The organism is Leptospira weilii serovar Ranarum str. ICFT (genome assembly GCF_000332415.1).
Classification (GTDB): Bacteria; Spirochaetota; Leptospiria; order Leptospirales; family Leptospiraceae; genus Leptospira; species Leptospira weilii_A.
The window spans coordinates 172,809-230,479 of record NZ_AOHC02000052.1; the positions used below are offsets into that span (position 1 = coordinate 172,809).

The 57,671-nt window shown below is 44.1% G+C and carries 53 protein-coding genes and 1 pseudogene (2 of these 54 cut by a window edge); 19 read left to right on the forward strand and 35 right to left on the reverse strand.

Features of this window, described 5'->3' with window-relative positions:
• Positions 1 to 130 carry the 3' portion of a hypothetical protein gene (locus tag LEP1GSC060_RS17335; RefSeq protein WP_003009404.1) on the forward strand. It extends 59 nt beyond the left edge of the window, so 130 of the gene's 189 nt are visible here — the last part of the coding sequence; its start codon lies off the left edge, out of view; the stop codon is at positions 128 to 130.
• On the forward strand, positions 127 to 630 hold the full coding sequence (locus LEP1GSC060_RS17340) for an LIC_12238 family plasminogen-binding lipoprotein (protein WP_003009799.1): 504 nt from the start codon (positions 127 to 129) through the stop codon (positions 628 to 630). The genes LEP1GSC060_RS17335 and LEP1GSC060_RS17340 overlap by 4 nt, the downstream gene beginning before the upstream one ends.
• 88 nt (positions 631 to 718) lie before the next feature.
• On the opposite strand, the gene LEP1GSC060_RS17345 is transcribed toward LEP1GSC060_RS17340, so the two are convergent.
• From LEP1GSC060_RS17345 to LEP1GSC060_RS17380, 8 genes are all read right to left on the reverse strand, one after another.
• Entirely contained in the window at positions 719 to 2,722 is a 2,004-nt protein-coding gene (locus LEP1GSC060_RS17345; protein WP_003009626.1) for a hypothetical protein, read from the reverse strand.
• Positions 2,712 to 3,176 (reverse strand): chemotaxis protein CheW, encoded by a 465-nt coding sequence (locus LEP1GSC060_RS17350; RefSeq protein ID WP_003009824.1) that lies wholly within the window; start codon positions 3,174 to 3,176, stop codon positions 2,712 to 2,714. Before LEP1GSC060_RS17350 ends, LEP1GSC060_RS17345 begins: the two co-directional genes overlap by 11 nt.
• An 8-nt stretch (positions 3,177 to 3,184) precedes the next feature.
• The gene (locus tag LEP1GSC060_RS17355; RefSeq protein ID WP_003009779.1) at positions 3,185 to 3,922 is read right to left on the reverse strand and encodes a hypothetical protein; all 738 of its coding nucleotides are present in this window, start codon (positions 3,920 to 3,922) and stop codon (positions 3,185 to 3,187) included.
• Positions 3,923 to 4,143: 221 nt separating this feature from the next.
• Positions 4,144 to 5,205, reverse strand: a complete 1,062-nt coding sequence (locus tag LEP1GSC060_RS17360) for a mannose-1-phosphate guanylyltransferase (RefSeq protein WP_003009720.1) — start codon at positions 5,203 to 5,205, stop codon at positions 4,144 to 4,146.
• Positions 5,202 to 6,077: a hypothetical protein gene (locus LEP1GSC060_RS17365; RefSeq protein ID WP_003009915.1), complete on the reverse strand. Its 876-nt coding sequence runs from the start codon at positions 6,075 to 6,077 to the stop codon at positions 5,202 to 5,204. Before LEP1GSC060_RS17365 ends, LEP1GSC060_RS17360 begins: the two co-directional genes overlap by 4 nt.
• A complete protein-coding gene (hfq, locus tag LEP1GSC060_RS17370; RefSeq protein ID WP_003009702.1) occupies positions 6,077 to 6,325 on the reverse strand; it encodes an RNA chaperone Hfq in 249 nt (82 codons plus the stop codon). Before hfq ends, LEP1GSC060_RS17365 begins: the two co-directional genes overlap by 1 nt.
• A 15-nt stretch (positions 6,326 to 6,340) precedes the next feature.
• Complete coding sequence (gene miaA / locus LEP1GSC060_RS17375) at positions 6,341 to 7,234, reverse strand: tRNA (adenosine(37)-N6)-dimethylallyltransferase MiaA (RefSeq protein WP_003009928.1); 894 nt, start codon at positions 7,232 to 7,234, stop codon at positions 6,341 to 6,343.
• Between the two features lie 8 nt (positions 7,235 to 7,242).
• The gene (locus tag LEP1GSC060_RS17380; RefSeq protein WP_003009517.1) at positions 7,243 to 7,722 is read right to left on the reverse strand and encodes a TIGR02300 family protein; all 480 of its coding nucleotides are present in this window, start codon (positions 7,720 to 7,722) and stop codon (positions 7,243 to 7,245) included.
• Between the two features lie 271 nt (positions 7,723 to 7,993).
• Between LEP1GSC060_RS17380 and LEP1GSC060_RS17385 the strand changes: the two genes are divergently transcribed.
• A complete protein-coding gene (locus LEP1GSC060_RS17385; protein WP_003009550.1) occupies positions 7,994 to 8,746 on the forward strand; it encodes a pyridoxine 5'-phosphate synthase in 753 nt (250 codons plus the stop codon).
• On the opposite strand, the gene LEP1GSC060_RS17390 is transcribed toward LEP1GSC060_RS17385, so the two are convergent.
• Complete coding sequence (locus tag LEP1GSC060_RS17390; RefSeq protein WP_003009893.1) at positions 8,718 to 9,740, reverse strand: hypothetical protein; 1,023 nt, start codon at positions 9,738 to 9,740, stop codon at positions 8,718 to 8,720. The two genes, LEP1GSC060_RS17385 and LEP1GSC060_RS17390, sit on opposite strands and share 29 nt — an antisense overlap.
• Here LEP1GSC060_RS17390 and LEP1GSC060_RS17395 point away from each other — a divergent pair.
• Both LEP1GSC060_RS17395 and nadB read left to right on the forward strand, forming a co-directional pair.
• Positions 9,688 to 11,505: a S41 family peptidase gene (locus LEP1GSC060_RS17395; RefSeq protein WP_036096980.1), complete on the forward strand. Its 1,818-nt coding sequence runs from the start codon at positions 9,688 to 9,690 to the stop codon at positions 11,503 to 11,505. The two genes, LEP1GSC060_RS17390 and LEP1GSC060_RS17395, sit on opposite strands and share 53 nt — an antisense overlap.
• A gap of 1 nt (position 11,506) precedes the next feature.
• Positions 11,507 to 13,105, forward strand: coding sequence for an L-aspartate oxidase (gene nadB / locus LEP1GSC060_RS17400; RefSeq protein WP_003009947.1), 1,599 nt, complete (start codon positions 11,507 to 11,509; stop codon positions 13,103 to 13,105).
• 179 nt (positions 13,106 to 13,284) lie between these two features.
• On the opposite strand, the gene omp85 (LEP1GSC060_RS17405) is transcribed toward nadB, so the two are convergent.
• From omp85 (LEP1GSC060_RS17405) to LEP1GSC060_RS17445, 8 genes are all read right to left on the reverse strand, one after another.
• Positions 13,285 to 14,889 (reverse strand): Omp85 family outer membrane protein, encoded by a 1,605-nt coding sequence (omp85, locus tag LEP1GSC060_RS17405; RefSeq protein WP_003009709.1) that lies wholly within the window; start codon positions 14,887 to 14,889, stop codon positions 13,285 to 13,287.
• Between the two features lie 348 nt (positions 14,890 to 15,237).
• Positions 15,238 to 15,921: a surface adhesin Lsa25 gene (lsa25, locus tag LEP1GSC060_RS17415; protein WP_003009835.1), complete on the reverse strand. Its 684-nt coding sequence runs from the start codon at positions 15,919 to 15,921 to the stop codon at positions 15,238 to 15,240.
• Positions 15,922 to 15,928: 7 nt separating this feature from the next.
• Positions 15,929 to 17,464 (reverse strand): Omp85 family outer membrane protein, encoded by a 1,536-nt coding sequence (gene omp85, locus LEP1GSC060_RS17420; RefSeq protein ID WP_003009499.1) that lies wholly within the window; start codon positions 17,462 to 17,464, stop codon positions 15,929 to 15,931.
• 261 nt (positions 17,465 to 17,725) lie between these two features.
• Positions 17,726 to 18,277 (reverse strand): M23 family metallopeptidase, encoded by a 552-nt coding sequence (locus LEP1GSC060_RS17425; protein WP_230458351.1) that lies wholly within the window; start codon positions 18,275 to 18,277, stop codon positions 17,726 to 17,728.
• Positions 18,278 to 18,737: 460 nt separating this feature from the next.
• Positions 18,738 to 19,238, reverse strand: a complete 501-nt coding sequence (locus LEP1GSC060_RS17430; protein ID WP_003009787.1) for an acyl-CoA carboxylase biotin carboxyl carrier protein subunit — start codon at positions 19,236 to 19,238, stop codon at positions 18,738 to 18,740.
• Positions 19,235 to 20,698: an acetyl-CoA carboxylase biotin carboxylase subunit gene (locus LEP1GSC060_RS17435; RefSeq protein WP_003009520.1), complete on the reverse strand. Its 1,464-nt coding sequence runs from the start codon at positions 20,696 to 20,698 to the stop codon at positions 19,235 to 19,237. The genes LEP1GSC060_RS17430 and LEP1GSC060_RS17435 overlap by 4 nt, the downstream gene beginning before the upstream one ends.
• Complete coding sequence (locus LEP1GSC060_RS17440; protein WP_003009444.1) at positions 20,695 to 21,492, reverse strand: lysophospholipid acyltransferase family protein; 798 nt, start codon at positions 21,490 to 21,492, stop codon at positions 20,695 to 20,697. Before LEP1GSC060_RS17440 ends, LEP1GSC060_RS17435 begins: the two co-directional genes overlap by 4 nt.
• 75 nt (positions 21,493 to 21,567) lie before the next feature.
• Positions 21,568 to 22,671 carry an LIC11274 family protein gene (locus tag LEP1GSC060_RS17445; RefSeq protein WP_003009513.1) on the reverse strand — a complete coding sequence of 368 codons (1,104 nt, stop codon included), beginning with the start codon at positions 22,669 to 22,671 and terminating at the stop codon, positions 21,568 to 21,570.
• A gap of 142 nt (positions 22,672 to 22,813) precedes the next feature.
• On the opposite strand from LEP1GSC060_RS17445, the gene LEP1GSC060_RS17450 reads away from it, so the two are divergent.
• Genes LEP1GSC060_RS17450 through LEP1GSC060_RS17465 form a run of 4 tightly spaced genes read left to right on the forward strand, consistent with a single transcriptional unit; the run spans position 22,814 to position 26,581 of the window.
• Positions 22,814 to 23,695: a DUF2225 domain-containing protein gene (locus LEP1GSC060_RS17450; RefSeq protein WP_003009919.1), complete on the forward strand. Its 882-nt coding sequence runs from the start codon at positions 22,814 to 22,816 to the stop codon at positions 23,693 to 23,695.
• The gene (gene truA, locus LEP1GSC060_RS17455; protein ID WP_080634605.1) at positions 23,692 to 24,489 is read left to right on the forward strand and encodes a tRNA pseudouridine(38-40) synthase TruA; all 798 of its coding nucleotides are present in this window, start codon (positions 23,692 to 23,694) and stop codon (positions 24,487 to 24,489) included. The genes LEP1GSC060_RS17450 and truA overlap by 4 nt, the downstream gene beginning before the upstream one ends.
• A gap of 2 nt (positions 24,490 to 24,491) precedes the next feature.
• Positions 24,492 to 25,310 carry a hypothetical protein gene (locus tag LEP1GSC060_RS17460; RefSeq protein WP_003009908.1) on the forward strand — a complete coding sequence of 273 codons (819 nt, stop codon included), beginning with the start codon at positions 24,492 to 24,494 and terminating at the stop codon, positions 25,308 to 25,310.
• Complete coding sequence (locus LEP1GSC060_RS17465) at positions 25,307 to 26,581, forward strand: LIC11270 family surface protein (RefSeq protein ID WP_003009867.1); 1,275 nt, start codon at positions 25,307 to 25,309, stop codon at positions 26,579 to 26,581. The genes LEP1GSC060_RS17460 and LEP1GSC060_RS17465 overlap by 4 nt, the downstream gene beginning before the upstream one ends.
• A 179-nt stretch (positions 26,582 to 26,760) precedes the next feature.
• Here the strand turns inward: LEP1GSC060_RS17465 and LEP1GSC060_RS17470 are convergent, their stop codons facing one another.
• Positions 26,761 to 27,189, reverse strand: coding sequence for an LA_2478/LA_2722/LA_4182 family protein (locus tag LEP1GSC060_RS17470; RefSeq protein ID WP_036097012.1), 429 nt, complete (start codon positions 27,187 to 27,189; stop codon positions 26,761 to 26,763).
• Positions 27,190 to 27,295: 106 nt separating this feature from the next.
• Positions 27,296 to 28,255, reverse strand: coding sequence for an amidohydrolase family protein (locus tag LEP1GSC060_RS17475; protein ID WP_003009695.1), 960 nt, complete (start codon positions 28,253 to 28,255; stop codon positions 27,296 to 27,298).
• 241 nt (positions 28,256 to 28,496) lie between these two features.
• Here LEP1GSC060_RS17475 and LEP1GSC060_RS17480 point away from each other — a divergent pair, with 241 nt between their 5' ends.
• On the forward strand, positions 28,497 to 28,766 hold the full coding sequence (locus LEP1GSC060_RS17480; RefSeq protein WP_036096982.1) for a hypothetical protein: 270 nt from the start codon (positions 28,497 to 28,499) through the stop codon (positions 28,764 to 28,766).
• A gap of 340 nt (positions 28,767 to 29,106) precedes the next feature.
• Here the strand turns inward: LEP1GSC060_RS17480 and LEP1GSC060_RS17485 are convergent, their stop codons facing one another.
• Positions 29,107 to 30,018 (reverse strand): NAD(P)H-dependent flavin oxidoreductase, encoded by a 912-nt coding sequence (locus tag LEP1GSC060_RS17485; protein ID WP_003009538.1) that lies wholly within the window; start codon positions 30,016 to 30,018, stop codon positions 29,107 to 29,109.
• Between the two features lie 83 nt (positions 30,019 to 30,101).
• Between LEP1GSC060_RS17485 and LEP1GSC060_RS17490 the strand changes: the two genes are divergently transcribed.
• The 3 genes from LEP1GSC060_RS17490 to LEP1GSC060_RS20760 all read left to right on the forward strand — a co-directional run bounded on the left by LEP1GSC060_RS17490 (position 30,102) and on the right by LEP1GSC060_RS20760 (position 31,771).
• Positions 30,102 to 30,407 (forward strand): putative quinol monooxygenase, encoded by a 306-nt coding sequence (locus LEP1GSC060_RS17490; RefSeq protein WP_003009759.1) that lies wholly within the window; start codon positions 30,102 to 30,104, stop codon positions 30,405 to 30,407.
• Between the two features lie 287 nt (positions 30,408 to 30,694).
• Positions 30,695 to 31,114, forward strand: coding sequence for an Rrf2 family transcriptional regulator (locus tag LEP1GSC060_RS17495; RefSeq protein WP_003009378.1), 420 nt, complete (start codon positions 30,695 to 30,697; stop codon positions 31,112 to 31,114).
• A 522-nt stretch (positions 31,115 to 31,636) separates the two neighbouring features.
• Complete coding sequence (locus LEP1GSC060_RS20760) at positions 31,637 to 31,771, forward strand: hypothetical protein (protein WP_003009347.1); 135 nt, start codon at positions 31,637 to 31,639, stop codon at positions 31,769 to 31,771.
• Here LEP1GSC060_RS20760 and LEP1GSC060_RS17505 read toward each other — a convergent pair.
• The 4 genes from LEP1GSC060_RS17505 to LEP1GSC060_RS20765 form a co-directional block, all read right to left on the reverse strand.
• A complete protein-coding gene (locus LEP1GSC060_RS17505; protein WP_003009644.1) occupies positions 31,768 to 32,148 on the reverse strand; it encodes an iron chaperone in 381 nt (126 codons plus the stop codon). The genes LEP1GSC060_RS20760 and LEP1GSC060_RS17505 overlap by 4 nt on opposite strands.
• Before the next feature lie 137 nt (positions 32,149 to 32,285).
• Positions 32,286 to 33,431: a DUF445 family protein gene (locus LEP1GSC060_RS17510; RefSeq protein WP_003009618.1), complete on the reverse strand. Its 1,146-nt coding sequence runs from the start codon at positions 33,429 to 33,431 to the stop codon at positions 32,286 to 32,288.
• Positions 33,428 to 35,755, reverse strand: coding sequence for a hypothetical protein (locus tag LEP1GSC060_RS17515; protein ID WP_003009562.1), 2,328 nt, complete (start codon positions 35,753 to 35,755; stop codon positions 33,428 to 33,430). Before LEP1GSC060_RS17515 ends, LEP1GSC060_RS17510 begins: the two co-directional genes overlap by 4 nt.
• Before the next feature lie 95 nt (positions 35,756 to 35,850).
• Positions 35,851 to 35,985 carry a hypothetical protein gene (locus tag LEP1GSC060_RS20765; RefSeq protein WP_268914485.1) on the reverse strand — a complete coding sequence of 45 codons (135 nt, stop codon included), beginning with the start codon at positions 35,983 to 35,985 and terminating at the stop codon, positions 35,851 to 35,853.
• Positions 35,986 to 37,314: 1,329 nt separating this feature from the next.
• Between LEP1GSC060_RS20765 and LEP1GSC060_RS17535 the strand changes: the two genes are divergently transcribed.
• On the forward strand, positions 37,315 to 39,135 hold the full coding sequence (locus LEP1GSC060_RS17535) for an alginate export family protein (protein ID WP_003009785.1): 1,821 nt from the start codon (positions 37,315 to 37,317) through the stop codon (positions 39,133 to 39,135).
• Between the two features lie 27 nt (positions 39,136 to 39,162).
• Positions 39,163 to 40,167 carry a sulfate ABC transporter substrate-binding protein gene (locus tag LEP1GSC060_RS17540; RefSeq protein ID WP_003009895.1) on the forward strand — a complete coding sequence of 335 codons (1,005 nt, stop codon included), beginning with the start codon at positions 39,163 to 39,165 and terminating at the stop codon, positions 40,165 to 40,167.
• Positions 40,168 to 40,676: 509 nt separating this feature from the next.
• On the opposite strand, the gene LEP1GSC060_RS17545 is transcribed toward LEP1GSC060_RS17540, so the two are convergent.
• A complete protein-coding gene (locus LEP1GSC060_RS17545) occupies positions 40,677 to 41,087 on the reverse strand; it encodes a 6-carboxytetrahydropterin synthase (protein ID WP_003009692.1) in 411 nt (136 codons plus the stop codon).
• Between the two features lie 163 nt (positions 41,088 to 41,250).
• Between LEP1GSC060_RS17545 and LEP1GSC060_RS17550 the strand changes: the two genes are divergently transcribed.
• Positions 41,251 to 41,478 (forward strand): DUF1858 domain-containing protein, encoded by a 228-nt coding sequence (locus LEP1GSC060_RS17550; protein ID WP_010574154.1) that lies wholly within the window; start codon positions 41,251 to 41,253, stop codon positions 41,476 to 41,478.
• A 239-nt stretch (positions 41,479 to 41,717) separates the two neighbouring features.
• On the opposite strand, the gene LEP1GSC060_RS17555 is transcribed toward LEP1GSC060_RS17550, so the two are convergent.
• A complete protein-coding gene (locus LEP1GSC060_RS17555) occupies positions 41,718 to 42,653 on the reverse strand; it encodes a sensor domain-containing diguanylate cyclase (protein ID WP_003009793.1) in 936 nt (311 codons plus the stop codon).
• 275 nt (positions 42,654 to 42,928) lie between these two features.
• On the opposite strand from LEP1GSC060_RS17555, the gene LEP1GSC060_RS17560 reads away from it, so the two are divergent.
• Complete coding sequence (locus tag LEP1GSC060_RS17560; RefSeq protein ID WP_003009462.1) at positions 42,929 to 43,681, forward strand: hypothetical protein; 753 nt, start codon at positions 42,929 to 42,931, stop codon at positions 43,679 to 43,681.
• Positions 43,682 to 43,998: 317 nt separating this feature from the next.
• Here LEP1GSC060_RS17560 and LEP1GSC060_RS17565 read toward each other — a convergent pair whose 3' ends face one another.
• The 6 genes from LEP1GSC060_RS17565 to LEP1GSC060_RS17590 form a co-directional block, all read right to left on the reverse strand.
• Positions 43,999 to 44,808, reverse strand: a complete 810-nt coding sequence (locus LEP1GSC060_RS17565; protein ID WP_003009615.1) for a hypothetical protein — start codon at positions 44,806 to 44,808, stop codon at positions 43,999 to 44,001.
• Between the two features lie 318 nt (positions 44,809 to 45,126).
• Positions 45,127 to 46,632, reverse strand: a complete 1,506-nt coding sequence (rodA, locus tag LEP1GSC060_RS17570; RefSeq protein WP_003009674.1) for a rod shape-determining protein RodA — start codon at positions 46,630 to 46,632, stop codon at positions 45,127 to 45,129.
• Complete coding sequence (mrdA, locus tag LEP1GSC060_RS17575; protein ID WP_003009945.1) at positions 46,619 to 48,568, reverse strand: penicillin-binding protein 2; 1,950 nt, start codon at positions 48,566 to 48,568, stop codon at positions 46,619 to 46,621. Before mrdA ends, rodA begins: the two co-directional genes overlap by 14 nt.
• A 1-nt stretch (position 48,569) precedes the next feature.
• Positions 48,570 to 49,082 (reverse strand): rod shape-determining protein MreD, encoded by a 513-nt coding sequence (gene mreD, locus LEP1GSC060_RS17580; protein ID WP_003009493.1) that lies wholly within the window; start codon positions 49,080 to 49,082, stop codon positions 48,570 to 48,572.
• Positions 49,079 to 50,179 carry a rod shape-determining protein MreC gene (gene mreC / locus LEP1GSC060_RS17585; protein ID WP_003009568.1) on the reverse strand — a complete coding sequence of 367 codons (1,101 nt, stop codon included), beginning with the start codon at positions 50,177 to 50,179 and terminating at the stop codon, positions 49,079 to 49,081. Before mreC ends, mreD begins: the two co-directional genes overlap by 4 nt.
• A gap of 71 nt (positions 50,180 to 50,250) precedes the next feature.
• On the reverse strand, positions 50,251 to 51,273 hold the full coding sequence (locus tag LEP1GSC060_RS17590; RefSeq protein WP_000575569.1) for a rod shape-determining protein: 1,023 nt from the start codon (positions 51,271 to 51,273) through the stop codon (positions 50,251 to 50,253).
• Positions 51,274 to 51,462: 189 nt separating this feature from the next.
• On the opposite strand from LEP1GSC060_RS17590, the gene LEP1GSC060_RS17595 reads away from it, so the two are divergent.
• Both LEP1GSC060_RS17595 and LEP1GSC060_RS17600 read left to right on the forward strand, forming a co-directional pair.
• On the forward strand, positions 51,463 to 53,025 hold the full coding sequence (locus tag LEP1GSC060_RS17595) for a Ppx/GppA phosphatase family protein (protein WP_003009826.1): 1,563 nt from the start codon (positions 51,463 to 51,465) through the stop codon (positions 53,023 to 53,025).
• 16 nt (positions 53,026 to 53,041) lie between these two features.
• A complete protein-coding gene (locus tag LEP1GSC060_RS17600; protein ID WP_003009584.1) occupies positions 53,042 to 53,749 on the forward strand; it encodes a DNA alkylation repair protein in 708 nt (235 codons plus the stop codon).
• Positions 53,750 to 54,008: 259 nt separating this feature from the next.
• Here the strand turns inward: LEP1GSC060_RS17600 and LEP1GSC060_RS17610 are convergent, their stop codons facing one another.
• From LEP1GSC060_RS17610 to LEP1GSC060_RS17620, 3 genes and pseudogenes are all read right to left on the reverse strand, one after another.
• Positions 54,009 to 55,151, reverse strand: coding sequence for a hypothetical protein (locus tag LEP1GSC060_RS17610; RefSeq protein WP_003009555.1), 1,143 nt, complete (start codon positions 55,149 to 55,151; stop codon positions 54,009 to 54,011).
• 127 nt (positions 55,152 to 55,278) lie between these two features.
• A complete protein-coding gene (locus LEP1GSC060_RS17615) occupies positions 55,279 to 56,739 on the reverse strand; it encodes an MBOAT family O-acyltransferase (RefSeq protein ID WP_003009707.1) in 1,461 nt (486 codons plus the stop codon).
• A 10-nt stretch (positions 56,740 to 56,749) separates the two neighbouring features.
• Positions 56,750 to 57,671: pseudogene (locus tag LEP1GSC060_RS17620) on the reverse strand (GAF domain-containing protein) (its annotated part continues 926 nt past the right edge of the window); the annotation flags it as partial.

The following is a 57,671-nucleotide window of genomic DNA, read 5'->3' on the forward strand; positions in this document are numbered from 1 at the left end:
TTTTACACCTCACAGAGAACGCCCGAACACACAATGGAAAACGTTTTATACGAACGTTCCTCCGACGTATCCAACTCCGAAAGAAAAAGACATTTCGAGTAAGGCTCGTGTAATCGAGGAAGAAAAATGAAATCGCCTTCCGTCCTCCTGAAAATTACGATTTTCGCATTTATTTTCGGTCTTGCCTCGGCTTGTTTTAAACCTACCGGAGAATTCGGTTGGGCCTTACTCGATGAGGAAAAGTTCAATATTCTCGAAAAGAAAATTATGACCGTCGAAGAATATACGATCACAAGAAGGAATCTGATTTTTCCGGACGACAAAACCATCCGCTACATCTACCGATTTTCAGGGTCCGTTTCCGAAACTGCGGAGACTTACGTGAGTTTGAGCCGTTTTCAACTCGGATACAACGAAATGGACGTACTTCGAAAAAGACCGAATCCGATTTCCAAAACGATCGAAGGGTCTTTTCAAGATTTGAGTCCGGGAAAGTATCTTCTTAAAATCGCCTACGAAGGAGACGTGATCGACGAAGTCGAGTTTTTGATTCGTCCGGCGTCTACCGTCTACGCGGAAGAAACCCCTACTTCTCCCTCGGACGACGATATTGAAAGAGCGATGAAGTGAAAATCCGTTTGAAATTTCTTTCGATTTGAAGGATCGATTTCAAGAATCATTAGAAAAATTTAATTTCCTACTTTAGAAAATCCTAAAGTTACAGAGGTTCTCTTTTGATCCCGTCTTCCAGGATTTTATTGATTCGATCGATGTTCTTTAAGGAAAGGTTGATCTCGATCGAATTACCGATCTTAACGATGTCTTCGTAAATTTTTCTTGCGGAAAGAAAATCCTTTTCCTCTTCGAGGAGAATCGACAATTTCTTCATCGCCAAAGTCGCCGGAGTGGAATTCAATTTGGTTCGAACGACTTCGAGACGGCTCGTGGATTCCTGAAGATCCAAATCCTTCAGACGATACTGAGCCATGATCGAATCGTCCGTTTTATCCAAAAGATTTCTTTTGATCGCGAGAGTTTCTTTTTTTAAAACCGCGTTTTTGTTTTCTTCCGCTTTGTAAATTTCCTTTAAACGTTCGTACGAAAGGATCGCGGCGTTCAAAGAAGTTTTCTCCTCACGAGGTTTTTTATGATACGCGTACAATTTGGAAGTTCCGAACTGAGCCAGAAATTCTTGACGATGGAGTTCGCAAACTTCCGCAAACGGAAGATTTGTGTTTTCCGGATTCGAATGTTCTTTTAACCAGACCCCGTAATAAAAAGCGGCACGTTCCAGATTTCCGGTTCTATTTTCAAAAAAAGATCCGAGTTCGTACGTAAACGGAATTTTCCTTTTAGAATCGGTTTCCGCTTTGTAATAGAGTTCGTAAAAGGAAGAAGCCAAAACGTTCTGCTTGAGTTCCGTGTAAAGGGAAGCGATCGAAAAATACGTATCCGCGAGTTTTGACTCTTCCGTTTTTTCTTTGCGAGCGAGTTCGAGATACTTTTTATAAAAGTCGATCGCCTTCGCTTTTTTACCCGAAGCTTTCAGTTCTTTTGCGAGATCCAGAACCGGCTCCTTCATCGTAGGGTCGAGTTTGGTCGCAAGTTCCCAAAGAGCGGCGGTAGCAAAAAAATCGGTGTTCCGTTTATAGTCGAATAAAACGAAAATTCCGGTCCCCGCAATCCCGAGTTGGTTGACCACTTTCAATCTTTCCTTGTTTTCGCCCTCCGCCTGTTTAACGAGTCCCGCCAAATAGTAAACCAGCTCCGCGTCTTCCTTGGATTTTTTCCTTCTAAAAGTTTCGTAGGCACCGGATTTGGAATCGTTATATTCCTTTTCCTTAATTTTGAGATCGTCTTCGGACCGGACGATTTTTTCCTTAAACTCGGGAAGTTCGGTTGCGGTTAACGTTCTTTCGAAAGTTCCTCCGTTCGGATTTTGTTCGGTGATTTTTGTTTCCCTTCCGCGTACAAGATTGGATTGGAACAGATGATAGAAGTTTTTGGAGTTTTTCAGATCTTTTTCGGATTTTTCCAAATTTTCAAGGGATCGTTTGTGGGAAAGCGCCCCTTGTTTTTCAATCGGATCGAAAATTTCGGAAAGCCTTCTTTCATCCAGATATTCCTCTTCGGTATGACTGAAATCTCTGTAACGAATCGCGGCGAGAGCGGATTCGATCGCCTTTGCGTTTTGTTTTTTCCGATCGTATTCTTTGGAAAGAAGCCTGTGGAGTTCGAATAAAATCGGAGAATCCCTCATCATTCCGGACGGAGCGAGTTTGGAGAACATGCCGAGAATCAAAAGACGAATCGTGTTTCTGTTTGTTTTTTCGTCGAAAATTTTACCGAGCCGTTTTTCCTCTTCGATCCTTCGGGAATCGATAAACTGAGAATAATACTGCCCGAGTATTTTTTGTATTTCGGAAATGGAATCCTTGGATGGATCTTGCAAAACCTGACGAAGACCGGCTAAATCCTGTTCGGTGATCTTTACGGAAGGAGGATCGTAGAGATTTTTAGAATCGTATCGTCTATCTTGTTCGTCCGGATAAACGGACAAGGCCCCGAGGCATAACAAAAAAAGAATTTTGAATTTCTGAAAAGTAAAAACGTTTAAACGGAAACGGTTCCGAGTTTGAAAGGCCGTGGATTTTTGAAAGATTGCCGTATTTAAAAAATCGAAGCCGTTCCGATTTTGAAAGTTTCTTTTTTCATCCGACATTGCTTCCCAATTCGGCCAAGTCTTCCGCTCCCAAAATCTTTTCCACGTCTATGATGATGATAAACCGATCGTCTTTTTTTCCGATTCCGGTGATGTATCTTCCCGAAATTCCTTTTACGGAAGGCGGAGGGGGATTGATGGACTCGGGCGGAAACAAAACCACGTTAGCCACCTTGTCTACGATGATTCCTACGGATTGACCGCCCACTTTTACGACAATCGCTCGATCGTATGCGAGTTCCCCGTCCCTAGGAACCGTAAGTTTGACCGCGAGATCCACCATCTTGACCACTTTACCCCGAATGTCCATGATTCCCGCAAAATAACTTTTTGCCTTGGGAATTCGGATTAAATTATGGATCTTGATAATCTCATCCACCAGAGAAATGGGAATCGCGTATTCCTCGTCTCCCAAGCTAAAAAGAATGTATTGGTGATCGATTTCGGATGCCATGATTTGCCTCAATACCGGGTATATCCGACGTAGTAAAAGTAGGATCCAAGACTCATAAAGAGAAGGACTTTTACAAAGAGCGGATTTCTTTTTCTCAGCATCCAGTCTAAACCGCCAAAAAGCAAACCGAAAACGGCAAGTGAAAATCCCAGCAGATAGAAATCGGTATATGCGTAATAGATTCCGAGAGCCGAACAAGCTCCAAGGGTTAAATCTTGAAACTCGCTCCAAAATCTTTCCTTAACTCGAACGATCCAAGGTTTTTTATATTTTCGATCCCTTGAAAAAATTCTCTGCCAAAGAGTTTTCTCCCGGTTGATTCCGAAGATATGATCGTAACGACTGGAAGTTTCCCAAGGTCGTCGCGCGTTTTCTTCGACATGACCGAGAGGTTGTTTGGAAATTCCATAAAGCCCGCCGAGGGTGTTTAAAAGATCCGGGTCCGGTAAACAGGAAAATACTTCCTGAAACGGCGCGAGTTTCGCGTGGATGGGAACCATTCTCCCGTTGGAAAGATCTTTTTCCTGAATGATCTCTCCGTCTTTAACCGTGGCGATATAAATCTTTCCGTTCTCTCCCTCGATTTCGAGAGTCAAACGAACTTTTTTTTCGTGAAAGTTGAGATCCGCCTGTAAGATATCGCCGGACGGAGTTGTGGCGGAATAAGATTTCGTATAACCTCTCGCAGGTGGTGTTTCTTTTTTCCACCATCTGCGAAAAACGGAATAATCCTGAAATGAACCCATACCGATTGTATCGGTCGAATCGGAAACGGGCTTAACGGTCCTACGATGTCTCTGGCTTGATTCCGGGACGACTGCCCGGATAGGATCTACGGATTATTTTTTCTTCTTATGTCTGTTCGCTCTTCTCTTTTTCTTTCTTTTATGAGTAGCGATCTTTCTGCGCTTTCTTTTTTTACCTGAAGGCATTAAAGAACTCCTTAGATTTCCTTCCTGTCAGAAAACTATTCCGTGTACTTTTGTAAAGTTTTATTTTTACGAAGCTCCGCGACTAGGTTTTTGATATCGCCTACTCCGGATTTTGTACTGATAAACAGAACGTCGTCTTCTTCCACAACGATCAAATCGTTCACTCCTAAAATCGCCGTGAATTCTTTTCGAGTCTGAGTGATGTTTCCGGAAGACTTATGAAACAAAATCGTCTTTCCCATGTGCCTGTTTCCGGACGAATCTCCGGGCATCACCCTTTCCAAAGAAGTCCAAGAACCCACGTCGTCCCAACCGAAACTCGCTTCCACCATTCGGATCCGGGAACTCTTTTCCATAATCGCGATATCCACCGGATCGGAAGGAATGATTTTGAACGCGGCGGGAAGTTCTCCCGCTTTTTTAAACGGAAATCGTTCTTCGAGCGGGCCTATAATTTCGGGAGAATACGCTTTAAATTCTTCTAATATTATGGAAGTCTTCCAAAGAAAGATCCCCGGGTTCCAGTAAAAATTCTTTTTTTTGATATACTTGAGCGCGGTTTTTACGTCCGGTTTTTCGTAAAAGGATTTTACCGCAAAACAACCGTCAATCGCCTTTCCGGACTCGATATAACCGTAACCGACTTCGGGACGGTTCGGTTTGATTCCGAGAAGTACAAGATGATTTTCCGCTTGTTCGAGGGCTTTTGAAATCGTTTTAGTAAATTCCTTTACGGGCTGGATCCAAGCATCCGCGGACAATACGACTTGCAGAGGATCTCCGTACTGCGCCCGAAAATACAAGGATGCGAGCGCGATGATCGGAGCCGTGTTTTTTCCTTCGGGTTCGATGATAAAGTTTTTTTCCGGAAAGTTTTTTTCCTGAGAGAGAATCGATTTTTTCAGACTCGCGTTGGTTCCGATATAGATACGATCGATCGTAGTTACGGTGAGCGCTCTTTCCAAAGTTTCTCGCAAGAGAGTTTTGTTGGAATACACTTTTTGCAGTTGTTTCGGAGTGGATACTCTCGAACGAGGCCAGAAACGTTCCCCCTTGCCTCCCGCCATAATCAATACCACCGGTTTGTCCTGATTCATTCTACCTCTTTGGGTTTTTTAGAATTCTTTTTCTTTTTGGAAGACGGGATCTCTCCCAAAATCATCTCCGAAGGAAGTAGAATCACTTCCACGTTGTCGGATATACTTTCATAAAACAGAAATTCTTTCATGTCCGGATTTTTAGTTACGAAGTCCTTGGTTCTCTCCAAACGTTTGAGGAGCGCGGAAGTTTTCGCGTCGTCTTCTATTTTGTACACTTCCGCCTTTCCAAGAGCCGCGACAAGATCCGATTTTCTTTGCAGAAGAAGATTTTGATTCCTATAAATTCCGGTGATCATAGCGGGTTCGGGAACCTGCAGATCCAAAATCCTTACGTGTAAGGTTTGAAACGTTTTTTCGTCCGCGAGTACGTCGGCTGTGAAATTGTTCCGGAGATAACCGTCCAAATTGGACTTGAGGGAGTTCGGGTTGGCGAGAAATTCCTCCACCTTCTTGCGAAGAATGGAATACAATATTTTATGAATATACGAATCGATCTTTTCCGTTTTGATTCCGGCGGCTTCCAGAAATTCAAAAGTTTTGTTCGAATACAGGGAATACCGGACTTCGAGCCTAACCCTGACCTTACCCTCGGGAGAATTTTCGGGAAACATTCCCGAAGAAAGATCCACGTTTAAGCCGACTTCGGAAAGTCTGGAGTGAATCGGAAAACGAATTACGTCGTATTTCCAAGGAAGAATCGCCTTCCATTCGAATACGGTTCCGGGTCCGGATGTATAATCTAAAATCTCATCGGAACCGTCTACAACAAGAAGCGACTCCCGCTCTTTGAGAGCGTGGATACAAAAAAAGAGAAGAGCCGCAACGGATCCCGAAATCAGGACCCAGAATAACTTAGTCCAAAATCGCATTATCCTTGCGCTGCGTCTTTCGTTTCCTCGGTATAAAGCTTGATGATCTTAGCGGGAATGATCGTGGAAATCGCGTGTTTGTAAACGAGGCTCTGTTTGTTTTCCTGTTCGAGTACGATCGTAAAATTATCGAAACTTACTACCTTACCTTTCAAGGGAACCCCGTTCAAGAGATAAATCGTAAGATCCAATTTATCCTTTCGGGCAGTGTTTAAGAGTTGGTCCTGTATATTGTTTTTAGCAGACATCTTTTTTTGTTTCCGTTACTTTATATGTTTGATATGTTCCAGCGCCTCGGACCGATCCATCGATTGGATGTAGTTTTCCTTTCGAAACCAAGTGATCTGTCTTTTGGCATAATTCCTATGAGACTGACTTAAGTCCGCAAAGAATGTCTCTACATTGGAGTTTCCTTTTTTATTTTCAAGTGCAAAATTATAACCTAAGGATTTGAGCCCCGGACACGATTCCCCGTATCGTTCTCGAACCTTCCAAGCCTCGTCCGCCATTCCCAAATCGATCATCTGCTTGGCTCTCAGGTTGATTCTTTCATAAAGTTCTTTCCGATCCGGATTCAGAAAAATACCCAAACGAATGTCCAAATCGAATCTACGAATTGCGGAAGTACTCGGATCGATTTTCAAACGGGACCATCGTTCTCCCATGAGATTGACTTCCAAGGCCCTTCCCAATCTGTAATCGTCCTCTGAAAATATTTTATCCAAAGAATCCGGGTCCAATTCTTTCAGAAGATTTTTTTTTTCTTCCCGACTTAAGGAAAGAACTCGGTCCCGTACGGAAACGTCGATTTCCGGAACGGGAAACATTCCGAACAAAAACGCTTTCAGATAAAACCCCGTACCTGCGGTAAAGACCGGAATTTTATCCGCGTTCAAAACTTTTTGAAGCGCCTCTTGTGCAAGACGATTGTAGAGTCCCGCGTCGACGGTTTCAGAGGGAGAAAGGATTTCCACAAGATGATGGACCACCCGAGACTGCTGTTCCTTTGTGGGGGCGGCGGTTCCGATCGGCATATCTTTATAGATCTGCCTGGAATCGAAGGAAAGAATTTCGAACCGAGTCGGATCGAGTTCGGCGATGAGGGAGGTCTTACCCGCCCCGGTCGGAGCGGCAAGAATCACAATCGGAAAAGCCAAGGAAGAGATTACTCTTCCGGTTCTTCCGCGTCTTCACTTTCTTCATCCAAGGCCTCTTCCAGAGGTTCCTCGGTGAATTCCATTTCCTCATCTTCCACAAGTGTTTCTTCGTCGATGATCTCTTCTTCCTCGACGACTCTGGGACGAACGGTGCGGGTGCGGGTGACGGGACGTTTATTTTGATCCGCCCCGCATTTAGGACAGATCTTTTCTTCTTTGTTGAGATCGTAAAATTTGGTGGAGCAGGTATGACAGGTCCATTTTTTTCCAAGAGGATTTAAGGGCGCGCCTTTGGACCCGGAAACCTTTTTAGTCACTGCGGCTGACTTGGATTTTGTAGAAGGACTCGAAAGCGCCTTTTTGATGATCTCTACTTTCTTTTTTGCCGATGCGTTCCCTTTTTTGGGTGCAACTTTTTTTGCCGTCGCCTTTTTCTTAGCCGCGACCGTGGCAGTTTTTTTGGACTTAGTCTTTTTACTATTTGCCATCGGAATTGATCATGTTACGAGAGAAGTATCGACGTTCAAGCAGAAATAATTTAATCTCCTACTTGAAGGACGGGCGAAAACCTTAACCGATTTCTAAAAAAAACGCAAGGAAAGAATCTTTTGATTTTCGTTTTTTCGGGTTCCCCAAAAAACGAAAATTTTTCTTCTTAGTTTATCTCAAAGAATCGTTCCTTTCGTATTAGTTTCGTATTAGAATTTCGTTTCGTAACGAAAACCCGTTCCGATTGGATGAATTTCCGGGAGAAAGTTTTTGAAAGTAAAACTGAGCGTAAATATCAACAAAGTCGCAACCCTCCGAAATTCGAGAGGCGGAAACATTCCAAATCTTTTGTATTTCGCTAATTTGGTTCTGCAAGCGGGAGCGCAGGGAATCACAGTCCATCCGAGAGAAGACGAAAGACATATTCGAAAGGACGACGTGTTGGCCCTGAAGGAATTCATCGACGCCTACAACCAAAGGAACAAAACAAAAATCGAATACAATATCGAGGGGGAACCCTCTCCCCGTTTTTTGAATTTGCTCCTCGATACAAAACCGGATCAGGCGACTCTGGTTCCGGTGACTCCGGGAGAAATCACGTCGGATCACGGATTCGACTTCGACAAAGACATGGAAATCCTTCAAGAATATTCTAAAATTCTAAAGAAAGAAAAAATCCGCGTTTCGCTTTTCGTGGAAACGGATCTCGAAAATCTAAAACTCGCCTCTTTGTCCGGAGCGGACCGCGTGGAGTTTTATACGGGTCCTTTTGCACAGGAATTCGATCGTTCTCGGGAGGAAGGAAAAAAACGTTTCGAATCCTTCTATGTCCCTGCGGCCAAAATCATTCTGGATCAAAAAATGGAAATCAACGCGGGCCACGATTTGGATCACTTAAATTTGAGAGTTTTTTCAAAACTTCCCGGTCTTAAGGAAGTTTCCATCGGTCACAGGTTGATTTCCAGAGCCTTAGAAATCGGAATCGATCGAAGTGTTAAGGATTATCTTCAAGCTCTTTCGTAAGATGCCTGAATCCTTCGAAGTTCGGATCTCCTTGAATCAGATAAAAGGCCGCTTTTTTTAGATACAGAGCCAAGTTTCTCGTGTTATGATTTTTTTGTGAGACCGTTTCCAGACTTTCTTTGAACTTCTTTAGATGTTCCGCGGCTTGGACTTTGTTTTTGGACTTTACGGACTGACGAAATTCTTTCCAAGCCTTTGTAACTTCCCGGTTCGGAAACTGCATCTTTTCCAAGTCCTGTTTACGCACCGCTCCGCTTACGTCCCAGACTTCCCGATACGGATGAGAATTCTCAAGAAATTTATAATATTCTTTCGTATAGTTCGTTTCGTTCGATCCTACGGGAACGAGCGCGTTCGATTCCCCGACACATTCCGCAAAAATTCCTTTTTTTAAGGATTCGCTTCCGATCTCCTTTAAGGCCGCAAGTACGATCAGATCCGCGAGTGTTTCGTTCTTTTTTCCGTCCTTACAGTTTTTGATCGCTCGGAAATATCTTTTTTCCACTTCGTCCAAAGCCAGGACTTCACCCTGTTCGAGTTCCAAACGATACGCGACTTGAAAAACCTGATCCCGATAAAGGCTGTCGGACGGATCGGCCTTCCTCGCTCGAAGCGCGTATTCCAAAGCTTCCGGATAATTTTTTGAAGAAGATAAGAGAATGGAAAGATTGTAACAGGATAAGGCCCGATCTGGATGTAAGGATCTACAACTCGACCTTAAAAGTCTGACGGAGGATTCTTTTTCTTCGGGTGTTCCGTAAAATTCCAAAATCGCCTGTTCTTGAATCATCTCCAGAGCGAATCTTCCCGAGCCCGGCATGGAAACCGTTGAACAAGAGAAAACGAAAATCAAGAAGGTGAACACAACCCAAAGAGATTGACACTTTGAGATTTGAATAGAGAATGAACCGAAAATTTCCTGAAATCCGAGGGACACGAGTTTGAAAAAAGGATCTGCCGCGCTTTCGTCGTTACTTACCACTCTTTTGACCATTTTTATCCTATTCTGCGAGCCTACATCCGGTAAGTCCCCGGTCAAGGCGGACTTTACCGTCAAGGATTTTGATAACGTGGTCGTCACAGTGTCTCGGCATTACATCGACAAGAACATCGATAAAAATCGCGCGTACCGCGAGGCCGCCATCTATGCGTTGTTGTCCCTTCCCCATTCTATCTATCTCTATCCCGAAAGTTATTTCAAAGAAAGGGAAAAATACGAGGAAAAGGACGAAACTTTTCCGGGTAAATCCTTCAAAATCTCGACCGACGATTCCTTCCTCCTTTTCGATCCCGATTACGCGGAAGTGGAAAAGATCAGAGACCGTAAATTGAAAGAGGATTCGAACAAGTCCAAGGTCAACGACGAGGAAGTGAAAAAGATCGTGGAAAGGGAAAAGATCCGTAAGAACGTTCTTTCTTCCAAATGGGAACGGACCGGTTTTAGTAAAAAAGATTTTGACCGAGTTCTCGCGTTCATTGAAACCAATCTGGACAAGTACAAGGACTCTCCCTTAAAGGATCCGTTCGGAGAATCCGAGGAAAAATCCAAAGAACCGTTTACGATGAACGACGTTATGCTCGCCGCGGCGAACGGTTATCTCTCGTCTCTCGATCCTCATAGCAGCGTTTTCCTAAGATCCGCTTGGGAAGAATCCATGTCCAAAATTCAAGACGGAAGTTTTGAAGGAATCGGAGCCATTCTTTCCGGAGGTGGTAACAGAGAAGTCATCGTGGAAAATCCTCTCGAAGGAAGACCCGCGGTCAATGCGGGAATCCGTTCCGGCGACGTGATTCTTGCCGTGGATGGAAAGTCGATCAAAGGAATCCTTCTGGATAAGGTTGTGGAAAAGATCAAAGGGAAAAAAGGTTCCAAGGTCGCGCTTACCATCCAGAGAAAAGGAGTTCCCGGAACCTTACACATAGAAGTTGTGAGGGATACGATCGAAATCAAAAATCTGAGCAGCAAGCTGATCGAAGGTCACGATCATATCGGCTATATCAAACTCACCGGCTTTGTGAAGTCGGAAGACGGACCATCCGTGGACCGGGAAATCGTGGATAAGTACAGAGAACTCGAAAAAGAATCCCAGGCGAAAGGTACCAAACTCAAAGCGGTGATTTTAGACCTGAGAAACAACGCCGGGGGTTACTTGGATCTTGCGATCGATATCGCGGATATGTTCATCGAAAAGGGTTTGATCGTTTCCACAAAAAGTCCGAACCGTAGTCCCGAAGACGCTTATGCGAAGAATAAGGACATCACCGATTTACCGTTAGCCGTTTTGATCAATGCAAAGTCCGCTTCCGCTTCCGAAATCGTAGCGAGCGCGATTAAACACCACGGAAGAGGACTCATTCTCGGAGAAAGAACCTTCGGTAAGGCGACGGTTCAAAAACTAATGCCTCTCGAAAACGACTATCTGATCAAACTCACGCAGGCCCGTTATTATTCTCCTTCCGGTAACACGATTCAGGTTGTGGGAGTCAAACCCGACATCGACATTTCTTCCGAAGAGGACGGATCTTTTCCTTTCCGATTTAGAGAGGAGAATATGTGGAACCACCTTTCGGAACTTCCGGCTGCGGCCGAAGAGAAAAGTTCTTTCGACGTCAAGAAGTTGGAAGCTTGGGTTCAAAAGAACGGAAAGTCCTCCGAATTCATCTCGGCTCATAAAAACGATCCGATCAAACCGGACTATCAACTGATTCGTTCCCTGGATTACATTGAAGCGCTGATCAACACACAAAAAAAGAAATAACATGCCCCGGATTAAAACGGACTTCTTAGTCCTAGGGAGCGGAATCACGGGTCTTTTTGCGGCCTTAAAATTAGCTCCCTACGGTTCGGTGATCATCGTCACCAAAAAATCGGACTACGAATCCAACACGAACTACGCTCAGGGCGGAATTGCTTCCGTCTTTGCGGAAGGCGACAAACTCGAGGACCACGTCAAAGATACCCTCGAAGCCGGAGCCTGGCTCTGTGATCCCGCGGCGGTTCGGGTTCTCGTAGAGGAAGGACCTCCCCTAGTCCGGGAACTCTTGAACTACGGGGTTCCGTTCAATTTGGAACCGTCCGGAAAATTCGATCTTTCGAGAGAAGGCGGGCACGGAAAAAACCGAATCGTTCACGCACACGACAGAACCGGAAGGGAAATCGAAAAAACTCTTCTCGGCGTGGTCAAACAAAATCAGAATATTCAAATATTAGAATATCATACTCTGGTGGACCTCATCACCCCTCACCATTTGAAACAAAAAGGGCTCGTTTGTTACGGAGCTTACGTTCTTTCCAATCATACCGGCGAGGTGTTTCCGATTTTGGCGAAAGAAACGATCCTCGCCACGGGCGGGGCCGGTCAGGTTTATTCCCATACGACCAACCCTAAGATCGCCACGGGAGACGGGGTCGCCTCCGCCTACAGGGCCGGAGCGCTCATTAAGAATATGGAATTTTACCAATTCCACCCGACCGCGCTTTATCACGAAGACGGGGATTCTTTTTTGATCTCCGAAGCGGTTCGGGGAAAGGGCGCCGTCTTATTGAACAAGGACGGAGAAGCGTTTATGAAACGGTATCATGTTATGGGGGATTTGGCTCCTCGCGACGTCGTAGCAAGAGCCATAGACTCGGAGATGAAAAAAAGAGGAGAGGCTCACGTTTGGTTGGACGTCACTCATCTTCCTGCTTCTCAGATCCGGGAATCCTTTCCTTCCATTTATGAAAAGTGTAAGGAGTTAGGAATTGATATCACCTCCGATCGAATTCCGGTTGTTCCGGTCGCACATTTTCTCTGCGGCGGAGTTGCGTCCGATTTGGAAGGAAGAACTACGATTCCCAATCTTTCTGCGGCGGGTGAAACCGCTTGTACGGGAGTTCACGGCGGAAACCGTCTCGCGTCCAACAGTCTTTTGGAATGTCTTGTGTTTTCCAATCGAATCGCAAACCGAATCGCAAAAGAAAAACCGGACTTCGTCAAAGCCCACGACGAAATTCCCTCTTGGAACAAGGAAGGAATGGTCAATACGGAAGAATGGGTTTTGATCTCTCACGACTTAAACGAAATTAAAAATACCATGAGCAACTACGTGGGAATCGTTCGTTCCGATCTTCGTTTGAAAAGGGCCAAACGAAGAATGGATCTGATCTACGACGAGGTAAAGGATTACTACAATCGGACCGTGATCACAAATCCTCTGATCGAACTTAGGAACTTGGTGATCGTGGCGGAACTCATCATCCGCTCCGCGCTCGCCAGAAAGGAAAGTAGAGGACTTCATTTTTCCACCGACTATCCGGAAAACAGAAACCCGTCTCGGATCGATACGGAAATCAGAAACGAAAAGGTCGTTCTTTAGATTTTTTTCTATAAAACTTTCATTGATTAAGAAATTCTAATTTTCTTTGTTTCCGATAAATCTCAAACAAATCGGTTCCCGCAAAAATTCCGCGAACGAGTTTACGACCGCAAAAGTCCGCAATCCCCTTTTGCCAAACGTCTAAAGGCAAGTAGTTTAAAAAAAACTAAATTATAATATTAGAATGCGTGACTGAAATTGACGAAAAGTTGTTTGTCCTCTCTGGAAACCGCGTAGTCGATCATAATGATCGTTGCCTGATTCCAGGCGATTCTCAGACCTAAACCTTGAGAATATTTGTAATCCTGTAAACCGGCCTTGTGTTCGTCGTTCCAAACCCGACCGAAGTCCCAGAACGGCGCCAGGTTTAACGCGAAATATTCCCCTCCGACCGTAAAGTCCCAAAACTTCCAGCGAACTTCCAACGTGCCAAAACCCATCGCGCGCCCGACAAATCGATCCTGTTTGTAACCTCGAAGCGTCCTTAAGCCCCCAAGTCCCGAAACTGTGTTTTCCGTGCCCCAAAGATTTCTATATTCAAAAAACGGAACGTCTCCGTCCGAAATTCCGAAACCGAATCGGGAAGCAAGAACCAACTTTTCAAACGTTTTTGGGAAAGGACTGTAAAAGAATTTTGCGTGTCCGAAGTATTTCTGAAAATCAAAATCGGAGCCGATCGTTTTGGTTGCCTTCTCGTAAGTCGCCTCTAAAAAAACTCCCGAATTCGGATCCGGTTCAAAGTCTCGAGTGTCGTAAACCAGACCGACCTTCGCCGTATTTACAAAACCGCCGTGATACCCCAATATCTTTCCGGCTTCCGCGTCTTCGGTGAGTCTCGTTTTTGCGTTCGGCGTTTCTCCCGAATTACTAAAAGGAGTTCCGTCAAAAATCGGATCGACCGACTTTACAAACTTACCGTCGTTCGCCTGTACGATGTTATTCGAAAAACGAAATCCGGCCACGAGTCTTACGGTTCCGTGAAAGTAGGACCGTTCGGAACTGAAATTCAATTGAGGAGTTTGGATCGTATAACGGTTGTACATTCGATCGGTCACGTTAAATCCCGGACCGGCCGGAACTCCGGAATAAATTCTTCCTCCGAGTTCGATCGGATCTCCGGGTCCTCCCGGTCTCTGATATAAAAACGTAGATTCCTGAGAATTGTATTGTGCGTTTGTAACCTGAGGTCCTCCGGGCTGATTTCGTTCCTGATACGTAAGCGGTTTTAACGCAGATTCCCCCACTCCGAAATACAAGGTGGTCGGAGTGATCGTAAGAAACGCGTCGGTGCGTAACCTCCACTGCGTATTAGCGACGTAAGGCATGTCCAAACTCAACTGGTGATATTGCGCGTTCTTTGTCGTATTAAAATATTGTGCGAAAAAACGAAGTCGATACGGAGTATATTCAAAAAATGGATCGCTCTTTTTTCCGTTGTTATATCCGTAAACTCTGACACCGTATCCGATCCCTTCGTTCGGATCGGAATTGATCAAAGGAAGTCCGGTCGGATACCAACCTTCTTTTTTATTATCGAGATCCTTTTTACACATCTGTTTGACGCGATCGATCGGAAACGGAAGATCTTTTCTCGCTTCGGGTTTATCGCAGCCCGTAAAATTCTCTTGGGCGGAAAGTTTTAAGGAGAAAATAAAAAACCATCCGAAAAGGATCAAAATCGCAAGAAAAGATTTGTGGAGTATTTTGAAATACACTTTTCTCCCTTCGCAAAAAAGAGGAACGGAAAACGTTTGCGACTTAGAAAGAGAATTCTTATTTTTCATCGTTTGAAAACTGAAAGGCTGCGAATTTGTACCGGACCTATCAACGTCGTCAAATCGAATATAATATTTTTCTCATATTCCCGTTTGAAAACGGCTCGTTCTATACATTTTCGCAATTCACAAAAAACCGGAACCAAAGGCTTCCCGATCGTTTTGATTTTTTCCTCAAATCGCAAAACGTCCGTAATACGATAACGAAGCCGCACAAGTTACTTGGATCCGGGAATCGGTTCGTCGGAATTACGACAATCTTCCGTGAGGACTTCACCTTACAACACGATCCGTAGAGGCTCCCACAAGTATCTGCTCGAAATGAGACTGAATCCGTGGGAGTTCCCACAACACATTTTACGGAAGATTCCTCACACAACGAACGAAATGTCGGCTCGTTTTCGCGAAAGCAGTCTCTTCTCCGAAATGAGTCGCTCCGAAGTTTACGGCACGAGCCGTGTCTACCGTTCCTTCTTTCGCCCAAGAGGTCCAGTAATAGTCTTCTACGGTATTCGGAAATTTTAAAAGAAGGGCATTCAAACTGCCGGAACCCGCCAGCGCCTTTAACTCCGAGAAGGTGGGAAGTCTCCAATCGGAATGGCCTCCCGTACGATCCTGGTTACAGGAGTCGTAAGCCTCGCTCGTTCCTGAAAGCCCGGGCGTCTGCCCGACCAAAACCTGAGGTAAGGAAATCGTATTACAGTCGTTTAAATTGAGGGAACAAAACTGAAAAAGGGCCGCACCGTATCTTCCGATGATCGTAGAGGCGTCGTTGATTCCTTCACAATCGTACTGACCGTTTTGTCCGACTCTAAGAACCTGGCCTTGTGTACAAATTTTCCACATAAGACCGGTCGTCGAACCCGTGATCGTTCCCGAAGCCGCGTTTGCCGAATAAGGATCGAACAATAATATTCCCGCAAGAAGAACCTTCGCGTCTTCATTGATAAAACCTAGGGTCGTATCGTCCGGTTTTTCCTCGCAGTTTGCAAAAAGAAAAAGTGCGATACTGAGTATTAGAATATTCTTATATTTTTTCATGATTTCCTCAGAAAATGTGGTTAAAGTTCATAAATACCTGTTTGTCTTCCTTGGAAACGGCGTAATCCAACATCAGGATCGTACTCTGGTTCCAAGCGATTCTAAATCCCAAACCTCGGGAATATTTATAATCTTTAAGTCCCACCTTATGCTCGTCGTCCCAGACCCGACCGAAATCCATAAAAGGCACCAGATTCAAAGCGAAATGTTGTCCGGCTACGCTAAAATCGAAAAATTTCCAACGAAGTTCGATGTTTCCCCATCCCATCGCCTTCCCGGAAAAACGATCCTGTTTGTAACCGCGTAAGGTTCTTAAACCTCCGAGCCCTGTGATCCCGCCTTCCGTTGACCAAAGATTTCTATATTCGAAAAAGGGCGCGTCTCCTTCCGTCATGCCGAACGCACCTCGACCGGCGATCACCAGTTTATCAAAAACTTTCGGAAACGGGCTATAAAACAATTTCAACTGCGTAAAATACTTGGAATATTGAAAATCGGACCCAAAGGATTTCGCGACTTTTTCATACGTTGTCTCTAAAAACACTCCCCGGTTTGGATCGGGTTCCAAATCCCGAGTATCCAAAACCAATCCGAATCGTACCGAGTTCACGTTACCGCCGTTCGCTCCGATGATTTTTCCCGCTTCGGCGTCTTCGGTTACTTTCGTTTTTCCGTTTGCAACCGTACCCGAGTTGCTGAGAGGAGTTCCTTCCGTCAACGGATCCGTACTTTTTACAAACTGCCCGTCAAAGGTTTTGATGATGTTTTGGGAAACTCTAAGTCCCGCAACCGTTCGAACCAAACCTCCAAAAAAGATATGTTCCCCGCTGACATTGGCCTGTGGAGAACGGATGTCGTAACGATTGTACATTCGATCGGTGACCCGAAACGCGTCGTTCGCGGGAAAACCGGAGTAATTGGTTCCCTGAAAATCGACCGGATCACCGGGACCGCCGGGCCTCGTGAAGTAGATATTCTTTTCCCGTTCGTGATACGTCGCGTTTCTTACGATTTCACCGCCCGGTTGATTCCGTTCTCGATACGAAAGTGTCTCCAGAGATTTCTCGCCGATTCCGTAATACAATGTGTTCGGGTTGGTATCGTAAATCAAATCCCCTCGAAGTCTCCACTTCGAATCGAAAACATACGGCGCGTCAAAGCTGATGTCCTGGTACTGTCTGTTTTTAGTCGTATTAAAATACTGCACGAACATCCGAAAACGATAAGGAGTATATTCAAAAAACGGATCGGACTTTTTACCGTTATTGATTAAGAATACGCGAACCCCGTAACCCACGCCCACGTTCGGATCGGAGTTCAAAAGAGGAAGACCGGTGGGAAACCAACCTTCTTTCTTTTTACAGATATCCTCCGGTCTCAGACGTCTCATTTCCGAGATGGAAAAGGGTAAATCCGTCCTTGGCTTTCTCACAACGTCTTCCGTAAAGGCCAGTTTCGAACAATCCTCTTGACCATATGTCGAACCTGCGGCAAGAAAAAGCAGGCTCATTGCAATACTTACGATTTTCAGAAATTTCTTCATGGATTTCCTGTTTCTTTATTTCAGATCAAAACGGAAACCGTTCGCGCATATACTGTCAATTGGATTTTTCCAAGAATTCGGAAATACCTCCCGAAATATCGAACACAACTTCTTTTATCCATAACATTTGGTATGATATTTTTAATGGATCGATTTTAGAGATTCTGTGAAGGAGGTTATGCAGAAAAACGTCTGCACAATGGAAAGTCCGCACCTGCCCTATTTATTCATCGCGAAATCTAAATGCGGGAGTTCCCTGCTTTAGTGACTCGAGCGAACCAGACTCTTGTTTTTTAGTTTTCGGCGATCGCGAATGAATTCCTTCGGATTCAGATAACCCAAAGGATTTCGGCTGTAACCCGGTCCCGTCGGAAGAAAAAAATCATCCCGCATTTCAAAGTGAAGATGCGGTCCGTAACGCCGATTTGCATCTCCGATTTTTCCGATCACCTTTCCTTTGCGCACCCAATCCCCTTTGGAAACGTTCATTTTGGAAAGATGCGCATAAAGGGAATTGATCCATCCGCCGTCGGGCAAACGATGCGTAAGGATGATTACATTTCCCCAACCCGGACCCTCTTCGCCGGCGAACTTTACGATACCGTGCGAAACCGCATAAACCGGATCACCGTAGTCGTTTCGACCGATCGCGTTCCAGTCCTCACCGAGATGAAAATTTTTTCCAAAAGGTTGTTTGTCGATATAACCCTTTGCATTCGGTTTACCTACGGGAAAATCAAATCCGTCGGATACGTATTCGGGATGTTCGGTGAAAAATTCCTTCGCGTCTTCAAACGCGAGTTTGTTATTCACTCCGGAAACTTCGTCGGATTCTTTCGTCTCCACACAGGAAATCAAAAGAATAAAAACGCAGAAGAATTGAAAAACGTTCGTCGAAACTCGGTTCCAAAAAACGAATTGCGGTTTACGTTTTCTCACGCATCGGAACGGAAAACAATAAAAAGTATGCAAAAAGTTTGATAAATTAAAATTTAGAACACGCCGTAAATAAAAACTTAATTTTAAAACCATTATGATCCTTATCGAACTTAAACCCGCTTTCCAGTAAATTTTTAGAAAGCCTTCATTTGTAGGAAGGAAACAATCGTTTGCAAATAAAAACTAAACACAAAATAGAAATTGTATATTCCATTTCTTTTACGTTATTTAGAATATTCTAAATTAAGAGTTTGTCCCAAAACTTAAAAAAATCGCAGAGATTTGCGATCCTTTCGATAAAATCGGACGGTCGACGGACAGAATCTTTTGTGCCTCAACCCAAATTCAATTTCAGAAGGACGTCGTCTTGAGAAACCATACTTCCCTCTCGGGTCGCAACCTCCTCCACGGTTCCGTCCCCCGGAGAAAGAATATTGTTTTCCATTTTCATCGCTTCTACGATGGCAAGTACCGTCCCTTTTTTGACGGACGCTCCGGCGGAAACCAAAACGCGAATGACCTTACCGGGCATCGGACTTTTAATCAAACCGCCGCTTCCCTCTTCGAGATGAATTTCCCGATTGGAAAGAACGACCTTTGTGTTCCATCCTTTGTGGTGAATGAAAATTTGGTTTCCTTTTCTGAGAATTCTCCAGTGATTACCCGGGCCCGAAAAAAGACCGTTCCCTTCGCTCTGGAAATTTCTGGAAATCCGAAAATCGTGAACGATTCCGTCTAACGTAATCGATACGGACACGTCTCCGGGAGAACCGGAACGAACTCGAACGGGAATTTCTTCTTCCCTATGTCTAAATCGAAAATTTTCTTCGATCACCAAAATCCTCCCGAGCCGACCGCTTCCCAGATTCCCTGGGATTTTTTCTTTTCGGAAAGCGCCGCCGCCACAAAGGAAAACGCATCGGCTTGCACTTCCCTTTCGGGTGTATAAGCAATCGTTTGTTCTTCCAGAAAATGCGTATGGATTCGTCCCTTCTTAAATTCCTCATGGGAAAGAATTCCGGAAAGAAAAAACGTGTTGGTTACCGGCCCGAAGATCACCGTGGATTCGATGGATTCTTTCAGACGGGCGGCGCATTCTTCCCTGGTTTTTCCCCAAGCGATCATCTTTGCGATCATCGGATCGTAATGAACCGTAATCTCGGAACCGGTTTCCACTCCCGTGTCCACGCGTAAAAAATCACGATCCGGAAATTCAATATATTCTAATATACCCGTGGACGGTAGGAAATTGTTCTCGGGATCTTCCGCGTAAATCCGCGCTTCGATCGCGTGGCCGTTTTGTGCGAGAGTTTTCCCGCCGGTGAGTTCGGAAAGTTTTTTGCCTTCCGCCACTCGGATCTGCCATTCCACGAGATCCTGTCCCGTGACGTATTCCGTAACCGGATGTTCCACTTGAAGCCTCGTGTTCATCTCCAGGAAATAAAACTTTCCGTCCTTTCCCAGAATGAACTCGACGGTACCGGCGCCCACATAACGGATCGATTGTGCGGCCTTAACCGCGACTTGACAGATCTCGTCCACCAGTGCGGGGGCTAAATTCGGAGCCGGGGATTCTTCGATCACCTTTTGATGTCTTCTTTGGATCGAACATTCTCTTTCGAAAAGGTGCATAACGTTTCCGTGTTTGTCACCGAAAACCTGCACTTCGATATGTCTGGGAGTTTCTATGTATTTTTCTAGAAACACGGTCCCGTCTCCGAAAGCCTTCTCGGCTTCTCTTTGCGCCGACTCGAGCGAGGAAAGAAATTCTTCCGAGTTGTAAACCCGTTTCATTCCTTTTCCGCCGCCGCCTGCGGTCGCCTTAATCATCAAAGGATATCCGATTCTTTCGGCTTCTTTTTGAAGGACGTTAGGATTTTGATCCTGTCCGTTGTAACCCGGAACGACGGGAACTCCCGAAACCTCCATCTTGATCCGGGAGTTGATCTTATCTCCCATAAGTTCCATAGACTCGGGACTCGGACCTAAAAATAATACATTCTCTTTTTCTAATGCTTTTGCGAATTCGCTTTTTTCGGATAAAAATCCGTAACCCGGATGTACGGCGTCGGCCTTCGTTTTTTTAACCGCGTCGAGAATATTAGGAATATTTAAATAAGAAGCGGCCGGGCCGGGTTCCCCGACATAAACGGACTCGTCCGCGAGTTTAACGTGGGGAGAATCCTTATCCGCATCCGAATAGATCGCAACGGTTTTGATTTTCAGCCTTTTGCAAGTGCGGATCACACGAACCGCAATCTCTCCGCGATTCGCGATCAGTAATTTAGAAATCAAGATACGAGCACCGATTCATTTCGGACTTCGGTGGAAAGCATCGCATCCAGATCCCTCTTTCCCCGATCCATCGTTTCAAAAATGAAATCCTTAAATTCTTCCCAGGAAGAATAATTCGTCGGATCGTAGATTCCGATTTGTTTGTATGCGACCACAAAACCTTTTTCCAGAGTTTGATAACCCGTCAGTCCCGATTTGAGTACGATCACGACGGGAATTTTATTTTCCCAAGCGAGTTTGATCATCCCTTTTTGTAAGGGTTGAATTTCTTCCCGATAAGAGTTATGACCTTCCGGATATACGATGAACGAAGTCGTGCTCAAACCCTTCAGCAAATTTCTGACCGAAACCGCAATCGTCGCCGCCTTTGCGGATTCAAAAACTTGGGAACCCATCGCCTTCATCCACCAGTAGGCGACCAATGTTTTTTTGATCACTTGGTTGGCGAGATACGGTTTGTTGATCACGAGGCAGTCGTAGGGAAAGTCCAGCTCGTTGACGTGGTTCGAAAAAATCATATGTCCTTTGGGGGGAATCTGAAATTCTCCGATCTTGAAAAAACGGGTTTTGGTCATCCAGCGGATCGCATCCCCCCAAACCGCCGACCCTTTTAAAAAGGCGGCGTTTTTTCTTTTTTGATTTCCGATCAGCGCGAAAAACAATCCCGCTACAAAACTGGGAAATGCAAAACTGAATACCAGAACGATTGTAATTAAATACGTCTTGAGAACGATTTTACGATATGATTTCGAAAAGCGGCCCAAACGGCTTTCCATAAATTTCAACGGGTTCATCGAAAACAATCTCCCCAGGAATCCGTTTTTAGAAAAGCTAGATTTATGCCGCGCCAGAAATCGAAGCGTTACAACTTATTTAGGAGGAGCCTTATCTCCGAGCAATTGTTTGCGTTTTTCCTGATCCCATTTTAAGAAAATTCGATTCTTGACTTCGTCGTCGAAAATCTTTTCCAAAACGTCAACGGCATCCCTGCGGTATTCTTCCGGAAGTCTCCGATCGAATACGGGACTCATTCTATGATCGTATTCTAATGTAGGATTTTGTGTGAAATCGTACGTGACTCCCTGCAAAGAAACGGACTCGGAAGGTCCCGCCTTTCCCTCGTCGTCTTTGATGGCTTCGGTTTTTGCGTCGCTTTTAAAAAGATAATAATTGTCGTACGGATATTTCAATTTGAAGATATTGATCGCGTTCGATTTTGCGTCCCTACAAAGTTGAATCGCCGCGATGTAGTGTTCGATTCTATGTTTTCTATGGTTCGGCTGAAGTTTCTGGTGTTTCTCGAGATGTTTTTCGATTTTGAGAGCGTTGTTACGAGTTTCTTTGGCGAGTCCTAAAAATCTGTAACCCATTTCCATATTCTTTTCGATCGCGTATTTATTGGTAACGTAGTGAAAATCTCTCGGGTTGTACATTCTTCTCGTGAGCGGCGCTTCGCGATTCGCGATCATATCTTTAACGACGAAAGAATTCTTACTCCACTCGATCGCGATATCGACCAAATTTCTGTCTTCCGGATTGTTCGGGTTTTTCTTTTCGATCGCGGCTTTTAACATTTCTTCCGTTCTTTCCACATAAAACTGGGAAAGTTCTTCCAGAAGCATTTCGGTTCCGAGTTGCGCTTCCAAAAATCTACGGTACGCGTTTACGTGATTGTTTTCGAAATAGTATTGAAGCCCTTCCTGGTAGAGCTTTTTGAGTTCCTTATACTTTTTGATTCTGTCTCCGTCCGGCTCCGGAGTTCCTCCGCCTTGTGCATTGTTAGTCGCCGTGGGGGGTTGCTGATTCTGACCGCTCGGAACTTCTCCCTTGTAGTTTCGAACGATCGGTTCGACGGCGCGGAGATAGATGAGTAATTCCACCCTTTTTTTATAAGCCTTGTTGGAGACGGCCTCTCCAAATACGGAAACGGGAAGAACGGACATTGCAATTAATATGAGAATCAGTCTTTTCATCGGTTAACCTTTTCCAGAGCTTTTCCGGTTTTTAGACCGGAGGCAACAAAGAAATTAGTGCTTTTCTTCCTACTCTATCGGTTAGAATGGTGTTCGAATTGACAGCCCGTTCCCGTTTTTTTCGGGTTTTTCACAGAAGACAATGACAGCCAGCGCTCTCGCACAAGGAAAAAAGATCTCATTTCGTGCCAAGGAAGATACGGTTTGTCCGATCTGCAACGAGATCCATCAAAAAGAAAATATGTTTCAGGGCGGTGGTCGTCTGATCGCCGGAAAACTCACTATCGAACTCAGAAGGCTTTATGAAAAGAATAAGAAGTTCGGTCGAGTCAGTCCCAACGACTACGTCGTTAGCGTTTGTCCCCGTTGTCTTTATTCCTCGTTTTCAAAAGACTGGTCCGCGTTAGACGGGGAAGAAAGCGAAAAGATCCGTTCTCAGTTCGATACGAGACGGTCCCATTTGGAAAAAATTTTAGGTCCTATCGATTTCTATCAGGATCGCAATTTGGTTCTCGGAGCGGCTTCTTATCTTCTTGCGATCGAATGTTATCAAAACCGAAAGGCCACCGTAGCCCCCACTCCGAAGAAAGCGGTTTGTTCCGTTCGAGGAGCTTGGTACTTCGACGACTTGAACAACGATTTTCCGAATCTGGGATTCGATAAGGTTCGAGACCTACTCTATCAAAAATCCGCGGCTTGGTACACCGAAACGATGGAAATCATGCAGAGCGGTTCGGAACCCGTGGACCAGGCTTCGTATCTATTAGGTCCGGACACGGATAAGAACTGGGCCTTTGACGGAGTCATTTATCTTTCCGCTTATCTCACGATGAAATTCAAGGACGAACTGGCGTCGGACCCCGCGGCCAAACTCAATCTTTTAGTGAGGGCCAAAAGAACTCTTTCCAGACTTTACGGTTCGGGAAAGGGGTCCAAGTCCAAACCTTCCGTCATTATCGATATGGCAAAGGAACTCTACGACGAATACAACAAACTCATCGAGGAAATGGGAGGGGAAAAATAAACTACGCCCTCCTCGTCGAATACGACGGACTTTGTTTCCACGGTTTTCAAACGCAAAAGGACCTTCCCAGCATTCAGGAGAATCTAGAAAAGGCCGCAAAGGTTCTTCTGAAGGAAGAAATTTCAGTCACGGGAGCCGGTAGAACCGACACGGGGGTTCACGCTCGCGGTATGATCGTGAATTTCAAAACCCAAACGACGATACAAAATTTCGGAAAGTTTCTTCTGAGCCTAAACGCGATCACCGATGTCGGACTTTCCATTTTGGATATGGTGGAAGTGAATGAAAATTTCGACTCCCGTTTTTCCTGCAATTCGAGAGAATACGAATATTGGATTCTCAATTCGAAATATCCTAGGCCCACTTGGAAAAATCGAGCCTTCTGGTATCAACATAAGATTGACGTTACTCGCTTAGAAGCCGAACTTGAACTATTAAAAGGAGAACACGATTTTCGGAGTTTAGCGAAAGCAGCTTCGATGAAAAATCGTTCCACGATTCGAACGATTTTGGACGTAAGGCTGGAACGAAGCGCCGAATGGGATGGTCTCCTTAAGGTAAGAATTCGGGCGAACGGTTTTCTTCATAATATGATTCGGATTCTTACGGGTACTCTTTTGGAAATCGCAAACGGCAAACGAAAAGTGAAGAACGTTTTGGACATACTCTCCTCCCAGGACAGAACCATTGCCGGTATAACACTCCCACCTTACGGACTTTATTTTATCAGAGCGTATTACGATTTTCATCCCGAGATCGATTGGATGTATTCCCGTAAGGACTTTCAAAAGTAATCATGTTATTTTTTTCCCGATTTTTCGCAAAACCTTCGATCTTAGTCTTACTCGCGATCGCCCCCGGAATTTTATCCGCCTCTCCTAAAAAACCCGGAGTGTTCGAGCTCTTGGGCGGGTATCAACCGGACAATAAATTTTTTCCGGACTTCTTTCCCAAACGTACGGCGCAAATGGGAAACCTTCCTTCCAGCGGAGTCGTTTCCAAAGAAGAGGAGGAAACGGAAAATACCGAGGAAGAAGAAAAGGAAGAAAAACAAGAAGGATATTACGATAATCGAAAGGCGGAGGCGGGAGTTTGGATGGGCGCGTCGAACCCTTGGCCGGGAACCGAAACTCAGAAATATTTGGATACGACCTTGGGCGGAGGTTTCTTTTTTAGGATTCCCTGGCCTTGGATTTTTTATCTCGAAATGGGAGCCTTTTACGCTAACTATCTTTCCGCTACGGAAAGGGGTTTGACCACCATTCCGGTTTATCTCGCCTTGGGTTATAAGATTCCGATCGATCTTCCCATTTCGTTCATCATTCGTGCGGGAGGTGGGGAAGCCTTCGTGGTCGCGAGACCTTCCAATACTTCTCGTTGGGACCACATGATGATCGTGGGTTTGGAAACGAGTTTTGTGGCCGGAAAAAAAATCAGAATCGGAATCCGAATCGATTACAATAAAATCTACGAGTCTCAAATGAACCCGCCCGCGGAATCGAAATATTATTATACAAGTCCTTATAGCGATTCCAGGTTGAGCAATCCGAATTATTATAGGGTTGTGGACACTGAGTTTTTTCATTTCGGTTTGATGGTGAGCGTATTTTTATGAAACGATCCTATGTTCTAGTACTTTCCAGTTTTCTAATATTCTTTTGTAAGGTCGGCGATTGGCACGGAAACGGCACCAAAAACGCGGTAATCAGCACACTCTTCAACCAGAGAATGTTGTTACTCGTAAAAGGAACGTACGCCACCGATAACCCGATCGGATTCGAAGCTTATTCGGGCGGAACCGGACAACTCTATCAGGATACAAGCGGGGAAGGTTTTGATCCTACTCTCGGTTTAGACGGAGTTCCTTTGGCGCAGAATCTTCCGATCTTTATAGACATCGGAGAAATCCGTATGTCTACGAAATACCAGGAAGGAACTTTCGATCTGAGTTTGATTAAGAACGTAAAGGACACGAAAAAGTTTTGGGACGAGGTCGCTCCGAACCGACAGGTTTTTTGTACGATTCCCTACACTACCAACTCGAATTCCTGTCGTTTAAACGACGGAGAAATCAAAGCGATTCAATTTTTCAACGGAGAAGGAGTTGTGTATCCTTCGAACGATCCCACTTCCGCAACGGACTGGGGCGCATTCGGAAACGGTCCCGTTCAATTTTATTATACCGGTTTGTATCTGAGGTCTTTAGTAACCGCTTGGGCGACGGAGCCCGGGCTTACGTTTTCCAATCTCACTCTATTTGATAACTACAGAGTTCCCGGAATCAATATCGTTCCCAGGTTGAGTTATAGGCCGGGGGCGGATTCCACTACAAAATCCGTCTTCCCTCCTCTTGTGTTTCCGGTGCTCTACAAAGCGGAAAATGGGGACGCGGACATGCTCGTTTATCCGGGTTTTGATCCTTACATCTTGGAAGTAAGAATCAACCTGAAAGAAAATCTGATGATTCATTCTTACGTTTCGAGTATCGGAGGAGTAAGAACCTTAGTCGGCATCAGCGATTGGAACGGCGACCATAAGGGAGAATCGGATATGGGAGGCGGCCTTCTGGTTCGCTCCCGTATCATTCGTCCGGAAAAGGCTTCCAGCTTGACGGTGTTAGGTGGAACCGCTTCCACAACCCATTACTACAGCGTGTATCGGGTTTCGGAAGGGAATGTAGATGCGAAACTCCCGCTCGTAGCCTCGCCCGTGCAAGGCGCCTCCACAAAAATGAAATACATTCATTCGGGAGAATATAGACTTCGTTGTGTCGGAGATCTAACCAGAGTGGACGGTTATCCGGAAACCGTGGTGAGAGAAACCGTATTTACGGTTCCGGATAACGCACCTCGTTCCGAAGTTCAAGTCAATCTGGCTTGTCCATAACGCGACTCTTCGAGTGACCCAACGCAGCTTTGCGAAGATTTTTTTGAGAAACTAAAATCAATACTTTTAGCGATGATAACATTGGCGAGCGGCGAGAGTGTATCGCCGATTCCGAACGAACGAATTGAAGAGAAGAGAAGAGAAGAGAAGAGAAGAGAAAATTTAGAGGAGATCGATTCTTATTTTGTAGAGGAAGGAACGGAAATTGTTTCCAAGAAAGTGTTGTAATCCGCACACTCGGGAATCTGGTAGGTGACGATAGAACCGCAGTCCGCGCGTTCCACACTTTTGATACAAAGCTCCGCTTCCAACCTGAGATGATCGCTGAGTTTTTTCAAAACGATCGGCTCGGACTTATCGTAGTCGAAATTAAAATCGCTGTAACACTGTGCGTTATCCGGATACGTAAGAGAAGCTTCCTTTCTGAGTTTTCCTTCCAAAGAGGAAAGATAAGATTCTTTGCAACGACTCATTTGAGAACAGTACACTTCGGCGACTCTTTTAAACGTTTCTGCGGAAGCGGACTGTGAGGAAGTTTTTTTTCCACACCCAACCGTAAACATTCCTGCGAGAAACAACGCTAAAATCCCATTTAAAATGCCGCGCATAGAGAAAGAATGAAGACGGAACCCTCGTTGGCAAGTTTTTTCCGGACTTCGACCTGGAATTGAAACCGAGATTTTAAAACTAAAAAATCCTTTTTTCGAGTTCGTATTAAATCGAAATCCGAAAAAGTTTCGCGCTGTTTTCCAGAAAAATCTTCCTTTTGATTTCATCGGAAAGGGGAGCGTTCAAAAGATTACAGATCGGATGACTGAGCGCGTAGGGAATATTCGGAAAATCCGAACCGAAATGAACCCGATCCGGATAACGTTTTAAAATTTCAAGGCAACGATCCGTTTTTTCTCCCGTAGCCAAAAAGTCCACAAAAACCATCGTAGTATCCAAACGAAGCTCCGGATAAATCCCTAAGAGTTCGGCGTATTCCCAAACTTCGGAAGCTCCCATATGAGCGACTACGACTTTCAATTTCGGATAACGTTCTATAAAGGATTTAAAATATTTAATATTCGTATAAGGCCCCGGAAGAGGCGCGTCTCCCGAATGGATCACGAGTGGAATTTCTTTTTTTTCCAAATAAGAAAACGTTTCCGAAAGTTCGGCTCTGGTCAGATCCAACCGCGCCACTTCGCAGTGAAGTTTAAATCCTTGAAACCCGTATTCTTCCACGGCTCGTTTCGTATAATCGAAACAACCCTCTTCCGGAAAGAAGGTTCCGAAAAGGATCCCACCTTTCGTATCGGAATGGGTTTCGAACACCCATCGATTCAAACCTTCCGCCATTTTTTCCTTATGAGCGTAGTTCAAAGTAGTGAAATGAAAAATCCGATTTTCCCTTAGGATTTCCAGTCTCCTTATTTCCGTTTCCCGATACGCGATTTCCCAATGAACACCGTCGAACCATTTCCAAATTCGTTTCATCACGTATTCCGGAAAAAAATGCGTATGAATATCGATGATGAACGCGAGTCCGTATTTTTCCAAAAGAGGAATGTGCGCGGGAAAGTCGTCGTCTCTTAAAGGCGGAAGACTTTTCGGATCTTTCCAAGGAAACGGAGAATGTTCCCCGGAGATTCGATGGGAAGAAAGAAGATGATGACAACAAGGCAACATACATTCAATCTCTTACCCAACGAATTCGAGTCAATCGATTGAATCTTTTTTCCTTGGGCGATCGGCTTGAAAAGATACGCGGCGCTTCGTTACGAATGGAAAATCCTTGACCCGTCGGATCGAAAAGTTTCAATAACGAAAAAATTTTTATAACCGATTTCAAAAATAATTTTTCGTATCCTGAAATACGATTTTCAAACGAAATGAAAAAATTTTGAAACGCGTTTTAGGAACAAAACCTATGAATTCGTTATTACAAACCGTCAAAATCGGAATCGCTTTTTTTTGGATCGTTTTCGGAGCCGATCTGCTCGGCTTTATTCAAATGGAAGAACCGCTCGGCTTTCTCGTCAAAACGATCGGCTTTGGCACGTTAGTCGTACATCTATTCGAGATCGTTTATTTCTGGCTCACTCTCAGACACAAATCAACCAACGTCTTTGGGGACATTCTGCAAATTTTGGCCTTCGGAGTTTTCCACATGATTCCTCTACGAAACAAACGTATCTAACTTACATTCAAGTTATCTAATCTTATATCAAGACGGGATTGTTCGAACGTAAACGTAACGAACTCGGTTGAAAATTCGGGCGAATCCGGCTCTTGGCTTTGCCAAGAGCCGGACCTATCTCGCGAAGCGAGATTGAGTTTTTTAATTTCAGCTCCAATCAACAAATTGATGGCGCTCTAAAAGCGAAATTTTTTCGTCATTCCAATTTGTTGATTCCGCTTCAATTGCTTTCGCATTGATTATACTTACCGATCTCTGTAAAATCGAATATCGTTAATTTTTACCGCAAAATAATAGGCACTTTATAATATAGTTACGAACAACTCGCGCTAAAAAAGATTTAGCGGGGCAAACGATTTAGAATATCAGAATATTCTTTTGCCATTTTTAGAATAACTTCCTTCGCGGGTATCAAACCCTCGATCTGGGCCACACCGTGTCCCGCGGACCAAATGTCTTTCCAGCGTTTGTATTCCTGATCCAAATTCCGGGATTGTCCGCTGTGAGAAAGATCCCCCGCTTTCTCCACGGATTTCTTAAGCCAGTTGGCCGGAATGCCGGAAATTTTTTCGGTGTACACGATATCTTCCGGTCCGGATTCGATCAACATTCGTTTATAATCTTCCGAAGCTTTCGCCTCCGGAGTTGCGATCAGTCTCGTACCGACGTAAACGGCATCGGCGCCTAACGCAAAAGCGGCGAGCATCTGAGCCCCGCTCGAAATCGCCCCCGCAGCGACCACCGGCAAACCCGTTTCCTTTTTGAGATAAGGATAAAGACTGAAGGGGGAAATATTTCCGGCGTGTCCTCCCGCCCCTTGTGCGACTGCGATCAACGCGTCCGCGCCGGCTTTTGCGACAATATTAGCATGTCTTAAAGTAGTAACGTCGCAAAAAACCTTCGCCCCCACGCTTTTCGCCTCGTTGACTACCGTACGCGGACTTCCCAAACTCGTGATCAAAAGTTCCACCTTTGCATCCAAAACGACTTCCAATTGTTTGGACCAATTCGGGTTATGCGCCTTATGAAGGATCAAATTTACTCCGATCGGTTTTTTCGTTTTGGAACGAATTTCCTGAAGGCCCTCTTTCAGTCGTTCCGGAGATCGATAATTGAGAGAAGGAAAACATCCGATCCCGCCCGCCTCCGACACAGCCGCGACCAACTCCGGATAGGAAACTAAAAACATAGGCGCGCCGAGAATCGGTAAATCGATTCCAAGCATCTCGGTAATTCGAGTGTTCAATTTCATTTTGAGGATTCTTTGATTTTCCGTTCTTTAAAGCAAGGAGGATTTTTCTTTCCAAAAGACGAACATTCAAAAACTCTGAACTTATGATCGTAATCGTATCCTCTTATAAAGTTCTGGAAGAAAAGATCGAAGAGTTCAAAACAATCAGCCGTGAGATGGCAAAAGAATCTCTCGATACGGAAGAAGGTATTCTCAGACTCGACGTGCTTCAAGGGGACGGGGATCCGGGTAGATTTTTATTTATGGAAGTATATAAAAGCGAAGCCGCGAGAAAAAAACATCTCGATACTCCTCAGTTCCTTTCTTGGCGAAGAGCGGTGCCGGATTGGTTCAGCCAAGGAAGCACATCCATTCAATATCTTCCCGTTCATATCGATCTTCTCGATTGAACGTAAGACTCGTACTCGGTACAAAATAAAAAAGTATCCGACAAAAAGAAGTGTTTGCGAAAACCGATATTACGAGGCAGACGTAGTCGGATACTACTTTACGGATATTTAAAGTCTTTTATACTTAAAACGTAAAATCTTTACGACTAAAAAGATTCCGAGACAAAATTCGTATAAGATCAGTCGTACAAAAATTTACGATTCGGACGAAACGTTCCATCCAAGTCAGGCTTTAACTTGACAGAGATTCCCATATTTTATATTCTGTAACTAGAAGGCTTACAGATATGACGAGTCGATTTACGGTCGCGATCCATATTCTTTCCCTGCTATCTCTCGGAGAAGGTAAAACCAAAACTTCCGAGGAACTTGCGGAAAGCGTAAATACGAATCCGGTTGTGATCCGTAAAATCCTATCTCTCCTTAAAAATCGTGGAATCGTGCGGAATCAAATGGGTCCGAACGGTGGTTATGTTCTCGCAAAGGCGCCTTCCACGATCAACTTAAAAGAAATCTACGAAGCCATTGACGAAAAAATCTTCCAAATGCATTCCAAATCTCCGAATAAGAAATGTATCTGCGGTCATGCAATCCAGCCGATTCTTTCGAAGGTTTATGAAAAAGCGCAGAGGGTTTTGGAAGAAGAACTCGGTTCCACAAACCTGGATTTGATCACTCGAGAAATCCGAAGTTTTTCCAAAAAATAAAAACGGAACCGTCTCGTAAGTCGGTTTAACGTATTTGATTTTAAACCGAAGTAGAATAAGAACGGGAGACCGGTTTTATCGATCCCTATAAAATCGGGTGGCGTTTATTTTTATCGCAAAATACCGTTTTAATGTAAAAGATTAAGAACTCGTCCCAAAACCTACGAAAATTGCGGAAATGAATGCGATGACGAAAAAACTCGAGACGTTTTGGGACAAACTCTAAGTATTTTATTATATAGTTATGAGTAAGATAAATTCTTATTTCTCGACTTATATCTTCTTTTAAATCGATTCCAATATCGAATCTGCCATTCTCGAATCTCTTTCTCTACAAAAATGGAATCCGTAAATGTGTTCTCCCATTTTCCGTTACAAGCCGCCGCAATCAAATGTCCAATTTTAAAATCTTTCTTCCCTTTTTTGAACCGACTCTTCCGAAAAAGATCGACGTTTATTACAATCCCCGTTCCTCTAAATATCATTTTTATCAAGGCAAAACTTAAAACCACGGGCAAACGGATGAACAAAACGAATCTTCGTCAAGGTCGGATTCCTCTTTTCAAAGTATTCAAACATTCTTATACTTCTTGGAGTTTATCCCAAAATAAAACCGCTGCCGTATTGAAAGAAGCCGTAAGATTGTGGAAGTTTTAGGACGATCTTTTATTCTTTTTTTCCTTATTTTCTTTTACCCGGTACTTAACGATTTTTGCAATCAATGTAAGGGGTAAAGGTTGATCGATCGGAAACTGCACGGCGCCTTTCGAGGTTTTGTATTTCGCTAATTCGGATTGAAACGCTCGGATCCCGCTCGAAGTCGGATAAAATCCGATATGTTTTTTATACGCGGCAAAATACACTAAGTTGCCGTAAAACGCAAACGCCGGCATTTGATAACTGATCTTTTCCTCCGCATTAGGCGCCGATTCTCTGATCACGGAACGTAATTCTTCCAAAATTTTCCGCGTATCTTCCGGAAAACGATTTATATAGTCGTCTATATTCTTAAAATCTAATTTTTTCGATTCCATAACCGTCCCGCTCGAACCTTTTGAAATCGAATCTTTAGAAAACTCCGGAATTCGATTTCAAAGTATTTTTAACCGAAACGGTTTTTCAAAACAAGAAAAATATATTCAATGATTACTTCGACATCCGTCCGGGTGAATTATAAAAAAAATTTTACAAACCCGGTCGCAAATCCTAAAAAGAATCCCAGAATACTTCCGTTGATCCGAATCGTTTCCAAAACGTTCCGTGTTTTCCATTCCAAATTCTTTCTAAGATCCTTAGGATCCAGACTTTGAAGTCTGATCGTGATTTGTCTTCCGATATAACCGGAGACGCTCTCGTCTATTCGTTTTTCTATAAACTCCAAAACGGAACGAAGAGGAGCGTATTCTTGCAAGGTATCGATCTCGCCGATTTCCTTAAGATGCGATTGAACCAGAGTTCCCAAAAGCCGACTCGCCTGGCTTTTTAAAAATCCCATCAAGGATCGCACCGCCTTTTCCCTTTGGTCCAAATGCAACTCGTTCCAAGACGAGATATACGTTTCCGTGGAAGCGGCCATAAGATTGACCAGTTTCTCGATGGTCTTTTCGTCTTTAGATTCGATCTCCAAACCTTGTTTGACGTGATTTCCGTATTCTTTTAATTTTTTCGGGAAGTCGACGACTAAATTTAAAACGACCTGAGCCACTAAATTCATTTTTCCTAATATTTCTTGAAGCAGGGATTTGAATTCTTCCGTATCGGCTACTTTGATCATAGACTCACCGATCAAAAGTTTGATCGTATCCATAATCTCTTTTTGTCGGTTTAATTCTTTTAATAATGCGACGTCGGTTCCGGAAAACTGATAATGAACGACGTATTGAACGATATCCTCTTCCACTTTGGAAAAAAGTCGATTCAGTACTTCGTTCGTTTTTTCTTCGTTTCCGAAAGTTTCCACTAAAACCTCGTGAACCTCGTCCCGAGTCGAAGGATCCTCCAAAACCTTTCTGATTCTGGAACGAATGACCTCGTGATGTAAAAGATCGTTTGAGACCCAGTTTCCGATCTCGGAAGAAAGTTTGGATCCGTCTTCTTCGATCGCTTTGTAGGTTTTCCATACGGCGAACCAATCGCAGAGCCCCCCGATCAAACCTCCTTCCAGAGCGGAAAGAACGATTTTTACGACCGGGGATTCCGGATTTCCGACGAACAAAATAAAAAGTATCGCGATCGAAAATCCGACCAGAAGCAAATTGGAAAGAAGTTGTCTTTTTCCGAAAGGAGTTTTTCGGGAACCGGGTATGAAGAACGTCAATTGGATATTTTCCTGCGAGTTAAAAACGCGGCTCCAAAAAACGAAAGCGGAAGCAGAAATTGAACGAGAGTAATCAAATACGTGCGAATATCATAAAATACGAATTGATTCTTCCTTTCCTTGGAACAGAAATAAAACTGGCCTTCCGAAGTCCGATATACGTTCTCTCCGGACGTAAGTTTCCAAAGAGGAAAAAAACAGGAACGAAGAATTATCGGAAAACAAAGGTCCGGTTTTTTTTCTTCCGAAAGTTCCCATCGGATTTCGGAGTCGTCCCAAGAAAGCGGATCGATCTCGGCAAACACAGGAGGCGACTTTTCCTTTTTTATCGTATGTTTTCTTTCGGTTTCCTTTATCGTTTCTTCTTCGGATTTTTTTTGAAAGTAAGAATGAAGTTGTGAAACCTCGTAGGCTCCCGAAAAGTCAGCCTCATTCGATCCGAATTCTTCCTTAAAAACAGGAACCAAGGAAACGTTCCGTTGAAACTTTAAATCCGGAATCGACTCCGATAAATTTTCCGATACAAATCCGGATTTTTTTTGAAAAGAACTTTCATCGATCAAAAGAGCGATCGGTTTTCGAGTAAGTAATTCCATAAAAGGTCGGGTGGAATTTAATTTCCAAAAAGTCCATTCTCCCTTTTTATCAATCTGCGAAAACGATTTCGGCGACGCGGCCGCGATTCGGTTGAGCGCATCCGACTTAAGTAAAACGTACGCAACTCCCCTTTCGGAAAGAAGATTCGAAAATAATTCGGAAAGTTTTTCTTTTTCCCCGACAACATCGTTTTTTTTCTCACCCCGCAAAGAAGACGCCGGTCCTTGTACCGGAAACAACCCAAGAATCTCTTCCGCGGAAGCAGGAAACGAACTTTCGAAACGATTCCTCAACGTGATGTTTCGTCTAACGGCTTGACGGATCAATACGGAGGCCCAACGGGAATCCGAGGAACCGCCGATCTCTTCCGACGCGATCAAGGCGCCGTATGAAGTTTTTTCAAATACCCGAATCCATGTTTCCTTTTGTTTCCATAGGGAAGAAGGTTTTTCGGAAAGACTTTCGATCCCTGTGGACGATCCCGGAACCGTAACGATAAACCTATATAACCCTAAGACGAATAAAATCAAACCGGTCCAGAGTTTCCATTTTCCACGCGGAAGATTTTTCAAAAAGAATCTCGCGGTTACAAGCGCCGAGAAGGTCAAAAAAACGAGGGAAACATTGAGAGCCGTATACCATTGAACGCGCAACCACGGAAGTATCAAAGACAAGGAGGAATCCGTCGCCATCCAATAAAAAAACAAGGTTCCGAAAATCAAAAATCTGGAAATCGGCGGCAATAATTTTCTGATAAAAAGCAAACGAATTCCGATCACAAAAAGAATCGGAAACAATAGATGAATCCAGTATTGATCGATTAGGATTTGTTTGATTACGTCCAAAAACTTTTCCGGTCTTGAAACCGAGTTTGAAAATTCTTCCCCTAAAAGAGATAGAAGTCCGTTGATCGGAAAAGAAACCGGCGGGTTTTGTTGAAACGGAACATATACAAAATGATTCCATAATATAGGTAAAGCACACAAAACCGGAAGTAAAAAAACGGACAAAATCTCCAGGATCGCAAACTCGTCTTTGTAAAAAAGAAAGTAGATCGAGAGAGCGATCACGTAAAACAAGGAAATCTCGTAGTGTGTGTAAAACACGAGAGTTCCCGTGATCAGATTCTTAAAAAAAGAGGAGACCTTTCCCGTATAACGAAACTTCTCCAAATAATAAATCGCAAGAAGTGCAAACGCAAGTCCCACGGAGGAAGAAATCGAATTTTGAAAAATGCCCACGATTCCGGCGCCTACCACGCGGTCTCCCGGATATAAAAAATAAAACATAAGTCCGGTCATCGTAAGTAAGGCATTACCCGGACTGAGACCGGTTTCCGTGAGAAACAAAAATCCTAATTTCAAAAACGCGTACGAAAATAAAAACAACGCGAGTAAAATTCCCAAATTGAAGGAAACACCGAAGGGAAGAAAAAATAAAATAAACGTATGAAAAAAAGAAACGAGGAAAAAGAAAAAGGGAGCTTGAAAGTAAAACGTGGAACTTCCGCCCTGCAAAGAACGATCGTATCCCGAAGAAAGAAAATTCTTAAATAGAATTTGATAGTCCTGAGCGATGAGATACTGATTTTGCAACGATACGGAATCGGGAACTCGATCCGAAAATAAAAACCGAAATTGTATGGATAAAAATAAAAAGACCAAAAAAAATACGAGTGGTTTTCTCGCAGCGTGAGGAATTTTCCATTTCCCCTGGATAATTTGCATGGGATGATTCTTACGAGACCCGATTTCCTGACAAGCAAAACGGATATTCGAAATTCCCTTTCAATTTCGTTCCAAAAGAACGAACTGCTGTGAGATCATTCTTCCTTCGCGTTTTCCTGTACGTATTTTTTAAAATCGGCTTCGGACATCGTATCCGCATAAAGAGGATAAAAAGCGTCGATCAATTCTTCCAAGGTGGGGAATTTTGCCCCGTCCATTTTATAGGCCATATCGAACTCCTTTGGGACTTTTAGAATCATCCGTATTTTTACAATCGAATCGGATTCACTCTCTTTAACTGTCTTTTTATAAAACTTTTCCATAAGAATCCGTCCCGAAACCGAAACAGATTCTTGCAGTTCTATTTTTTTTGATATTAAGTTTTTGGACGCGCCGTAAATCGAAAAATCGTCTTGAATGTAAAATCGATCTTTCCACTCCGAACAAAGCCGTATCTTCCCTTTTTTATTCGGGTAAGTTGAAACGATTCGACGAGCCGAATCGTTTTTTATTTACAACACCTCCAAAACTTGACGAGCGGTTTTGCCGTTTTTTTAAACCCATTCAAAAATTTCCGCGCCAAGTCAAAAAGAATCGATTGGGAAATACTTCCGGATCGAACATTCCGATATTCGATCGAAAGACGACTTTTGTTCGTTTTCGATCCGCAAAAACGTCCGTCGCAAATTATATTAAGATTTTATTATGTTTCACATTCGAATTCGGGTCACTCATAACTAGAACATAGAGGTATCGAATCGGTCGTATTGAAACAGTTCTTTGTGATAAAAATGAACGGTACTCGATTTTATAGAGATCGGTAGGACCGAAACAATACAATCCCGGGTGATCGCGAAAATTTTCTTTAGAAAAGTTTTCACCCGAAACGGAAACGCTAAAATTCTATCCTTTTGCGGAATGGATTTCATCTATGAATTCAAAATCGAACGGTTTTCAAAAAAATAAACTTTCATCAGTCATCAAAGCGGCGATTTGAAAGTCCGAACCGATATGACATACAAAAGCTCATTCCTGAAAAAACCGATCTTTTACCGCAAACAAAACAAAAATCTTCTCAACGTTCCCGATGATTGATTTTTTCAATCCGAATCGATGCGACCTTGTTTTCTTTGTTCCGATTTTCCGAGTCTCCTAATTTAACGTGAGTTCGGCCTAAGAAATGCGAAAGCGATTATATGTTGCGACCGAGGAGCAACACTTTAGTTCAACCGAACAACTCAGCGTCTCGCTTCTACGGTCGCTCGGGAAACTCAGCAAACGGCACCTGAGTTTCTGATTCGCCCAAGATTTCAACCGTCGAACTCACGTTAATTTATAAGAAAGACTTCTTTTTCTGGGTTTAAAACCTCGAAACCTAAGAAAGACACTTTTTCTACCTATCAAATAAAACGGAATTTTCCTTTTTTTGGAAGATTTTAATCCGTAAATGCGGATTATTTTTCCAAATAAAAGAATTTTATCCAATATAATGGATTTTTTGATTGCCTATGGGATATAAAAACCATTCTCTGGTAAAAATTTCTAAACGGAGGATTTAGATGAAACACACTCGTATTCAATTCGCGGCAGGAATTCTTTTCCTCTGTGTGATTCCTTTGAGTTTATTCTCTCAAAGCGCTAAAAAAGAAAAGCCTGATCCCGTTCTCAATTTGGACCCGCCTTCCAACGTTCAATACGAAGAACAGCCGAACGACGAAAAAGGGATTCCGGAAATCCAACAGGAACTCGCCAAAGAAGAACTTTATAAAAGTCCGTATAAAGGAAAACTTCCCGGAGAATTTATGAAGTCCATGCTTCTTTCTCCGGAACACCAAGACGCTGTGAGAAAAACGGATCGTCTTTGGTTTGGAGATATCTTTCGCACGGGTTTCCAAGTTCGTCCCCGTTTTGATTATAGCCACAACGCCGATTTTGATAAACGAACTCAGGACGATAAAAACTTTGCGACTCAAAACTCTCAGGTTTTCTTTGTGATAGATCCGAACCCCTACGTCGCCGCAAAGGTTACGATCCAAGACGTTCGTGTTTTCGGAGGCGAACAATCCCGTAAGGACGGACAACTCGGTTATCTCGGTCTTTCCAACTCGGCCGGCGCCGAACTGAGCGCCGCGCCTACTTCTACAAATTCCGTAAGTATTAAAAACAATACGGATCTAAGGGAAGGTTTTATCCAATTGAAAAACTTTGCGGACGGTTTCGAAATTTTTCTCGGAAGACAGATCTTCGGTTTCGGTGATAACCGATACGTAGGCGGAAGAAACGACGGTCAAACGGGTAACTCTTTCGACGGCGCCCGAGTCAAATACAACTCAAAGTATTTCAACTCGGAAGCGTTCACTTCCGTCATCGCGGAAGACTCAAACGCGGGAAGCGGAAACAACACGGCCAACGGCGTCAAACGAGGTACGGTCAACGATACGTATCTTTCGGGTTTATACAACACGGTGAAGTTCGAAGACTTCCTCGTGGATCTTTATTACTTCAACATTGACAAAAAATGGGAACAAGGTCCGAACCCCACTACGAGTATGGACAGAACCAGACAAAGAGACGACTTGAACACGGTCGGATTTCGTTTAAGCAATCGAACGGATAACAACCGTTTGCCGAAAACGAAAGCCTGGGACTGGACCCTGGAAGCCTCTTGGCAGTACGGTTTTAACGGTCAAAGGGTCAACGCCGGTTGGGACACTTTCAAACAAACCGTGGACGGAAATCCGAAGTCCCAAAGGATCCATACTCAAAACGTGGAATACGACTCCAAGTTTTTCATCGCTCAGACGGGTTATACTTTCTTCGATCGATTTCGAATCGGAATTCAGTATTCGATCGGTTCGGGAGATCCCAATCGAACCGACAACAAGGTTGCAACCTACGACGCTTCTTTTGCGACAAGATCCGGGGGGTTCCCTTACTTCGATTCGGGAAACGGAATCGTAAACGCCACTTTCTGGTCGAACACAAGAACCAAATCCGTTCACCTGATGTATAACTCCGCCAACTACGGTAGATTTATCTTCGTCGCTTACGACATTCAAAAAGCTTCCGTAAACGACGCGTGGTATTCTTCCGGCGGAACCGCGAACACGGGGCTTACAACGGAAAACACGACCGGGGCCGCTTTCGGCGGCTACAAGCTGGGTGAAAGAGGAGGCAAACGTCTTTTTTACGAGTTCGACGTGATCTACCAATATTATCTCAAAGACTATGTTTCGATCTGGACAGGCGGGTCTTATTTGCTCGCGGGTGATTCGGTCAGAAACGCAAGAGTCAATCCTTGGGCCCCGAACGTAAACGACAGATACACGTTGGACCACAAATCCTACAGTTTCTTTTTGTTCGTTCAGTTTGCAATGTAATTCAAAATTTAAAAGTTAGGAACCGACATGAAAACAAAATTTTTTAAAACGACTGCGATCGTATTTTTTATGACGATCGCAAACCTCGGGCTTTTCGCAAAAGACGCGACTCTTCTCAACGTATCGTACGATCCGACAAGAGAATTGTATGCGGAGTATAACAAACTTTTTGCAAGTTATTGGAAATCCAAAACGGGAGACGACGTGAGAGTCAATCAATCCCACGGTGGAAGCGGCAAACAGGCAAGATCCGTAATCGACGGACTCGAAGCCGATATCGTTACACTGGCGCTCGCCTACGATATAGACATCATCGCTTCCAAGGGACTGATTTCCAGGGATTGGTTGAAAAGTCTTCCGAACAACAGCACTCCTTACACTTCTACAATCGTGTTCGTGGTAAGAAAGGGAAATCCGAAAAACATCAAAGACTGGGACGACCTCGTTAGATCCAAGGTGACTGTAATCACTCCGAATCCGAAAACGAGCGGAGGAGCGCGCTGGAATTATCTCGCGGCCTGGGCTTTCGCTCAAAAAAAATTCAATAACGATACGAACAAGGTTCAGGACTTTATAAAAACATTATATAAGAACGTTCCCGTACTCGACTCCGGAGCCAGAGGTTCGAGTAACACATTCGCTCAAAACGGGATCGGAGACGTGCTGATCGCCTGGGAAAACGAATCCTTTCTCATCCTGGAAGAATTCGGTAAAGATAAATACGAAGTTGTAATTCCATCCCTGAGTATCCTCGCGGAACCGCCGGTCGCGATCGTGGAAAAAAACGCCGTGAAACACGGCACGTTGGAAACGGCAAAAGCCTATCTTAAGTCCCTCTATTCCGAGGCGGCGCAAGAGATCATCGCAAAACACGGTTATCGCCCTAGAAACCAAACCGTTCTAAAAAAACACGAAGCTAAATTTCCAAAACTGGATTTGATCACGGTGGATGAACATTTCGGCGGATGGCATAAGGCTCAAAAAGATCATTTTGCGGACGGTGCTTCCTTCGACCAACTCTACGTGAAATAAAACCGAACGATATACTCGGGACAAATCCGAGAATCTTACGCAGGTAGGATTTGCCCCGAGTAAGTTCGGATTTTGTTCCGTCAACTCATTCAATGATTATAATATTCTGAAATTTGGTTATACTTCCTTACGGAAACGATGATTTTCCAAACTCCGTTGGGAGCCAATCGCAAAACTCAACCTTGCTCGTTCGGGTCGTTCATCTTAGCTTCGCTAAGAACCGTCGCTTCGTTATGGCTACTTCACTCCTTAAGGGGTCGTTCGGTAAAGCTCCGGGGTTTTGACAGTCTCGCTTCTAGGGGCGCTCGAGAAAACTCAATCTCATTCGCTATAGGAGTGAGATTTTTCAACTGCGTTGAAAGCCAAATACTTTTCGCTCCGCGGTATTTGGCGGTCTCGCTTCTAGGGGCGCTCGAGAAAACTCAATCTCATTCGCTATAGGAGTGAGATTTTTCAACTGCGTTGAAAGCCAAATACTTTTCGCTCCGCGGTATTTGGCGGTCTCGCTTCTAGGGGCGCTCGACCGGTTCGAAAAAAGCGAGGTTTTCCGGGCCTTCGTGAATTACAATCCTATCCACTTTTCCTCCGGCCGAATGTACACTCTCTTTGAGATAGTGATAAAACCAACGAGCAATGTTTTCGGAAGTCGGATTGATCTTTTTAAATTCTTCCAGATCGTTGATCAGAATGTGATCCAATTTTCCTACGAGCTCCTTAAGTTTTTGTTTGGAAGTAAGAAAATCAAAACTGATTCCGTCCTGACCGATATTCTTTTTTCCGGAAAGATACAGTTCGACTTTCCAAGAATGTCCGTGAATGGGTTCGTCCGAACCGTCCGGAAAATATTTGTAGAGGAAATGAGAGGATTCGAAACGTTCCTCGATTCGAATATAAAATCTTCCTGATTCTTCAAAAAACATAGCTCTTGACTTTCTTTCCCATGTCTATATATTGGAAACGTTCGCAAATTCGAGACGGTTTCGTATTCGACGAGAATAGGTTTGTTTCCTCGCCGTTTGCAAAAACGAACTCTCATGTAATGTTTCTTTCCAATACGATTATTTCAATGATAGGAGATTTTCAATGACAGAAGTGGTCAAGCCAAGATTTTATAAGGAAATGACGGTAGGTGAGGCGATGGCCGTTCACCCCGAAGCGGGGCTTGTTTTTTCGAGTTATCATTTAGGCGGTTGCTCCCATTGTTCCATCAACGAGCTCGAAACGATCGAACAGGTTTGTATGGGTTACGGCGTGGAAGTGGACGTTCTGATCGAAAGTCTGAACAACCTTCTCGAAGATTCGGAAGACTAAAAAAAATTCCCGGGGGAAATTTCCCTGGGGTTTTTAGTTAATTTTTTTCGTAAATTTTCAGCCGAGAATTTTTACGGGATTGACTCGCCGATTTTCAACGGATTTAAGGAATGATATCGATCGTAAGCTTTCTTTCCGAGTTTCTACATTCACTTTTTCTACATTAAAAAATCCGAATCCTATTCGGTGATTTTAACCTTTTCTTTTACCGGTTCTTACCTCTACTAAATTATAAAATTCTAATTCGTAGTGTCGAACGCGTGTGTGACTTGATTTCTTCCGTTTAATTTCGAATGATAAAGCGCCTGATCCGCTTCTTTGATCAAACGGATCGAAAAATTCTGACTTCCGATCGGAGTATTTTGATCAAAACGAATCGTAGTCGTTCCCACACTGATCGTAATTTGTCTTTTTTCCCAAGGATAATCTCTCACAGTTAAAACCAACGTTTCGGCCATTTCTACGGCTTCTTTTTTAGGAGTATCCGGCAATATTACGATAAATTCTTCGCCGCCGTACCTCGCAGTTACATCGTTTTTACGAAAGGTTTGCCTCAAAATAGAGGCCAAATCGACTAACACCTGATCGCCGGCGGGATGTCCGTATTGGTCGTTGTAAGCCTTAAAATGATCCACGTCGATCATCAGTAAGGACAAAAAATTTTCCTGACGATGTGCATGACCAATCCAATGATTCAACTCTTTGTTAAAAGACCTTCTGTTTTTTAATTTTGTCAGAGGATCCGTGGAAGCCTGTTCGAATAACCGATCGTTCGCTTCCTTAAGCTCCAAAGCAAGGTGACCGATTTTTCGGTTCGATTCCACAAGTTCGGTAATGTCTCTTCCGGTCGAATAAATCAAACCGGTCTCTACATCCGGGAATGCAGTCCAAGAAAAATGTTTATAACTTCCATCGGCACACAAAATCCTATGTTGGACCGATAAATTCGGAGTTCCAATATTCAATTCTTCGAATTCTTTTAGAAACAATCCCATATCGTCCGGATGTACCAAATGAAAAGGATTGAGTCCCACCACTTTTTCCTTTTTCCATCCGAGAAGCCGTTCAAATGCGGAATTTACCGATACTACGATTCCGTCCTCCATCCTTTGAATCGCAAACAAATCCAAAGAGTAGTTATAAAATTTTTCAAGATTGTATTCTTTTCCACTCATACGTATTTTCCTTTCCAAGTCCGATGACGATTTCAATTTCGAACCAATCTTTCCCAACCGATACGGTTTTCTTTTTCATAAAAATAATAATCCCGGACAGAAGTCGTTTTAATTTTTACGAGCTCATTCAAATTCGTATATAGGCGTTAAATCCTCCGGAAAATTTCACGAAACACAAACGGCGTAATTCTATTTCGTCGAAAACGAGTTTTCCAAATTATAACTTTTCTAGAAAAAACGTTTCCGAACGGCTCTCATTTTAATTTGATAGATTCATGCAGAATCCGATTTTAAAATACGATCCCTTTCATTTAACCTTCTTACTCCTAATTTTCGTCTCGTTTTTCTCGGTGGAATCCGTTCAGATAGAAGTGTTTATTCCTTTGTGCGACGGATCGCAGCTCGCCTGTGGAAAAGGAAAAGCGGGAGATCCTCGTTCTTTGGATGGAAATCTCTATTGGGGAGCGGCGTTCGGAGCGGAATCCTTTTTTAAAAAAGCCCCGGGTTTTCAAGTTGTGAATCGTAAAGAAGGTGATCCCGGCTCTCCGATTTTAAGACATCTTTGGTTGGAACGGATCCCGAAAAAAGGAGAACGAAAAGTTTCTATTATACTCCACGCATACGCGGGAGACAAAATCGACGACGCGTTAGTCGATTTTTTAAACGCCACAACGGGAAAATCCGATGCGGATCTTTTGGTTTGGGCGGGTCACGACCGGCTGATGGATCGCCTTCCACCCGAAATTCAATCCATGAAAATTCCTTCGTCAAAATCCGTAGCGGTTTTGGCGTGTGAAAGCGAGAAATATTTCGGCCCTGTGATCCGGTCGATCGGCGCGACCCCGGTCGCATTCACCCGAACCTTTATGGCTCCGGAAGCCTATCTCCTAGTAGCGTTAGCCGACACATCAGCCCGATCCGGCATCCGAGATAAAAAAGCGATTCGATCGGCTTTGATCGACGCTTACGCAAAGTATCAGCGGATTTCCACACGAGCTTCCGGAACCGTTTTTTCAAAGTTGGACTAGAGCCGAATTTTAATTTCTTTCGGGCTTCCACAAGTCAGGCTTCAAGAAGAATTTTAAAATGAGTAGTTTGTCGGAATTACGACAACGGAATTTCGAGCAAATTTCACTTGCAGTTTGTAATTTTTATTTTTTGGGCGGAATTTCAAGTTCCGGACAAAAGATATCATATCGATCGAACGATCCGGGATAACCGCTGCGAAACAACACCTCTTGCAAAACGAAAACAAAGATTTTTATTAAGAGTTTGTCCGCCAACCGTCCGATTTTATCGGAATGGCCGTCAATCTCTGCGATTGTTTTAAGTTTTGGGACAGGCTCTAAGAGTTTAAAGCGGGAATGTAATAATACCGAACTCCCGCTTTTCGAAAATAATTCCGAATTCGATTGTCTTCGTTTCGAACCTCGGAATTTTCCAAGGGTTTTAGACCTTTTCGGAAAGTGCCTTCGTTGATCTGCAATATTTCGCCTAACGTATCAAATCGATAGAATTCAAGACCGGATTGCCTTTTAAGAACCAACAAATTCATGGTAAGAAAATTTTCGTTTCTGTATTCCTCTTCGGAAAGACCGTAGATAAAGGAACTCGGAAAGATTCTGTGAACTTCCCCTTTGTATTCGACCGTATTTTTTCTCCGATCCAAATCCTTAAGAACGACGTAGGAAGAACGATCGGTAATGAAATAAATCGTACCACAGCGAAACGTTATATACTGTTTTCCTTTTTGATTGGTTGCGGAAGGCAATACAAGCCCGGACGAAATCATATCTCCGGGGATATAATTATTTTGTGCGATCTTTTCGAGGCGATTGCGAAGGGACTCGTCCAAAAACTCCACCGAGTCCGTTCGTTTCATCTTTCCGAGTTGGTGAAAGATTTTATCGAACTCGTTTTTTTCGTATCCCTTATTTTTTACGAACGTATCGAGCTGTTTTTTGAGGCTTTTGAGCCGAATTTGAAAATAGGGCGAATCGTTTTTACCCGCGAGATGGAACATATCTTCCCAAAGCGTTTCCAATTCGCGGATCTCGTCCTTTTGGTCGAAGGTTTTCTTTTCCACCTCTTCCAAAATGGACTCGAATTTATGTTTTAAGTCGAAAAAAAATCGGGAATCTTTTACGGAGTCCATACGAGTGTTTTGATTATCGGACCGTTTCGTATTTTTTTCGAGAGCAGGATTACAACGATACGAATTCTTTTTCCAGTTCTTGATGATGAAATTTTTTGATTGGCGGTAGAAGATTCGCCGCCGGCGTTTCAAAATGAAGCTCTAACGCCGCTTTTTAAATCTGATAATGCCTCTCTTCGGTTTGTCTGAAATCTTCCGCGCCAGCGATTGGAGCGACGCGGAACGCGGCTCCCCGACTTGTCGGGAGCCGAAGCGTAGCGAAGTCGCGGAAAAGCGCGGTTCTTTCCATTGCAAATGGAAAGAAGGCGCCCGATTTTTTTAGTTCGCGTGTTTTCTACTTTTAATCGAAAGAATGATTCCGACCGCGGTCATGGACATGACCAAATGCGATCCTCCGTAACTCATAAACGAGAGCGGAATTCCGGTTACGGGCATGAGCCCTATCACGATCCCGATGTTGATCGCCATATGATAAAAAAGTAATGCTACGATTCCGGATGCCAGTAACGATCCGAACCGGTCCTTACTTTCATAGCTGATCTGAAGGCCGCGTAACGGAATCGAAAATAAAAAGAACAATAAGAACACGGATCCTAAAAATCCGGTTTGTTCCGCCCAGGACGCAAAGATAAAGTCGGTGCTCGATTCCGGAACGTGAGGAATTCTTCCTTCCGTCATCTCGGCGTTCATCAATCCTTTTCCGAAAAATCTCCCCGACCCGACCGCGGGTTTGGACGCCCTGAGTTGATATCCGGCCCCTTGTTTGAATTCTTCCGGATTTAAAAACGCCGTCAATCGAATGACCTGGTTTTCACGGAACGGTACGGTTTTCATCACTACGACGGCGGAGATCAAACTGATTCCCAAGATCCCGAGAGGTATATAATATTGTCTTAATGTTTTACTTCCTCTCGCGATCCGAATTCCCACCATCACGAGACTCGCGATCAGAAAAAAAGCTCCGAAAGTTAATAACAACTTTTGATTGGAAAGAATCTTAAATAAAAATCCTCCCTCCACTTCCACGACCTGATCCACAACTTCCTGCAACGCGTTTAACGTCTTGGGAGTTAGATTGGCGGCCTTTAGATCCTTTCCGTCGAGTGCGAGCCAGATTTTTCCACCGAGTCGATTGACAACGGTCAATAAATCCGTCTTTCCGGTTCTTTGTAAGAAGTCGGCGATGTCGTTTATCAAAGTCAGCCTGGAATACTCGACGAACATGGGAACCATGAGCGTAATTCCGCCGAACGCCAATAAGGATCCGATGTGAAGGATGTCCGCTCCTCCGAGAAAAAGCATCGTAAATAATATCGGAAGAAAAGAAACCGCCGTTCCAAAGTCCGGCTGCAATAGGATAAAGATCATCGGAATAATTACGATCACGAACGGAATCGAAAGGACCGCGATATTTCTCATATCTTTTTCCTTTAAGACCATGAACTGTCCCAATAAAATCACCGTGGACAACTTTGCAAACTCGGAAGTTTGGATACTGACCGGTCCTATTTTGATCCAGGAACGGGCTCCTCTTTCCAAAGGAAGATATCCGATCCCCGGAATCAATGTGATCATGAGTAAGAAAACAGTAAACACATAGAATACAAGAGCATAGGCGCCTAACAACTGATAGTTGATTCTCGACACGAAATACAGGATCACAAGCCCGATGACGAAGTAAAAAAGTTGACGATACCATTTTCCGGGTCCGTCCTCGAAATTGACTTCTTGGCTGTAAAGGGTTAACACGCTGCAAAGTACAACAATGACGACCGAAATCACTAAAAAGTAATCGATCTTTTCTATGGACTTATCTGGTTTCAAGAGATCCCTCCTGTCCCGTCGACGGTAAAGAAGGCGGTGTTATATCTTGCGATTTTTTGAATGTTCCCGGCGGAAAGGCGGCGTGAAACATATCCCTTGCAACCGGAGCCGCTCCGGCCGCTCCGCCGACTCCGTATTCCACGAAAACTACGACTAACACCTGTTCGCTGGCGGGTGCGCTCGCGGGAGCGTATCCTACAAACCACGCGTGGTTGGAACCGGAAGCCCCTCTTCTTCTCGTTTGAGCCGTTCCCGTTTTTCCGGCGATATCGGGTAAATACGGTTTGTTCAAGACGTAGGCTGCGGTACCGCTTTTGACTACGAGTTTCAATCCTTCTTTGATCGCGTCCACGGAAGACTGATTGATCGGAATGTCCCTGAGTATTTGAGGAGCGGTTCTGTTGATGATGGAGTTGTCCACGGGATCTCGGATCTCGCTCACCAAATACGGTTGATAGATCTGCCCTCGATTGAGAATCCCCATATAAAAGAGCGCCATTCCCATCGGAGTGGACGAGATAAATCCCTGTCCGATCGATAAGTTGATCGTATCTCCGTCGAACCATTTGGTTCCGTACGTTCTTTTTTTCCAAGCGGAAGAAGGAATAAAACCGGTAATCTCTCCCGGAAGATCCACTTTGGATTGGCTTTCCAATCCGAAAAGTCTGGAATAATTTAAAATCGCATCCGAGCCGAGTTTGTATCCTAAATTGTAAAAATATACGGAACAGGATTTCTGCAACGCGTGTGCAAGGTCGTTGGTTCCATGACCGCCCTTTTCCCAACAATTAAAAACCTGATCGGGAACTCCCGCAAACGTGGACTTGAGCACAAAACTTCCGTTGCAGGAAAACGTGGTTTCCGGCGTGTATCCGATCTTGTGTTGACTTTCGAGAGCCGCAAGGGCGACTAACGTTTTATACGTCGAGGCGGGAGGAAACTTGGATTGAATCGCAAGATTTAAAAATCCACCGTTGTCTTTGACTCGGTTGAAATGTGCGGTTCGATCCGCCTTATTTTTTCCGGAGAGTATGTTCGGATCGTAACTGGGATTGGAAGCCATCGCCAGAATTTCTCCCGTGGAAACCTTGATCGCGATCGCGGTTCCCCTGGTTCCTTTCAACGCCTTGTGCGCGGCGATCTGAATATCCTTATCGATCGTTAAAACGAGATTGTTTCCGGGAGAGGAATGTTCCACGACCCGTTCCTCTTCTATATTTCCTTCGGAACTTCTTTTTTGAATTCTAAATCCGTCCACACCCCTCAATTCGGAATCGTATTCCAACTCAAGTCCGCTTTTTCCGAGAAACTGATACGACTTGATCTCGCCGGAAACAAGATCGCCCCGAGTCGGCTTTCCGATATAACCGGTCACGTGCGCGAGCGCCGGACCCATTTTGTAGATTCTTCTGGGAGATGGAAGTAGAATGATGTATTTGGATATATTATCAAATACTGATATTCTTTCCTGTTGTGCGGTGGTGATTCCTTCCAAAAGAACGATCGGTTTTTTTGCCTTCAAGTTTCTGGAAAAACGGGGTTCGATCAGCTCGTCTTGGTAATAGGAAATCGGAATCGAAAGGGTTCTTGCAAATTCTTGAATGAACGCCTTTGTCGCACCGGGATCGTATTTAAACAAAGAAGTGTTTAAAACCGCGTCCAAGGAAGAATAGTTCGAAACCAAAGCCATCGAAGTTTCCGGAGTGAGAAAGTTTCGATCGAACATTTGACCTCTCGCGGCGGGGAGGATCTCGCTTTTTCTTACGAACTTTTCGGCTTTGAGAGCGTTATCCGTTCCGTTGAAAATCTGTAGATTGAATAACTGAAAGATAAACGCGGCGAGCGTAAACACTACAAGCCCGGAAAAGGTATACAAACGAAAACGAAAACTTTTTTCAAGTCGGTATTCCGACGCAGACTGCGCTCCGCCGAACAACTTAAGCGTCCCCCATATGATCCAATTGATAGATCCAAGTCAGCGCATAAAAGAACGCGGGGGCGATGAGAGCGTTAAAAAACGACGTAAAAAATAAGGAATAACTCATATTCTCATGAAAGAAAAGAGAGAATAGATAATACGTGCCCACTCTCGTGATAAAGGTGATCAGTAGGGAATAGATCGTGATGGAAAGATAATTTTCGTGATAGGCGGAACGAGCAAATTTACCGACGAGATATCCGATCAGACAAAAGGTCAAGGAATGAAGTCCGATCTTATACGTGACCACGTTTCCCGCGGAAATTTCTCCTCCGAGTCCCGAGTCCGTCAAAAGACCTCCGAAAAATCCGATCCAAAGTCCGTAGAGAGGACCTCTTCTCAGCGCAAAAAAAAGCACGAGAAGAATCATAAAGTCCGGTTTAATCGCCGAACCGATCTCGAAAAAATTAGAGCCGTTTAAAAAATGTGCGATTAAAATTCCGATCGCGATTACGAGTTTTTCCAAGATCATTGTAAATCTTCCTCGTTCGGAGCGGGCTTCTTAGGCGCGTTCGTTTGCGGCTGACTCCCGTTAGGCGACACAGGCGTTTTCGTTTGATTTTCTTTCAAACGATCCTCTCCCGGAAAGTTGAGTTCTCCGAAATACGGATTTTCGATCGTAATGTTCTGTCCTTCCGGCCAGGTTTCCAACCACTTCTCCGGAAGTTTGAGTAGGATCGTCACACTCTCGAGCATCTCAAATCGAACAAAAGGTTTTAAGAATGCACTTTTGAAACTCCCGTTCCGTTGCCCTTCTTCGGTGATGATTCCGACCGGAATCCCCGAAGGAAATACGCCGCCCCCTCCGGAAGTGTAAACCGGTTTACCGATCTTACTCAAAGACTCCGTGTATTGAATCATCTCGCTCGGTCCCATCGGATATTCTCCAAAAACTCTCGGATCGATGATGATTCCGCTATCGATATAATTCAGAAGCGCCTCGGTTCCCCTTCCGGAATTTCCGGAAAGATTGGCCCATAGATTGGTATCGGGCATCGATACTCCCATGTTGAAGTTCGAATTGATGAGAGGTTGAACCACCGCAGAACCCCCGGTCACCGCCACAACTTTTCCGACAAGCGCTTCGATGATCGCACCCTTTTGATCCACGGCTCTTGCGGTCACGGGCATGTAGGGTTTCAGTCCCGCGTCGGAACCCTTGTCTATGATGATGGTTCTATAAATGGAATTCAAACGAACGGATAAAACTTCCGCCTTGAGACTCGCGTATTTTTGTCGGCTCTGAAACCTGAGTTCTTTTCGGAGGGAATCGTTTTCCCGATTCGATTTTTCCAAATCCTGCGGTAGAAGTTTATAGTCTTCCATGACCGCAACACAAGAATCCCTTTCTTTCCGAACGGTTTCAAAAGATTCCAACTTATTGTAAGCGCCTTTGAAAAATCCGCCGAAAGAATCGATGGAACCCGATACTACGTCTCCGACTCTTTGAAAACTGGCGATTCCTCGTACGATTACGTTACTTCGAAAGGTTAAGGATAAAATGGAAAATAGAATACAAAAAAGAAGAGAAAGTGTCTCTTTACTTCGGCTGAGTTGAAACCATAACATCGAATCTTCTTTTGCTCCCGAACTCGTCCGGACAAAACTCGTCCGGAACGTTAGTGCATTTCAACTCAGTTTCAGCGGATACCGGGTTTGATATATTTCAACTCGTCCAGATACTTTCCGGTTCCCAGAACCACACAAGTAAGAGGATTTTCCGCACGGAAAACGGGAACTCCCGTTTCCTTTGAAAGATACATTTCCAGTCCTCGAAGGAGACAACCGCCTCCCGTAAGTACGATTCCTCTTTCCACGATATCCGATGCAAGTTCGGGAGGAGTTCTTTCCAAAACCCGTTTGATTCCGTCCAGGATTTCGTCTGTCGGTTCTTTGAGAGCCTTTCGGATTTCGTTGGACTCCAACTCAAGAGTTCTAGGCAGTCCGGAAATCGCGTCCCGTCCTCGAACTTCCATCGTCTCCGCCTTCTTCTCCGGAAAAGCGTTTCCTATCGTCAGTTTGATATCTTCCGCAGTTCTTTCCCCGACGACCAAGTTGTACTGGTTTCGGAGATACTTGATGATGGCCTCGTCGAACTCGTCCCCTCCGGTTCGAATGGATTCCGCGATTACCATTCCCCCAAGAGAAATCACCGCGATTTCGGTCGTTCCGCCGCCGATATCCACGATCATATTTCCGGCGGGTTCGTTGATCGGGATATTGGCTCCGATCGCGGCGGCAAGAGCTTCTTCGATGAGAAAAATTTCTCTGGCGCCGGCTTGTTCCGCAGACTCGCGAACGGCGCGTCTTTCCACCTCCGTGATTCCGGACGGAACTCCGATCACGATTCTAGGTTTTACGAAAGTGGTGCGGTTATGCACCTTGGCGATAAAATAACGAATCATTTTTTCAACGGTTTCAAAGTCGGCAATCACTCCGTCTTTCATCGGACGGATCGCCACGATTTCACCCGGGGTCCGACCCAACATCCGTTTTGCTTCCTGCCCTACGGCGAGAACCTTACCGGTGGCTGCGTGAACTGCGACAACCGAAGGTTCGGATAAAACGATCCCCTGTCCTTTCACATGCACCAGTGTATTTGCCGTCCCCAGATCGATTCCCATATCATTGGAAAACAGGGCATAGAGATTATCAAAGATCATTTCATGTACCTTTCAACCGCGGAGGTTTTTGTCTTTATTATCTGCTTAAAGCGGAAAATTCTTCAGAACTTTCTTCATTGGACAGGTTTCAATAATTTCAACGCTGAGGTTCCCGGCAACCTCAAAACAAAAAAATCAGAAAACAAATTAAGCTGGATCGTTTTTAGCGGAAGAACATTCTGTTCAACCATGGTTCAGGAAAAACCTCTCGCTGCCATCGACCTCGGCACCAACTCATTCCACATGATCATCGTTCGAGTTAGAACCAACGGAACGTTTGAAGCCGTCGCACGTGAAAAAGAATCGGTTCGCTTAGGTAACAGGTTGCAAGAAAGCGGTCCGATCGATCCGGATTCGTTTCGAAGAGGAATCGATTGTCTCAAACGATTCAAAATTCTCGCGGAAAACGCGGGCGCCGAAATCAGAGCCGTCGCCACAAGCGCGTTACGAGACGCTTCCAATCAGGAAGAATTTTTAGAAGCGGCTTATCAAGAAGCCGGTATATCCATCGACGTAGTCAGCGGTTATGAAGAAGCCCGTTTGATCTATTTCGGAATCCTTCAGGGAATCCCCGTCTTCGATCGAAAGATACTGATGATCGATATCGGAGGAGGAAGTACGGAGATACTCGTAGGCCACAGAGGAAACATTCTATTTTCCAAAAGTTTTAAGTTAGGAGCGATCCGGCTCACCGAAAAATTCTTTCAGGAAGAAACTCTTTCCAACTCGGACATTCGAAAGTGCAGACTTTATATCGAAGAAATGCTCCTTCCCTTTCGAAAGATTCTTAGAGATTTAAAACCGGATTTGGTAGTGGGTTCGTCCGGAACCATCCAAGCGATCGCGGGTATGATTCTCGCTTCGAAAGGGGAAACCGAAGAGATCCCTTTGAACAACTTTTCCTTTGTCGCTTCCGAATTCAAAAAAATCCGAAACCTGATTTTGGAAGCGGACACTTTCAAAAAGAGAGCCAAAATACCGGGACTCGATAACAAACGAGCCGACATCATCGTAGGAGGAACTCTCATCTTGGAAGAGATTTTCGACCTCGCTAACGTTCCCGCCTTGACGGTTTCCGAGTTTGCTCTTCGGGAAGGAATCGTATACGACACCATTCGTAAATGGGAACATTTCGAAAACACGGAACATTCCAAACATCTGGACGACATCCGTCAAACCGGCGTGCATAACTTTATGAGAGCCTTTTCCAGGGACGAAGAATATTCCAGACACGTCGCGAACCTGAGCCTTCAGATTTTCGATCAGTTGAAAAGTTTGCATAAACTCGGACAAGAACAAAGAGAACTTTTGGAAGCGGCTTCCCTTTTACACGAGATCGGTCAATCCATCTCTCATTCCGCTTTTCACAAACACAGTTATTATATGATTCGAAATTCGGAGATGCTTTTGGGTTTCACCTTTTTGGAAATCGAAATCATCGCGTTAACCGCGCGTTATCACAGAAAGAATACTCCCAGAATCAAACATAGGGAATTCAGCAAACTCGCCGAAAAGAATCAAACCTTGGTCTCCCAACTTTCGTCGATCCTTAGAATCAGCTCCGCGTTAAACCGAAATCGAGGCGGTCTGGTTCCTTTTGTGACTTGCAAAATCGAAAAAAATCAAATCCGTTTTATTTTAAAACCAAACCAGGGTTACGATCCTTCTTTGGAAATCTGGGCGGCGGAAGAACAAAAATCGGCCTTTGAAGAAACCTTCGGTTACGCCGTTTCCTTTATGACAAATCAGTAAAGTAGAGTTTTATAATATGACCGTAGATCAAATCATGAAAGAATTGGAATCGATGGGAACGCAGTCCGTGAAAAAGATTTTCATCAATCACGGAGCGAAAGGAGAAGTTTTCGGCGTCAAAGTCGGAGACTTAAAGAAAATTCAAAAGAAGATCAAAAAGAACAACGAACTTTCGTTGGAACTGTATAAAACCGGAAACGTAGACGCGATGTATCTCGCGGGACTGATCGCGGACGAAAAACAAATTCAAAAAAAAGACCTGCAATTTTGGGTGAAAAATGCGGGCTCTCCGATGATCAGCGAATGCACCGTGGCTTGGGTCGCCGCCGAAAGTAAATACGGTTGGGAACTCGCCAAAGAATGGATTACGTCCGAGAAGGAAAGTATCGCTTCTTCCGGTTGGAGCACGTTCTCCAGTTTGTTGTCGATTTTGCCGGACGATCAAATCGATTCCAAAGAAATTTCTAAAAACCTCAAACGAGTCGAATCTACAATTCACAAATCTCAGAACCGCATCAAATATTGTATGAACGGTTTTGTAATCGCCGTCGGAGGATTTTATCCGAAACTTTTCCAAGAAGCTTTGGAAATCGCAAAAAGAATCGGCAAAGTGGAAGTGACGATGGGTAAAACCGCATGCAAAGTTCCGAATGCGCCCGAATACATTTTAAAAATGTCGAAGATGGGAAAAATCGGAAATAAAAAAAAGACGGCCCGTTGTTAAACGAAGGATCGTTTTTTAAACGTTAAAACCGGCCTACGAATCTTAAAAAACGTATGGAGTTTGTCCGCCAACCGTCCGATTTTATCGGAATGGCCGCGAATCTCTGCGATTGTTTTAAGTTTTGGGACAGGCTCATGATAATTTTATGATGTTCCTTTTTTCCAAAATACGGAACGAACCCAAAAAAACGGATTCGTTTTAAAGACGAAGGACAACGGATTACCGTTTCAATACCGACCGTATCGTTTAACGTTTCCACCTAACGATGATTCGACTCTAAATTAAAATTCGAAATCTTTTCGGTCAAAACCGGGACCAACTTCCGCATCCCGCAAGTATTCAAATGAGTGTAATCTCCGAAATCACTCGGTTCAAACTTAGCGCTTCCGACCTTCCAATAAGAAATGCCCTCTTCCACAAGAATCGATTCCCAAAGAGACATCAAAGGAAGGGACGAAACCTTTTCGTCAAAATCGGGACGAAACGGCAAGGAAATCGCTAAAATCGGAATATTACGATCTTTGAAATAAGAAAACAACTCCCTCCAAGCTTTCAAGGAGGACTTTCTCGTTTTTTGCAGAGCCAGCTCCGCGTTCGGAGGAAGAGGAATCGGTTTTTCGTTCGGGACACAAACTCCGTCGTAGGAAGTTTGTTTTCCCCAATCCAAGTATCCCTTATTTTTTGAATATTCCATTTCCAGAAATCGATTTCGGTTCAGATTGGATTTCCATTTTTCGATCGGATTTCCGGTAAGGAGTTTCTCCAGATTTTTTTCCGTAAAACCGAACTCGTCCCCCTCGCCCACGATTTTCAAAGTTGTGGAAAAGGACGCATTCAGACGCAAAAAGGGGAACATTCTTCCTAAAAGATAATAAAGTCCCGAAGATAAATTTCTCAGATAAAAATCACCGAAAAGAGTTTTCGTAAAAATTTCAGAATGGAAAGAATCGTAGTTTAACACAAGACTTCGGTGTGCGCTCGCCACGTCCATATCGGCGATCGAAAAAACGGATCCGTTTACGATCACTAAAGAAGGTTTGGTTCCGATCCTTCGTTCGTATTCCTTCCATCTTAGAAACATTCCCTCCGGTTGTTCGGAAGGTCTCGGCAAAAACCAAATCGGACGACCGATTTTCATTTCCAATTCTTTAGGATGAATTCCGGAAAGGATCTGACTGTCTCCGAGAAAAACGATCGGTGCGAGTTTCCGAAATTTCGCGTCCTTCGATTCCGTATAAAGGGATGCATCCATTCGAGACAATCGATCGTAGAGAAAGGAATTCTTTTCTTGAAAAGGGATCAGTTGCGGAAATAAAAAAATCTGAAACGATGCAGTAAGCAAAAAACAAACGATCGTTGTTATACCTGCGACTTTTCTACGATCCCAATTGGAACTGTTCAATTTTGTCAAAGACTCCCTAACATTTATTGCGAACCGACTTGAAATCCTATCATCGAAAAATCGATGTACGAAAATTTTCGCATCCTGAATCCATTTACGATTTCGGGATTTGACGGAAGCGCCGTTATTAAAACTGAAAGTAAAAGAATTCCTTCTTTTCAAAAACGCCGAAAAGGCAAAATAAAATTCCCACTCCGAAGGAAAGCGACACATAACGTAGAGGTTTCGAAACGATTTTTTCCAAAAATAAATCCGTTCCTCCCGAAAGAATCATCCAAGTTTCCACTACAATCAACGGCAATAAAAGAAAAAACAACTTGGCTGCGAACACCGGATTCCAATAGACTCCGCCGACCGCGTTCAAAATCAGAGCCAAAAGTTCTCCGGGAGAACGCACTTGAAACAAAAGAAGTCCGAGAGCGAACATCCAGAACGTAGAAAATATTCCCATTAGTTTTATAAAATATTGGAATATTCGAATATTCTCCGGAATCAAATCCAAAACGTATTTTCGGATCAGATTATAAACGACCACTTGTAATCCGCAGTAAAATCCCCAAACCAAATATCCGTACGTGGCGCCGTGCCAAAGTCCTCCCAAAATCCAGACGATCATCAGATTCAAATTCTGGCGGAACAAAGAAACCCTGTTTCCCCCCAGAGGAATATAAAGATAGTCCCTAAGCCAGGTCGAAAGCGAAATATGCCAACGTTTCCAAAACTCGGAGGGACTGGATGAGATAAACGGAAAGTTAAAATTCAAAGTTAGACGAAACCGCAACATCTTCGCGAGCCCTCGGGCTGCGTCCGTATATCCGCTAAAATCCGCATAAACCTGAAACGCAAAACAAAACGCGATCCAAAAAACCGTACCGGTCGGAAGTTGTATTCCCGGCTCCATCGCCTTTCCGGTAAACAGCAAAAGATGATCCCCGATAAATACCTTTTTAAAAATTCCCCAAAAGAATAAAACCGCTCCGGAAACAAATCCGTTTTCGGGTAGAACACGGGGTACAACTCGGGGTAGAACACGGGATACAACACGTTCGGATTCGATCTGAGGCAAAAGAGAATCCGGTCTTTCGATCGGACCGGCCAGCAACAACGGAAAAAAAAGGTCGTAAACTCCGAAACGGATGAAATTCGAACAAGGTAGTATTTTTCCGGAACGGATATCGGAAAGATAACTGATATTATGAAACGTATAAAACGAAATCCCCACGGGCAAAAGAATTTCAGGAACGGGAAGAATCGAATACGGAAACAAAATCCCCAGTGTATCGTTCCAAACACTTAATAAAAACAGAATATACTTAAAGAAGATCAAAATACCGAGATTCAAAACGATCAAAAAGGCAAAGATATTTTTTTGACGACTTTGGCTCGATGTTCGACCGAGCCAAATCCCTCCCGCAAAATTGAACGCGATACAAAAAAGCAAAAGCAAAACCATCGTCGGTTTCCAAAAGCCGTAAAAAAACAAACCGCCGAAAAACAAAAGGCGGTTCTGGCCCGTAAGTCCGAGGCGGAAATAGATCAGGCAAAACCCGATAAAAAAAAGGAGGAAGTTCAGAGAATTGAATAACATTCCTGACGATTTAAGATTCTTCGAGAAGTTCGAGAATTCTTTCTTTCTCTTTTGTATCCGCCGGATAACAAAGGGTATGTTGAATGACGGAGGTTTGAAAATCCTTCGACCTACGATCCGTTTCGGTAAGGCGATTTTTGATTTTTCGAATGAGGACTTGAGTTTCTTCCCTATCCTTTCCGTCCAGAATCACCGCGTATTTTCCCTGCCCGATTCGATAGTGAAAATCCGCTTCGGATAAATTTTCCTGAATCGCCTTTCTCAACTCGTCGCTATAAGACGCAAAAAATCCGGAACCTTTTAGTTTCACCATTCTAGATACATTCTGAACTTTGAATATAGTTAGACTGAAACGACCTCCTAGTCTGGCCGATCTGAGAATCATATCCTCTATTTTTTCCTCGACCGGACTGAACGGATCCTTAAATACCGAATCCCTTTCCTGAACGAGTAATAAGTTGGAAAAAACGGGAGCAAGCACTTCCGAGATTCCCACCGCAGTCTCTCGGTCCGAATCCGTCCAAGGGATTTCCGTTTCGTGAACGATCCACATTCCCACAAGCCAATGAAGATTGATGAAAGGAATGACGATAAAATCGGACATGAGCCCGAGTTCGTCGTTCGATAATTTTTGTACAAGCTCCGAATGTTTTCTAAAATTTTCGATTCGAAATACTCCCGGAATGTTCGAGACGATTCCGACGATCGAACTTTCCAGAGGCAGCTTAAAACTTCCCACGTGTTCCGGAGTGAGTAGATTGGAAGCGAACACACGGAATTCGTTTTTGTTTTGTCCGTCCAAAATCATAAACGTAGCGCGTCGGATTTTTAATTCTTCCCGAAATGCGGAGAACAATTTATCGTAAGCCTCGTCCATACTACGGACGGAAGCAAAGTCCCTCGCGAGCGAAATGATCAACTCGTTGGTTCGG

Bases quoted from the DNA above. Each gene is read 5' to 3' on its own strand.
- LEP1GSC060_RS17340 (WP_003009799.1), top strand. From the start codon at position 127: ATGAAATCGCCTTCCGTCCTCCTGAAAATTACGATTTTCGCATTTATT.
- LEP1GSC060_RS17345 (WP_003009626.1), bottom strand. From the start codon at position 2,722: ATGTCGGATGAAAAAAGAAACTTTCAAAATCGGAACGGCTTCGATTTT.
- LEP1GSC060_RS17350 (WP_003009824.1), bottom strand. From the start codon at position 3,176: ATGGCATCCGAAATCGATCACCAATACATTCTTTTTAGCTTGGGAGAC.
- LEP1GSC060_RS17355 (WP_003009779.1), bottom strand. From the start codon at position 3,922: ATGGGTTCATTTCAGGATTATTCCGTTTTTCGCAGATGGTGGAAAAAA.
- LEP1GSC060_RS17360 (WP_003009720.1), bottom strand. From the start codon at position 5,205: ATGAATCAGGACAAACCGGTGGTATTGATTATGGCGGGAGGCAAGGGG.
- LEP1GSC060_RS17365 (WP_003009915.1), bottom strand. From the start codon at position 6,077: ATGCGATTTTGGACTAAGTTATTCTGGGTCCTGATTTCGGGATCCGTT.
- hfq (WP_003009702.1), bottom strand. From the start codon at position 6,325: ATGTCTGCTAAAAACAATATACAGGACCAACTCTTAAACACTGCCCGA.
- LEP1GSC060_RS17380 (WP_003009517.1), bottom strand. From the start codon at position 7,722: ATGGCAAATAGTAAAAAGACTAAGTCCAAAAAAACTGCCACGGTCGCG.
- LEP1GSC060_RS17390 (WP_003009893.1), bottom strand. From the start codon at position 9,740: ATGGTCAAAAGAGTGGTAAGTAACGACGAAAGCGCGGCAGATCCTTTT.
- nadB (WP_003009947.1), top strand. From the start codon at position 11,507: ATGCCCCGGATTAAAACGGACTTCTTAGTCCTAGGGAGCGGAATCACG.
- omp85 (WP_003009709.1), bottom strand. From the start codon at position 14,889: ATGAAAAATAAGAATTCTCTTTCTAAGTCGCAAACGTTTTCCGTTCCT.
- lsa25 (WP_003009835.1), bottom strand. From the start codon at position 15,921: ATGAAAAAATATAAGAATATTCTAATACTCAGTATCGCACTTTTTCTT.
- omp85 (WP_003009499.1), bottom strand. From the start codon at position 17,464: ATGAAGAAATTTCTGAAAATCGTAAGTATTGCAATGAGCCTGCTTTTT.
- LEP1GSC060_RS17440 (WP_003009444.1), bottom strand. From the start codon at position 21,492: ATGAACCCGTTGAAATTTATGGAAAGCCGTTTGGGCCGCTTTTCGAAA.
- LEP1GSC060_RS17445 (WP_003009513.1), bottom strand. From the start codon at position 22,671: ATGAAAAGACTGATTCTCATATTAATTGCAATGTCCGTTCTTCCCGTT.
- LEP1GSC060_RS17450 (WP_003009919.1), top strand. From the start codon at position 22,814: ATGACAGCCAGCGCTCTCGCACAAGGAAAAAAGATCTCATTTCGTGCC.
- LEP1GSC060_RS17460 (WP_003009908.1), top strand. From the start codon at position 24,492: ATGTTATTTTTTTCCCGATTTTTCGCAAAACCTTCGATCTTAGTCTTA.
- LEP1GSC060_RS17465 (WP_003009867.1), top strand. From the start codon at position 25,307: ATGAAACGATCCTATGTTCTAGTACTTTCCAGTTTTCTAATATTCTTT.
- LEP1GSC060_RS17470 (WP_036097012.1), bottom strand. From the start codon at position 27,189: ATGCGCGGCATTTTAAATGGGATTTTAGCGTTGTTTCTCGCAGGAATG.
- LEP1GSC060_RS17475 (WP_003009695.1), bottom strand. From the start codon at position 28,255: ATGTTGCCTTGTTGTCATCATCTTCTTTCTTCCCATCGAATCTCCGGG.
- LEP1GSC060_RS17480 (WP_036096982.1), top strand. From the start codon at position 28,497: ATGAATTCGTTATTACAAACCGTCAAAATCGGAATCGCTTTTTTTTGG.
- LEP1GSC060_RS17485 (WP_003009538.1), bottom strand. From the start codon at position 30,018: ATGAAATTGAACACTCGAATTACCGAGATGCTTGGAATCGATTTACCG.
- LEP1GSC060_RS17490 (WP_003009759.1), top strand. From the start codon at position 30,102: ATGATCGTAATCGTATCCTCTTATAAAGTTCTGGAAGAAAAGATCGAA.
- LEP1GSC060_RS17495 (WP_003009378.1), top strand. From the start codon at position 30,695: ATGACGAGTCGATTTACGGTCGCGATCCATATTCTTTCCCTGCTATCT.
- LEP1GSC060_RS20760 (WP_003009347.1), top strand. From the start codon at position 31,637: ATGAACAAAACGAATCTTCGTCAAGGTCGGATTCCTCTTTTCAAAGTA.
- LEP1GSC060_RS17505 (WP_003009644.1), bottom strand. From the start codon at position 32,148: ATGGAATCGAAAAAATTAGATTTTAAGAATATAGACGACTATATAAAT.
- LEP1GSC060_RS17515 (WP_003009562.1), bottom strand. From the start codon at position 35,755: ATGCAAATTATCCAGGGGAAATGGAAAATTCCTCACGCTGCGAGAAAA.
- LEP1GSC060_RS20765 (WP_268914485.1), bottom strand. From the start codon at position 35,985: ATGGCCTATAAAATGGACGGGGCAAAATTCCCCACCTTGGAAGAATTG.
- LEP1GSC060_RS17535 (WP_003009785.1), top strand. From the start codon at position 37,315: ATGAAACACACTCGTATTCAATTCGCGGCAGGAATTCTTTTCCTCTGT.
- LEP1GSC060_RS17540 (WP_003009895.1), top strand. From the start codon at position 39,163: ATGAAAACAAAATTTTTTAAAACGACTGCGATCGTATTTTTTATGACG.
- LEP1GSC060_RS17545 (WP_003009692.1), bottom strand. From the start codon at position 41,087: ATGTTTTTTGAAGAATCAGGAAGATTTTATATTCGAATCGAGGAACGT.
- LEP1GSC060_RS17550 (WP_010574154.1), top strand. From the start codon at position 41,251: ATGACAGAAGTGGTCAAGCCAAGATTTTATAAGGAAATGACGGTAGGT.
- LEP1GSC060_RS17555 (WP_003009793.1), bottom strand. From the start codon at position 42,653: ATGAGTGGAAAAGAATACAATCTTGAAAAATTTTATAACTACTCTTTG.
- LEP1GSC060_RS17560 (WP_003009462.1), top strand. From the start codon at position 42,929: ATGCAGAATCCGATTTTAAAATACGATCCCTTTCATTTAACCTTCTTA.
- LEP1GSC060_RS17565 (WP_003009615.1), bottom strand. From the start codon at position 44,808: ATGGACTCCGTAAAAGATTCCCGATTTTTTTTCGACTTAAAACATAAA.
- mreD (WP_003009493.1), bottom strand. From the start codon at position 49,082: ATGATCTTGGAAAAACTCGTAATCGCGATCGGAATTTTAATCGCACAT.
- mreC (WP_003009568.1), bottom strand. From the start codon at position 50,179: ATGTTATGGTTTCAACTCAGCCGAAGTAAAGAGACACTTTCTCTTCTT.
- LEP1GSC060_RS17590 (WP_000575569.1), bottom strand. From the start codon at position 51,273: ATGATCTTTGATAATCTCTATGCCCTGTTTTCCAATGATATGGGAATC.
- LEP1GSC060_RS17595 (WP_003009826.1), top strand. From the start codon at position 51,463: ATGGTTCAGGAAAAACCTCTCGCTGCCATCGACCTCGGCACCAACTCA.
- LEP1GSC060_RS17600 (WP_003009584.1), top strand. From the start codon at position 53,042: ATGACCGTAGATCAAATCATGAAAGAATTGGAATCGATGGGAACGCAG.
- LEP1GSC060_RS17615 (WP_003009707.1), bottom strand. From the start codon at position 56,739: ATGTTATTCAATTCTCTGAACTTCCTCCTTTTTTTTATCGGGTTTTGC.